Genomic DNA, 57671 nt, shown 5'->3' with positions numbered 1-57671 from the left:
CGACTTCATGTTCATGCTGGCTTCCTACGACGTGGAGCCCGGGGCCATGACGCCCAAGGTGAGCACGATGACGGAATTCAACATGTGGACCTGGAACAACCGGGTGTTCCCGGGCATCGACCCGCTGGTGGCTCGCACCGGCGACCGGGTTCGCATCCGCGTCGGCAACCTGACGATGACGAACCATCCCATTCACATGCACGGTCCTCACTTCGAGGTGACGGGCACGGATGGTGGCTGGGTTCCCAAGGCGGCGCGCTGGCCGGAGGTGACGACGGACATCGGCGTCGGGCAGCTTCGGGCCTTCGAGTTCGACGCGATTGCCGGCGACTGGGCCATCCATTGCCACAAGTCGCACCACACCATGAACGCCATGGGGCATGACGTGCCGACGATGGTGGGCGTCGACCAGAAGGGCCTGGCCGAGCGCATCACGAAACTCGTTCCGGACTACATGGTCATGGGTGACAAGGGCATGCACGACATGGCCGACATGGAGATGCCGCTTCCGGACAACACCTTGCCGATGATGACGGGCTCGGGGCCGTTCGGTCCCGTCGCCATGGGCGGCATGTTCAGCGTCGTCAAGGTCCGGGACAACGTTCGGCCCGGGGACTACAAGGACCCAGGCAAGTACAGGCACCCGCCCGGCACCGTCGCCCACGAGTGGCGGGGCGAAGTCCCCAGCCCGATGCGCTCCAAGGTCGACACCCCGGCCGCAAGCAACCTCCAGGTCCGCCGCCCGAACGGGCATGAGGGCCATTGATTTCCCATTGATCGCGACAAACCATGAAAACCAACATCATCAGATCTGTCTTGTCGGCAACCGCGCTTGGCGTCCTGTCGGCAAGCGCAATGGCTCACGGCGACGAGGAACATGCCAAGGCGCATGTGTTCGACCCATCGAAGGTGGAAGCCACTGCCTTCGGCCAGGAGGGCAATCCGAAAAAGGTCTCCCGCATCATCCATGTCGGCATGAGCGACAACATGCGGTTCAGCCCGGCGTCCATCTCGGTCAAGCGGGGCGAGACCGTGAAGCTCTTGGTCCGCAACGACGGCCGGATCCTGCACGAGATGGTGCTCGGCACGAAGGAGGCACTGAGGGAGCATGCCGAGCTGATGAAGAAGTTCCCCGAGATGGAACACGCGGACCCGAACATGGCGCACGTGAAGCCTGGGAAGTCGGGTGAAATCGTCTGGCAGTTCACGAAGGCCGGCGAGTTCGAGTTCGCGTGCCTGCAGCCTGGGCACTTCGAGGCGGGCATGGTTGGCAAGGTGGAGGTGAAATGAAACGCAGAGGACTGGCCACACGCATGAAGCTGAATCAAACCCTGTTCGCGCTCGCCCTCGCGGGTGCGTCCCTGGCTCACGCGCAGTCGAGCGAGCCCGTCGACCACGCCGCTCACCACACGCAGTCCGCTGCCAGTGAGCAGGCACGGTGGTCCGAAGGCGAAGTGCGCAAAGTCAACCGCGAGGCGGGAAAGCTCACGCTCCGGCATGGACCGCTGGAAAACCTGGACATGCCTGCCATGACGATGGTGTTCACCGTGGCAGACCCGAAGCTTCTGGATGGACTGAACGAAGGTGACAAGGTGCGATTTGCGGCCGACAGGAAGGACGGGAAGTTCGTGGTGACGGCCATCGAACGGGTCAGTTCCGCACCGTGATTCCGACAGTTGCCGATCGAGAAGCTGCCCTCGCGCACCATCGCACCGTCTGGTTCGCCTATGCCCCGTTGATCGCTGCAATGACCTTCTCGTAGAGCGCCAGCATTTCCTCCCGAGGCGCCTGCAGCTGCGTCATTCGACGTGCCACGGTGCCCTCGATGAGCACCGCGATGGCCTCGCACCGAGCGGCGGCCTGCGCTTCCGTGAGGTCGGGAAAGCGCCGCATCATCTTTCGCCGGGCTTCCAGCTGGCTACGCTGGTCCGCCTGTCGCACCATCTGAGCGATCTCGGGGTTGCGCGTGGCCTCGGCGCTGATCTCGAACATCAGGATCGCGTCTTCCCGATGCCTCGCATCCCACTCCACCGCGCGCGAGGACAGGCGCTCGGGTGTCGCGGGGCTGTCGGGATGGCTCGCCATGCGGGCGATGCGCCGCTCCACGATGTCGTTGACGATCGCCAGGACGATGGCGTCCTTGCTGGGAAAGTAGCGATAGATCTGGCCGACGCTCATCCCGGCAACCCGGGCCACTTCGGACATGGGCGTGGCATGAAAGCCCTGGCGCAGGGCGCATTCGCGCGCGGCCTCGACGATCTGGGCGCGACGGATGGCGTCCCGCTCCTCTCGGGATGGGCGACGGCTAGGGGTCGATCGGGCGTTCACGAGAACTTTACCTTTCAGACATGGGGTAAACCCTATACCAATTGAGAATGAACGTTCACTGTCTCATTCTAGTTCGCACGGAGGATTCCATGAACCGCCCCGTTATCGCGCTCCTCGCGTCCGCCATGGTGCTGGCCGCCTGCGGAAAGTCGCCGGCGCCACCCGGTGCTTCCACCACCGAGGTGGGCATCGTCACGCTGCACGCGCAGGCCGTTCCCCTCCAGCAGGAACTCGCGGGCCGCACTACCGCCGCGCTGTCGGCGGATGTCAGGCCCCAGGTGGGCGGCATCATCAAGTCGCGCAAGTTCACCGAAGGCGCGCGGGTCCAGTCCGGCGATGTCCTGTACGAGATCGACCCGGCCAGCTACCAGGCCACGGCCGATCAGGCCCGGGCTGCCTGGACCAGCGCCAAAGCAGCTGTCGAGGCGGCCCGCCTGAAGAGCGAGCGCTACAAGGAACTGCTGACCATCCAGGGCGTCTCGAAACAGGACGCGGAGGATGCGCGTGTCGCCTACGAGCAGGCGCTGGCCAACGTCGAGCAGACCCGCGCCGCCTACGAAAGCGCCCGGATCAACCTGGACTACACGAAGGTCCGGGCGCCCATTTCCGGACGTATTGGCACCTCCAGCGTCACCGCCGGCGCGCTGGTGACGGCCGGCCAGACCACGGCATTGGCCACCATCCGCGCGCTGGATCCGATGTACGTCGACCTAACCCAATCCAGCGCGTCGCTGCTGCGACTGCGCCGCGCGCTGGCAGGCAGCGCCGTGCAGGCCGGCAGCACGACGGCCAAGCTCAAGCTGGAGGACGGCACGGACTACGTCCATGCGGGCACGCTGCAGTTTTCCGAGGTGGCCGTGGATGAGGCGACCGGCTCGGTCACCCTGCGGGCGCAGTTTCCCAACCCCGAGGGCACGCTGCTGCCGGGCATGTACGTCCGCGCCGTGCTCGACCAGGCGGTGGATCCGAAGGCGATCCTCGCGCCGCAGCAGGGCATCACACGCGACCCCAAGGGCAATGCCACCGCCATGGTGGTGGATGCCCAGGGGCAGGTCGAGGTGCGCCAGGTCACGGCCGAGCGCGCCGTTGGCGACAAATGGCTCGTCACCCAGGGCCTGGCAGATGGTGACCGGCTGATCGTCGAAGGCACCAGCAAGGTCAGGAGCGGCGCACGGGTCAAGACGGTCGAGGTGACCGCACCGCCCGCCAACCCATCCGACACGACGGTGGCCAAGGGTGCCGCCACGACGCAGGAGCGCTGACATGGTGGCCCGCTTCTTCGTCAACCGGCCCATCTTCGCGTGGGTCATCGCCATCGTCATCATGCTGGCGGGCGCGCTGTCCATCACGACGCTGCCGATCGCCCAGTATCCCGACGTCGCGCCGCCCACGGTCCGCATCTCGGCCACCTACACCGGCGCCAACGCGCAGACGGTCGAGAACAGCGTGACGCAGGTCATCGAGCAGCAGCTCACCGGCCTCGACGGCATGCTGTACTTTTCATCCACCAGCAGTTCGGCCGGCACGGCGACGATCAACGTCACCTTCAAGCAGGGCACCAACCCCGACACCGCCCAGGTGCAGGTGCAGAACAAGGTGCAGCAGGCCCTCACCCGCATGCCGTCGTCGGTGCAGGCACAGGGTGTCACCGTCACCAAGTCGCAGACCGACTTCCTGATGATCGTGGCGCTCTACGACAAGACCGACAAGGCCAGCGCGAGCGACATCGCGGACTACATGGTCAGCAACATCCAGGAACCGCTGGCGCGCCTGGAGGGCGTGGGCAACGTTCAGGTGTTCGGCTCGCAGTACGCCATGCGGATCTGGCTGGATCCGCAGAAGCTCGCTTCCTACAGCCTGATGCCCTCCGACGTGCAGTCGGCCATCGAGGCGCAGAACACACAGGTGACGGCCGGCAAGATCGGCGCGCTGCCCTCCTCCGCCACCCAGCAGCTCAACGCGACGGTGACCGCGCAATCGATGCTGCAGACGCCCCAGCAGTTCCGCGACGTCATCGTCAAGCACGACAGCGCCGGCGCCGCCGTGCGGCTGTCGGACGTGGCGCGGGTGGAACTGGGCAGCGAATCCTATGACAGCGTCACGCGCCTGAACGGCCATCCTGCATCGGGCATTGCGATCCAACAGGCGCCGGGCGGCAACGCGCTGGCCACCGCCGAGCGCATCTACGCCAAGATCGACGAGTTGCGCCCCACCCTGCCCGATGGCTACGCGGTGGCCTACCCCAAGGACAGCACCAAGTTCATCAAGATCTCCATCGAAGAAGTCGTCAAGACGCTGATAGAGGCGATCGCGCTGGTGGTGGTGGTGATGTTCGTGTTCCTGCAGAACTGGCGCGCGACGCTCATCCCGGCCATTGCCGTGCCCGTGGTGCTGCTGGGCACGTTCGGCGTGCTCTCGGTCTTCGGGTACTCGATCAACACGCTCACCATGCTGGGCATGGTGCTGTCCATCGGCCTGCTGGTGGACGACGCGATCGTGGTAGTGGAAAACGTCGAGCGCGTCATGGCCGAGGAAAAGCTGTCCCCGAGGGAGGCGACCATCAAGTCCATGGGCGAGATCACGGGCGCGCTGGTGGGCATCGCCACGGTGCTGTCGGCCGTGTTCCTCCCGATGGCCTTCTTCAGCGGCTCGACCGGCGTGATCTACCGCCAGTTCTCCATCACCATCGTTTCGTCGATGGCACTGTCGGTGCTGGTCGCGCTCATCCTGACGCCGGCGCTGTGCGCCACGCTGCTCAGGCAGCATGACCACGACGGGCCGCGCGGCGGCCTTGCCGGCCGCTTCAACCGCGCGCTGGACCGGCTGCTCGGCCGCTACGAGGGCCGCGTCGCCCGCATCCTCAAGGCGCCGCTGCGCTGGATGGGGGTCTATGCACTGATCGTGGCAGCGCTGGCCGTGATGTTCATGCGCCTGCCCACCGGCTTCCTGCCCAGCGAGGACCAGGGCCAGGTGATGGTGCAGTACACGCTGCCCGTGGGCGCCACGATGAACCGCACGCTCAAGACCAGCCAGGAGATCGAAAAGCACTTTCTCGACGAGGAAAAGGACAACACGTCGGTGATCTTCACCGTGGGCGGCTTCAACTTCAGCGGCAACGGCCAGAACGCCGGCATGGCTTTCGTGGAGCTCAAGGACTGGGACCAGCGCCCGGGCCGCGCCAACACGGCCGATGCCATCGCCGGACGCGCCACGCGCGCCCTGTCGTCCGACCGCGATGCGCAGATCTTCACGCTCAATCCACCCGCGGTCTCGGGCCTGGGGCAGTCGAACGGATTCGACTTCCAGCTGCTGGCCAATGCGGGCACGTCGCGCGCGCAGCTCAAGGAGATGCGCAACCAACTGCTCGGCAAGGCAGCGCAGAGCACACAGCTCGCGGCAGTGCGCCCCAACGGCCTCGAGGACACGCCGCAGCTGGCCATCGACGTCGACACGGCCAAGGCCTCCGCGCTCGGCCTGGCGACCAGCGACATCAACAACACGCTCAGCGCCGCGTGGGGCGGGATCTACGTGGACGACTTCGTGGACCGCGCCCGCGTCAAGAAGGTCTACATGCAAGGCGATGCGTCCTTCCGCTCGAGCCCCGAAGACCTGGGCGACTGGCGCGTGCGCGGCAGCACGGGCAGCATGACGCCCTTCTCCGCCTTCGCCACTTCGCGATGGACCTACGGCCCCGAGAGCCTGTCGCGCTACAACGGACTGGCCTCCTACGAGATCATGGGTTCGGCGGCCAACGGGGTGAGTTCAGGCACCGCGATGGACAAGGTGGAGCAGCTCGCCGGCGCCTTGCCGCAAGGCAGCAGCCACGCCTGGACCGGCCTGTCGTACCAGGAGCGGCTGTCCAGCGGACAGAACGCCAAGCTCTATGCGATCTCCATCCTGGTCGTGTTCCTGTGCCTGGCAGCCTTGTACGAGAGCTGGTCCGTTCCCATCTCCGTGCTGCTGGTCATTCCGCTGGGCATCATCGGCGCGGTGATGGCTGCCTCGGTGCGCGGCCTGGAGAACGATGTCTACTTCCAGGTGGCCCTGCTCACCACGATCGGCCTGTCGGCCAAGAACGCCATCCTGATCGTGGAGTTCGCGGAAGCCGCGTACCTGCGCGGCCAGGGTCTGGTGGCCGCCGCCCTCGAAGGCGCGCGCCTGCGCCTGCGCCCCATCCTGATGACCTCGCTGGCCTTCGTGGCGGGCGTGATGCCGCTGGCCGTCTCGACGGGCGCCGGCGCCAACAGCCGGGTGTCCATCGGCACCGGCATCGTGGGCGGCACGGTCACGGCGACCCTGCTGGCCATCTTCTTCGTGCCGCTTTTCTTCGTGCTCGTGCGGCGACTGTTCGCCGGGCACGCGGCGCGCAACGATGCCTCGCCCGCGAACGCCAATGCGTCGACCGAAGGAGCCTGAACGATGCGCAAGACTTTGACATCTCTCGCCGCCGCGCTGGCATCCGCACTCGTGCTGAGCGGTTGCGCTTCCCTGGCGCCCGATTACCAGCAGCCGGCCTCCCCGGTGCCCGCACAGTGGCCCTCCGGCGAAGCCTATGCGGGCGACAGCGCCAACCGCGCGACCGATGCAGCGAAGACTGCCGCCGACATTCCCTGGCGCCAGTTCATCCTGGAGCCGCGCCTGCAGAAGGTGATCGAACAGGCCCTGGACGGCAGCCGCGACTTGCGCAAGGCGCTGGCCAGCGTGGAGTCGGCGCGCGCGCAGTATGGCGAGCAGCGTGCCGCCCTGTTCCCGACGGTCTCCGCGGGCGTCAGCGGCAACCGCTCCCGAAGCCTCACCAGTGATTCCACCCGCAACAACAACAGCTCGGCCATCGGCCAGAGCTACACAGCCAGCGCGTCCGTCAGCTCGTACGAGCTGGATCTGTTCGGCAAGGTGCGAAGCCTTTCCGACGCCGCACTCGAAAGCTACCTGTCGAGCGCGGAGGCCGCCCGGGCGACCCGCATCACGCTGATCGGCGACACCACCAATGCCTGGATCCTCCTGGCTGCCGACCGGAGCCGTCTCGCCACGGCCCGCGAGACACTGCGGAGCGCCGAGCAGTCGATGGGCGTCACGCGCAAGCGGCTGGAACTGGGCGTTGCAGCGCGCTCCGACCTGAGCGACGCCGAGACGATCTACCAGCAGGCACGCGCCGACGTGGCCAGCTACACCGCCGCCGTCGCCCAGGACCGCAATGCACTGGAACTGTTGGCCGGCGGGCCGGTGGCGGACGATTTGCTGCCCGACGGGCTGCCCGCAGAAGGCCAGTCTGCGGGTTGGCTGGCCGACGTGCCTGCGGGCCTGTCTTCATCGGTGTTGCTCAGCAGGCCCGACGTGCAGGAGGCCGAGCACCAGCTCAAGGCGGCCAATGCCAACATCGGGGCTGCCCGCGCGGCCTTCTTTCCCTCGGTGTCGCTCACCGGCTCCGGCGGCATCGCCAGCGCCGCGCTGGCGACGCTGTTCAGCGGCGGCACGAGCGTGTGGGCCTTCGCCCCGTCCATCTCGCTGCCGATCTTCGACGGCGGGGCCAACCGTGCCGGACTCGACTACGCCAAGTCCCAGAAGAACGTCTATGTCGCGGCCTACGAGCTGACGATCCAGACCGCCTTCAAGGAGGTGGCCGACGCGCTGGCCACCCGCGGCACGATCGGCGAGCAGCTGTCGGCTCAACAGGACCTGGTGCGCGCCTCGCAGGAAAGCTACACCTTGGCCGAAGCCAGATACACCCGTGGCGTAGACACCTATCTGGCAGCGCTGGTAGCGCAGCGTACGCTCTACAGCGCCCAGCAGACGCTGCTCACCACGCGCCTGAACACGCTTCAAAGCGGTGTGACTCTGTACCGTGTCCTTGGCGGCGGCCGGGTCAGCATGCCCGGCTAAGCGATCGGAGTACCGGCAACCCTGGCTGGAAACCGCTCGACCAGCCAGTCGATGAACACCCGCAAGCGATGCGTCACATGCCGGTTATGGGGATAGACGACATGAAAAGGATAAGGTGACGGCCGCCACTTCTGCAGGATCTCGACGAGCGCCCCATCGCGCAGGGCCGGTCCGGCTGCATAGGAGAAGGTCTGGATGATCCCCAGCCCCGCCATGCCGGCGGCCAGGTGCGCGTTGCTCTCGTTGACGCCGAATCTGTGCTCGACCTTGATCTCCGATTTCTCGCCCCGGTGTTGGAAGCGAAACGGAATGGCCCTGCCGGTCAGGGCCGAGACGTAGCTGATCAGCCGGTGTCCATTCTTCAACTCGTCGGGATAGGCCGGGACACCATACTGCTTCAGGTAGCCGGGTGTGGCACAGGTGACCATCGCGGCCTCGCCAATGGCGCGCGCCACGAGGGATGAACTGTCGAGCGGACCGCCACGGATGACGCAATCCACGTTGCCGCTGATCAGATCCACTGCGCGGTCGGACACCCCGAGGTCGATCCGGATGTCAGGGTAGCGTGCCACGAACTCCGGCAGCAGTGGAATCAGCACGTCGCGGGCGGTCGATCCCCCCACGTCGATGCGCAGGTGTCCTCGTGGCTTGCCGCGGGCTACGTTGAACGAGCTGTCGATGTCGTCCAGGTCCTGAAGGATTCGCGTCGCCTTGGCGTAGTAGTCCTGACCTTCGCGCGTGACGGTGACCTTGCGCGTGGTCCGCTGCAGCAGCCGCGCGCCCAGATGGGCTTCCAGCTCCTGCACGAGCTTGCTCACGGTTGCATTGGGCATGTCCAGCGAATCCGCTGCCCGGGTAAAGCTGCCTGCTTCGACGACGCGGGCGAAGGCGCGTATGGCCTGCAGTTGATCCATCTGTTCCGCTCCTCCCTCGATTGACCCGTCAATTATCCATGGGTATGGATAGTCATTCCATTATTTTCCATTTTTCTCCTGATGGCCGGTGCCTACATTCACCCCATGCGTTCACTGCGCCGCGCAGCAAGCAAGCAAGCAAGCGATGAACTCCGTGGACGCAGGCCATCCACCCCTTCTTCACGAAATGGAATACGTCATGAGCAAGCAACTGAATGGAAAAATCGCACTGGTCACCGGTGGCAGCAGCGGCATCGGCCTGGCAGCCGCCCGGGAACTGGTTGAGCAGGGGGCGCGCGTCTTCATCACGGGGCGCCGGCAGGCCGAACTCGATGCAGCGGTCGCTCGCTGGGCCCTGCCGCGACGGGAATCCGTGCCGATGCCTCGGTACTGTCCGACCTCGATACGGTCTACGCCCGGATCGCCATGAACGCCGGCAAGCTGGACATCCTCTTTGCCAACGCCGGGGGCGGGGACATGATGCCGCTGGGCGCGATCACCGAAGAGCATTTCGACCGCATCTTCGGCACCAACGTACGCGGCGTGCTGTTCACCGTGCAGAAGGCGCTTCCACTACTCAGCAACGGGGGTTCGGTCATCCTGACTTCGTCGACCACCTCGATCCAGGGCACGGCCAACTTCAGTGTCTACAGCGCCAGCAAGGCCGCGGTCCGCAATTTCGCCCGCTCGTGGGCGCTGGACCTCAAGGACCGCGGCATCCGGGTCAACGCGGTCAGCCCCGGCCCGATCCGCACGCCCGGACTCGGCGGCCTGGTCCCTGACGAGGCACGCCAAGGGCTCTTCGACGCGCTGGCCTCCCAAGTGCCTCTTGGTCGCCTGGGCGAACCCGAGGAGATCGGGAAGGCAGTGGCCTTCCTCGCCTCCGACGCAGCCAGCTTCGTCAACGGCATCGAGTTGTTTGTCGACGGAGGGATGGCTCAGGTCTGAGGGCAAGGGCGGCGCGGAGATCGCCCTCGGCAGCCTGAATCAGCGCAAGCCGACGGTCGACGCGCTGCAGGCCTTGCCGGAGATCCCTTTGGCGAGCCATGGTGAAGTGATGGCATTCCTCTTGACGTGCATCAATCCGCCGGAGGGTCTGGTTCCTAACATGGACAGATCAGACGTGAGGAATGGCCATGACCACCGAGCCCGGACTGCCACCCAGTGTGGTGGCGTTGATCCCGATGCGGAACTTCGTGCTGTTTCCGCACGCGCTGACCGCGATCAGCGTCGGGCGTGATCCTTCGATTGCCGCACTCCGATACGCGCTCGAGAACCAGATTCCCGTGGGCATCGTGCTGCAGAAGGACGCGGAGGAGGAAACGCCTGCCTTCGATTCGCTGCACGCCATCGGGACCCTCGCCACGATCGTCCACCACGTCGAACCCGAGCAGGGGCAGCACCATGCCGTATGTCAGGGCATGCATCGATTCCGCCTGGTCGAGGCCTGCGGCGGCTACCCTTTCCTGGCGGCAAAGATCGCCGAGATCGAACAGGACGCGGACACTTCTCCCCAGGCCGAAGCGCTGGAACTTCAATTGCGCGAGCGCGCCATCGAACTGCTTTCGTTGCTCCCCAGCGTGCCTTCGGAACTCGTGCAGGCGCTGCAAACCACGCGCGGCCCTTCGGCACTCTCGGACATCGTGGCCGGCGTGATCGATGTCGAGGTGAACGAGAAGCAGGAACTGCTGGAAATGGTCGCGACGGTGCCGCGGGTCGAGAAGCTGCTCAAGCTGCTCTCGCATCGTCTGGAAGTGGTGCGCCTGTCCCGCGAAATCGGAGAACGCACCAAGGAACAGATCAACGACACGCAGCGCAAATTCCTGCTGCGCCAGCAGATGGAGACCATCCGCCACGAACTCGGCGAGGACGATGCGAACGCGGAAGAACTCCGGCGCATCGACGAAGCCATCGCCAAGGCCGGCATGCCGGCCGATGCCGAGTCACATGCGCGCAAGGAACTCCAGCGACTCCGCTCCATGTCGGACGCGAGCAGCGAGTACGCCATGCTGCGCACCTACCTGGAGTGGATGGTGGAACTGCCATGGAAGAGCCTGGGCATGCCGCCAATCGATCTTGCCGCAGCGCGTGCAACGCTGGAGGCCGATCACTTCGGACTCGAGTTTGTCAAGAAGCGGGTCCTGGAGTTCCTCGCCGTGCGCAAACTCAACCCCGAGGGGCGAGCTCCCATTCTCTGCTTCGTGGGACCGCCCGGGGTCGGCAAGACATCGCTGGGCCAGAGCATCGCGAGGGCCATCCAGCGGCCCTTCGTTCGGGTGTCGCTTGGTGGCGTGCACGACGAGGCGGAGATTCGCGGGCACCGACGCACCTATATCGGCGCCCTGCCGGGCAACATCCTTCAGGGCCTTCGCCGAGCGGGATCGCGCGACGCGGTGATGATGCTCGACGAAGTCGACAAGCTCAGTGCGAGCGCGCATGGCGACCCCTCGGCCGCGCTGCTCGAGGTGCTGGACCCTGAGCAGAACGGCACCTTCCGCGACAACTACCTCGGCATCCCGTTCGACCTGAGCCGGGTGGTCTTCATTGCCACCGCGAACGTGATCGACAACGTTCCCGCGCCGGTGCAAGACCGGATGGAGGTGATCGAACTGCCTGGCTATTCGCAGGAGGAAAAGCTCAACATCGCGCGACGCTACCTTGTGCCCCGGCAACGCGAGGCCAACGGGCTGAAGGAAGATCAGTGCGCCCTGACCGAAGCGGCCATCGCCGACATGATTGCGAACCGCACGCGCGAGGCGGGCGTGCGTCAACTGGAGCGCGAGATCGGCCGCGTGATGCGACACGCGGCGATGCGGGTGGCGGAAGGCACGACGCCGTCGGTCGAAGTCGATGCAGCCGACCTGGACGCCGTGCTCGGCCCTGCACGCTTCGAGCACGAGGCTGCGCTTCGCCGCAGCATCACCGGCGTTGCCACGGGCCTCGCATGGACACCGGTGGGCGGCGACATCCTCTTCATCGAAGCCGCGCGCATGCAGGGCGATGGCAAGCTACACCTGACCGGGCAACTGGGCGATGTCATGAAGGAAAGCGCGCAGGCTGCGTTCACCCTGGTCAAGACCCGCGCGCAATCGTTGGGGATTCGGCCGGAGGTGTTTGACGTGAGCGACGTGCACCTCCACATCCCGGCCGGCGCGGTACCCAAGGATGGCCCCAGCGCGGGCGTGGCCATGTTCATCGCGCTGGCATCGCTGTTCTCGGACAGAACGGTGCGGCACGACGTCGCCATGACCGGCGAGATCAGTCTTCGTGGCCTGGTGCTGCCCGTCGGGGGAATCAAGGAAAAAGTGCTTGCGGCGCAGCGCGCGGGACTTTCGGCCGTGCTGCTGCCCGCCCGCAATCTCAGAGACCTCTCGGACGTGCCCGGGACCGTACGCGCGTCCCTGCGCTTCGTTGCCCTTGAAACGGTCGACGACGCAATCGCGGGTGCGCTCAATCCGGAACCTTCGCCCGGCACCTAGCAGACAGAGGGTGATGCCATGCCTTCAACCAACTTCGAGCACCTTCGCAACGCCATGGTCGATGAACAGATCGCGGGGCGTGGCGTGCGCGCCGCCGCGGTCCTGGACGCGATGCGCACCGTGCCTCGCGAGGACTTCCTGCCGGAGTCCCTGCGCGAATTTGCCTACGAGGACGCGGCGCTGAAAATCGACGCGCATTCGTCCCTTCCCCAGCCGTACCTCCTCTCGATCATGGCCGAGGCGCTCGCGATCGATGGACAGGCCCGGGTGCTCGAGATCGGCTCGGGCACGGGCTACGCAACAGCGGTGTTGGCGCGGCTGGCGTCCAAGGTCTACAGCGTCGAGCCGGATGGTGCCACCGCAGCAAAGGCCGCGGGTCTCTTGCGGCGTCTCCATTGTCCCCACGTCCACGTCGTGCATGGCGATGCCAACCGGGGCCTTCCGGAGCACGGCCCCTACGATGCGATCCTGGTGCATCCTGATGGCGCCGACATCGTCGCTGCACTGAAGCCGCAGCTCGCGGTGGGCGGGCGCATGGTGGTGTCGGTGGGCAAGGACCCGGCTGTGCGGGAGTTGGTCCGCCTGACGCGTATCGGCCCCGAAGAATTCGCAGTCGAGGACATCGCCGACATCCGGGTCTCGCCGCTCGATGTCGACGGTATCCGCGTCCGTTCGCGCCGCGATACGCGCCAGACGCCAGACGCGACGTTGTCGCAGGGCATCGCTCGCGCTTGCGAGCGCCTCGCAAGCATCGACGACGCAGATCTCGAACCACTGCTGGCCCGCATCGGCGATGCACGCGTCGTACTGCTCGGCGAGGCAACGCACGGCACCTCCGAGTTCTACCGGATGCGCGAGCGCATCTCGCGCGCGCTCATCGAACGCAAGAAGTTTCGCTTCGTTGCTATCGAGGGGGACTGGCCGGACACGGCGCGGATCGACCGCTACGTGCGCCATGGCCGCCATCGCCCGTCGAAATGGACCGCCTTCGCACGCTTTCCGACCTGGATGTGGCGCAATCATGAGGTTCGCGCGTTCGTCGAATGGCTGCGCGGACACAACGCCGGCCTTGAAGAGCGCGACAAGGTGGCCTTCCATGGCCTGGATCTCTACAGCCTCTACAACTCCATCCATGCGGTGGTGGGCTACCTGGAGGATGTGGACCCGCCGACTGCCGGCATTGCCCGCCGGCGCTATGGCTGCCTCACGCCGTGGCAGTCCGATCCGGCGAGCTATGGCTACGCGGCCCTCAACGCGAAGTACCACAGCTGTGAACACGAAGTGGTGACCATGCTTGGCGAGCTGCTTCACAAACAGCAGCACTATGCCGAGCGGGACGGCGAGCGCTTTCTCGACGCGGTCCAGAACGCCCGCCTGGTCGCCAACGCCGAGCGCTACTACCGCACCATGTACTACGGATCGCGCGCGTCCTGGAATTTGCGGGACAGCCACATGTTCGACACGCTGAAACTGCTGCTCGCCCATCACGGGCCGGGCAGCAAGGCCATCGTGTGGGCGCACAACTCGCACATTGGCGATGCCCGGGCCACGGAAATGTCGCACCGCGGGGAGCACAACATGGGTCAGCTCTGCCGCGTCGAGTTCGGCCGCGACGCCTGTCTCGTCGGTTTTGGCACGTACGGTGGCACCGTCGCCGCAGCGACCGAATGGGACGGTCCGATGGAGATCAAGACGGTCCAGCCTTCGCTCCCGGGCAGCTACGAAAAGCTGCTTCACGACACCCACGTCCCGAATTTCATACTGCCGCTGCGCAGCCCCACCCCCGTCGAGGTGCTCGAGGGTCTGTCGACGGCGCGGCTCGAACGCGCAATCGGCGTGCTCTACCGTCCCGCGACGGAATTGCAGAGCCACTATTTCCAGGCAGTTCTGTCACGCCAGTTCGACGAATACATCTGGTTTGACCAGACCCGCGCCGTGACGCCGCTGCCGACTGAAGCCATCGAAGGCGTTCCGGAGACCTACCCCTTCGGACTTTGACGTGGGCGCACCATGACAGAACCGATCTCGATGACCATCGGCCCTCACCGTCTCGAAGGTGAGCTCTACTTGCCGAAGCCGCTGCGCGGCGTCGTCGTGTTCGCGCATGGCAGCGGCAGCAGCAGACGGAGCCGCCGCAACCTTCATGTGGCACGCGCGCTTCAAAACGGCGGACTGGGCACGCTACTGTTCGACCTTCTCACACCCGAGGAGGCAGAAATCCGAACCAACGTGTTCGACATTCCGCTCCTGTCGCAGCGAGTGCTGCTGGCGCTGGACGCCCTGGCTGCGATTCCCGCGGCGCGGCAGCCCATTGGGCTGTTCGGCGCGAGCACCGGGGCTGCGGCGGCGTTGGTTGCCGCGGCCCTCCGGCCAGAGGCGGTACAAGCCGTGGTCTCCCGCGGAGGACGTCCGGACCTCGCCATGGATCACCTCGGCATGGTCCGCGCGGCGACGCTCCTGATCGTGGGCAGCGAGGATCGCGAGGTCCTTGCGATGAATCAGACGGCACTGCGCGAGATTCGCTGCGTGAAGCGCCTGGAAGTCGTGCCACGTGCAACCCATCTCTTCGAAGAGGCAGGTGCGCTGGAAACAGTGGCTGGTCTGGCCCGCGCGTGGTTCGTCGAACATCTTCGCGTCGCTCCTGAACGCGACGCGACCGCCTGAACTCGCGCTTGGGCCTGACCCAACGCATTGCCTGTAGCGGCACCTGACGGCTCGCTGCTTTCCGATTGCCAAAGCAATCTGGAGCCCCCGACAATGGGCGCCCACCGGATCCATTCGATTGAAGAACGCCCATGGCGATCCCAATCCCGCTCACAAGCGGCTCGGGATGACGAGGAGGTTTATGTCTACCCTGACCGACTTCACCGCAGTCCTTTCCAGTTGGGACGCACAACGATCCGATGAGGTGGCAATCACCTTCTGCGGGTCGCAGTGGACGTGGGCCGAACTCGCCGCGCGTGTCCGACGCAATGCAGCAGCCCAACGGGCGGCAGGGCTGCGCCCTGGCGATCGGATCGCCGTGCTCGACTTCAACCATCCATCGTGTCTGGAGCTGACGCTGGCCTGCGCCCAAGTCGGCACCGCCAATGCCGTGGTCAACTTCCGGCTTGCACCACCCGAGATGGTCTACGTGATCAACGACGCGCAGGCTCGTCTTCTTTTCGTCGGACCGGAGTTCGCGGGCGCTATCGAACAGATCCGCGATCAGCTGCCGACGGTCGAGCGAGTGATCCGCATCGGCGGGCCGGAAGACGAATACGAAGCATGGCTTGCCGCACAAGAGCCGGATGCCAAGGCCCGGCCTGCCCACCCGGATGACTGCTTCGTGCAGCTGTACACCTCTGGAACGACCGGCTTTCCGAAGGGGGCGATGCTCACCCATCGTGGAATGCTCGCGCATGCGCGCAATGTCGCGGTCGACCAGGACATGGGCCCCGACGCAAGGGTCCAGGTGGCGATGCCGCTGTATCACGTCGGCGGCACCAGCTACGCGCTGGTAGCGATCAGCCAGGGGGCCCGGATCGCGATGCTGCGGCTGCCCGATCCGGCGGCGGTGCTGGAGATGCTCGAAGCAGAGAAGATCACTCACACCTTCCTGGTGCCCGCGCTGATGGCCATGATCAACAAGGTGCCCGGTGCGGCCGACCGGGACTACTCGGCTTTGAAGACGCTGTCCTATGGGGCCTCGCCGATGCCGCTACCGGTGATGCGTGCATCCCTCGCGCTTTTCCCCGGCGTGATGCAGCAGGTCTATGGAATGACCGAGGAATGCGGCGTGGTCAGCGTGCTCGGGGCGGCGGACCACGCCGATCCATCGGTGGCCCACCGGCTGGTATCGGCGGGCAAGCCGATCCACGGCGTCGAAATCAAGATCTGCGAGCCCGGCACCGGCGAGCCCGTTCCGACCGGCGCGCCCGGGGAAATCTGGGTCCGAAGCGAACAACGCATGGGTGGCTATTGGGGAAAGCCGGAAGCCACTGCGGCCGTGTTCACGGCGGACGGCTGGCTGCGCTCCGGGGACGGCGGCCACATGGACGCCGACGGCTACCTCTACGTCACCGATCGCATCAAGGACATGATCATCAGCGGTGGCGAGAACATCTATCCCGCCGAGATCGAACGAGTGCTCGCCGAGCATCCGTCCATCGATGACGTCGCCGTGATTGGCGTGCCGGACGAGAAATGGGGCGAGGTGCCCAAGGCGGTGGTCGTCGCGACACCTGGAACCGCCATCGACGTCGATCAAGTCCTTGCGTACTGCCGCGAGCGGCTGGCGTCATTCAAGTGCCCGAAGTCCATCGATGTCGTTGCCGCGCTGCCCCGGAACCCGACTGGAAAGATTCTGAAGAAGGATTTGCGCAAACCCTATTGGACGGGACGAGAGCGCCAGATTGTTTAAGCCGTCCATGTTGGTCCGGCTATTGGCCGGCGATGCGCAGGCCCAGCATCAGCACTGCGGCGGCCGCGCAAACAACCGTCGTGAACTGCCAGAAGCGCACGGGGTCCCGCTCGATCAGCGGCGGCGCCCTGCGACGCAGGAACTCCTGCCCCGGCGTGCGCAAGTCGCAGACGAACTCGGACACCGCCTGCTGCCGCTTCGCCGGATCAGGGTACAGCGCCTTTTGCAACACCGCATCGAGCCACTCGGGCAAGTCGGGGCGCAGGTGCCGCACTGGCACGTATCGAAGCCGAAGGGCATCGGCGCGGGTTCGGACCCTCGGGACATGCAGGCCATAGGGCAACTGCGCGGTGAGCATCCGGTAGGTGATGACCGCCAGCGAGAACAGGTCCGACCGCGCGCTGCCGCCGTGCCCGGCGAAGTACTCGGGCGCGGTGTACTGCAATGTCCCTTCTATGGCGATCGCGCGATTCCCGCTCGCAGCGTCGGCGAGGCCCGCCACATGGGTCGTCGCGAGGTCGATGATCTTGACAGTGCCGCTGCGGTCGATCATCACGTTCTCGGGCCGAAGGTCCTGGTGCAGCATTTCCCTGCCGTGCAGTGCCTGCAGGCCGCTGGCCAGCTGCTCGACGATGCCGCGCACGCTGTCCAGCGTGGGGCGGGGGTGGTCGATCATCCATTGCGCCAGCGTATGGCCGTCGATGAACTCCATGGCGACGTACAGGTGATTGCGCGGCCGCTCGATCGCGCTGGCCTTGAGCACGTGAATGCTGTCAACGCGACGCGCGACCCACTCTTCGAGAACGAAGCGGTCCAGGTAGTCCGGGTTCTCGCGCAGGTCGACCGACGGGAGCTTCAGCACCACCTGCTGGCCGGTCGCTTCATCGACCGCGAGGTGCACATGGCTCCGGGAGCTCACGTGCAGTTCGCGCACCAGCTTGAAGCCCTCGAAGCTCGCGCGATGCGGCAAGGGCGGCGCGATCGCGAGGCCCTCGCGCTGAAACTGGAGTTGCGCCGCATCCGCCGTCGGGAGCTCGTCGATGCGCAGAAGCTGCACCGTGCTGTCGTCCTCGCCGCCTTTCGTGCGGGCCAGCGCCGCGAGCATGCGCGCAGCTTCGTCCAGGTTGTCGCCGCACTGCGCAAGTGCGTCGTGCACCGCCGGCGCATCGATGTGCGCATACGCACCGTCGGTGGCCAGGAGGTAGACCTCGCCGGCTTCCGCCTGCCAGCAGCGGTAGTCGATCTCGACATTGGGCGCGGCGCCCAGTGCGCGGCCAAGATACGACTCCACCGAGGACACGTGCACGCGATGGTCCTCGGTGAGCTGCTCCAACGCGTGCGGGTGGAGGCGATGGATACGCGTGTCGCCCACATGCAGCATGTGCAGGTCGCGGCCCTTGAGGATCAGCGCGCTGAAGGTGCAGACGTAGCCGCTGTCCTTGTCGAAGCGTGCATGGCTGCGCATGTTCTGTGCGTGCAGCCACGAGTTGGTGGCGTTCAGCACCCGCTGCGCCGACCGGCGCAACGACCATGCCTCGGAGGTCGCGTAGTAATCGTCGAGGAATCCGCGCACCGCCGCTGCGCTGGCGATCTGGCTCACGCGGCTGGAGCCGATGCCGTCCGCCAGCGCAACCGCGATGCCCTTCGAGGCGCGCAGCGATCCCTCCGGCAGCATCGCGCCGTGGAAGTCCTGGTTGACCGGACCGGCTCCGGCCAGCGAGTGCTGGCCGAGCGTGACGCGCAGCGTCTTGCGCAAACCGCGCTCAGCTCACGACGCGCTTGGGCGCCGTCTTGTAGTGCGTCGCGTACAGCGTCGCACCGACGAAGGTCAGGCCGCCGACCAGGTTGCCGAGCACGGTCGGGATCTCGTTCCAGATCAGGTAGTCCATCAGCGTGAACTTGCCGCCCAGCAGCAGGCCGCTGGGGAACAGGAACATGTTGACGATGGAGTGCTCGAAGCCCATGTAGAAGAAGACCATCACCGGCATCCACATGCCGATGGCCTTGCCGGACACCGTGGTGGACATCATCGCGGCGACCACGCCGCTCGACACCATCCAGTTGCACATCACGCCGCGGATGAACAGCGTCAGCATGCCCGCAGCACCGTGCGCGGCATAACCCAGCGTGCGGCCCTCGCCGATGTGGCCGATCTTCACGCCGATCTCGTTGGGGGCCTGGCTGAAGCCGAAGGTGAAGATGATCGCCATGAACACCGCCACCGTCAGCGCGCCGGCGAAGTTGCCGGCAAACACCAGGCCCCAGTTGCGAAAGCAGCCGCGCCATGTCGCGCCGGGGCGCTTGTCGAGCACGGCCAGCGGCACCAGCGTGAAGACGCCGGTCAAGAGGTCGAATCCCATCAGGTAAAGCATGATGAAGCCGACCGGAAACAGCATCGCGCCGACCAGCGCATTGCCCGTGTTCACGGTCACGGTCACCGCGAAAGCCGCAGACAGCGCCAGGATGGCACCGGCCATGTAAGAGCGGATCAGCGTGTCGCGCGTGGACATCAGCAGCTTGGATTCGCCGGCATCGACCATCTTGGTCACGAATTCGGCAGGGGCGAGATAGGCCATGGGATTCCTTGAGGACGTGAAGAGGGAATGAAGGTCCGAGTGGTGGGTGAATCAGGCGAGCGCGACCAGCACGCGGCCTTCCTGCAGGCGCACCTCATGGGCCCGAACCGAGTGCTCGGGCGCCTCGATGCATTCGCCGCTGCGCAGGTCGAAGTGGTTCTTGTAGAGAGGCGACGCGACGACGATGCGCTCGCCGATGCTGCCCACCAGCCCGCGCGAGAGCACGCTGGCGCCCGCCTTGGGGTCGACGTTGTCGATGGCGTAGAAGTCCTGCTGCTGGCCGACGCGGAAGATCGCGACGTGTACGCCGTCAACGAGGGCGCACACGCCGGTGTCGGGGAGGATGTCGCCGGCGGCGCACACGGCGGTCCATTGGGTTTCAGTGGCGGTGGTCATGTGATGTCCTCGGGGTGATTCAGGCGACGGCGCGTTCCTCTGCGCGGGCGGGCCGGATCTGGCCACGCTCCTGCACGAAGACGATGTGCTCGTCCGGCTTCTCGCTGTTGACGAAGGAGCGGAAGCGCTGGCGGGTGACCGGGTCGTTCACTGCGGTCTTCCATTCGCACTGGTAGGTGTCAACCACGTGCTGCATCTGCGCTTCGAGCTCGGCGCCGAGGCCCAGCGTGTCCTGGATCAGCACGCCCTTGAGGTAGTCGAGGCCGCCCTCGAGGTTCTCGCGCCAGGTGCTGGTGCGCTGCAGCCGGTCGGCGGTGCGCACGTAGAACATCAGGAAGCGGTCGATCAGCCGGATGAGGCCCGCCTTGTCGAGATCGGACGCGATCAGTTCCGCGTGGCGCGGCTTCATGCCACCGTTGCCGCAGACGTAGAGGTTCCAGCCCTTGTCGGTGGCGATGATCCCGACGTCCTTGCCCTGCGCCTCGGCGCACTCGCGGGTGCAGCCCGAGACGCCGAACTTGATCTTGTGCGGCGCACGCAGGCCCTTGTAGCGGTTCTCCAGCTCGACCGCGAGGCCGACGCTGTCGTCCACGCCGTAGCGGCACCAGGTCGACCCGACGCAGCTCTTTACCGTGCGCAGCGACTTGCCGTAGGCATGGCCGGATTCGAAGCCGGCGGCGATCAGTTCCTCCCAGATCAGCGGCAGCTGCTCCACGCGCGCGCCGAACAGGTCCACGCGCTGGCCGCCGGTGATCTTGGTGTAGAGGCCGTACTTCCTCGCCACCTGGCCGACCGCGATCAGGCCTTCCGGCGTGACCTCGCCGCCGGGCATGCGCGGCACGACGGAATAGGTGCCGTCCTTCTGGATGTTGCCGAGGAAATAGTCGTTGCTGTCCTGCAGTCCGGCGAGGTCCTTCTTGAGCACGAACTCGTTCCAGCACGACGCAAAGATGCTCGCGGCCGTGGGCTTGCAGATGTCGCAGCCCAATCCCCTGCCGTGCTTCGCCAGGAGGTCGTCGAAGCTGCGGATCTCGCCCACGCGCACCAGGTGGTACAGCTCCTGGCGCGAATAGGGGAAGTGCTCGCACAGATGGTTGTTGACCGCCAGGCCGCGCCTGGCCATCTCCGCCTTCATGACCTGTCCGACCAGCGGCAAACAGCCGCCGCAGGTGGCGCCGGCCTTGGTGCAGGCCTTGAGCTCCGCGGTGGTGCATGCACCTTCGCCGACCGCTGCGCAGATCTGGCCCTTGGTGACGCTGTTGCACGAGCAGATCTGGGCGCTGTCGGGCAGCGAGTCGACGCCGAGTCCGGGCTTGGCCTTGCCGTCGCTCGACGGCAGGATCAGGAATTCCGGATCGGCCGGGAGCTGGATGCCGTTCAGCGCCATCTGCAGCAGCGTGCCGTATTCGGCCGCGTCGCCGACCAGCACCGCGCCGAGCAGCTCCTTGCCGTCTTCGCTGACCACGATCTTCTTGTAGATGTTCCTGTGCTCGTTGACGTACTGGTAGGCGCGGGACTTCGGCGTCCTGCCGTGCGCGTCGCCGATGCTCGCCACATCCACGCCCATCAGCTTGAGCTTGGTGCTCATGTCGGCGCCGGTGAATGCGGCGTCGTCCTGGCCGGCGATGTGCCGGGCGGCCACGCGGGCCATGTCGTAGCCCGGGGCGACGAGGCCGAAGGTCTGATCGTTCCACGACGCGCATTCGCCGATCGCGTACACATCGCGGTCGCTGGTGCGGCAGTGGCTGTCGATCGCGACGCCGCCGCGCGGGCCGACCGCCAGCACGCATTGGCGCGCGAGCTCGTCGCGCGGGCGGATGCCAGCGGAGAAGACGATCATGTCCGTCTCCAGATGCGTGCCGTCGGCAAAGACCATGCGATGCCGCGCGGTCGCGCCGTCGACGATCTCGACCGTGTTGCGGCCGGTGTGCACGTGCACGCCGAGTTCCTCGATGCTGTTGCGCAGCGCGCGGCCACCGCCCTCGTCGACCTGCACCGCCATCAGGCGCGGAGCGAACTCGACGACATGGGTTTCGAGGCCCAGGTCGCGCAAGGCCTTCGCGCATTCGAGACCCAGCAGGCCGCCGCCCACGACCACGCCGCTCTTCGACCGTGCGCCGCAGACCTTCATCGCTTCGAGGTCCTCGATGGTGCGGTAGACGAAGCAGTTCGGCCGGTCACGGCCGGGCACCGGCGGCACGAAGGGGCTGGAGCCGGTCGCCAGCACCAGCTTGTCGTAGGCGATGACCTCGCCGTCGGCGGTGGTGACGGTGTTGTTGCGCCGTTCGACCGCCACTGCGCGTGCAGCAAGGCGCAGCGTGAAGCCGGTGCGCTCGAAGAAGCCGGACTCGACGAGCGTGAGATCTTCGGCCGTCTTGCCAGAGAAGAACTCGGACAGGTGAACCCGGTCGTAGGCCGGGCGAGGCTCCTCGCACAGCACGGTGACTTGCGCCCCGGGGAGGCCAAGCTCTTCAAGCTGCTCCAGAAACTTGTGGCCCACCATGCCGTGGCCAATCACTGCGATTTTCATGTCGGATTCCTGCACGCGGCCGCCCACGCGACGGGATGTGGACCACAGGAATGAGGCCCCCGGCGCGAACGGATGCGAATTGGGTTGGAACAGGCGAACGGGTGGCGTCGTTACCGGTCGTTCGCTCGACTCACGCCGTCATTGGCGGAGGGACTGCAAAAGTCCGCGGCCGCGTGGCGGCGGGACAGTGCAGGCTGTGGAGCAACAACCGTGCCCGGCCCTGATGGGCCGATTTTTCGGGGTTCGGCGGGGGTTCGGCCCCCCTGAAGGGGCCGGCGGCGTCTCGCAGCGCGCTGTTCTGGCGCACGCGTTGCCGGTTTGGTGCGCCGTCGCCTGGGGGAATGCGGGCGGCGCGCACGAGCACCGGGTCCGTATCGCCGGAGAAAATGGGCGCGATCGATACTGACGGCGAAAGGAATGGAATGTCGGCCGACACCTGGTGGAGGAACGGAATCGTCTATCAGATCTACCCGCGTTCGTTCCAGGACAGCAACGGCGATGGCATCGGCGACCTCGATGGAATCCGCGCGCGGCTCGACTATCTCGTCTCGCTCGGCATCGACGCCGTGTGGATCTCGCCGATCTATCCCTCGCCGATGGTGGACTTCGGCTACGACATTGCCGATTTTTGCGACATCGATCCACGCTTCGGCACACTGGACAGCTTCGATGCCTTGGTAGGCGATGCCCATGCACGGGGGCTCAAGGTCATCCTGGACTTCGTACCGAACCACACGTCCGACCAGCATGCGTGGTTCGTGCAGAGCCGTAGCGCACGCACCGACCCGCGGCGCGACTGGTACCTGTGGCGCGACCCGGCGCGGGGCGGAGGTCCGCCCAACAACTGGATCAGCAACTTCGGCGGCCCGGCCTGGACCTTCGATCCGACCACGGGTCAGTATTACGCTCATTCGTTCCTGAAGGAGCAGCCCGACCTCAACTGGCGCAACCCCGAAGTGCGGGCCGCGATGTACGAGGTGCTGCGCTTCTGGCTTCGGCGTGGTGTCGACGGTTTCCGCGTCGACGTGCTCTCTCAAATCATCAAGGACGCCCAGTTCCGCGACAACCCGCCGAACCCGGACTTCATCGACGGCCAGGACCCGTTTCACCGCTGGTTGATGCTCTACAACACGGACCTGCCGGAGGTGCAACAGATCGTGGCCGAGATGCGGCGTGTGGTCGATGCGTTCAGCGATGCGCGCTCGTCACGCGTGCTGATCGGCGAGCTCTACCTGCCGCTCCCGCGCCTCGTCGCCTACTACGGCCTCAATGCCGAAGGCGTGCTCGAAGGGGTGCAGTTGCCCTTCAACTTCCAGCTCATCGAAACCGAGTGGCAGGCCGCGCGCATCGACCGGCTGGTGCGCGACTACGAAGCCGCCTTGCCTCCGGATGCCGCGCCGAACTGGGTGCTGGGAAACCACGACAAGTCCCGCATCGCGAGCCGCGTCGGGCCGCAGATGGCGCGGCTTGCGGCCATGCTGCTGCTGACGCTGCGCGGCACGCCGACGCTCTACTATGGCGACGAGATCGGCATGACGGACGTCCCCGTCCCGGTCGATGAAGTGCAGGACCCGTTCGAGAAGAACAAGCCCGGAATGGGCCTTGGTCGTGACCCGGTGCGGACACCGATGCCGTGGAGCACCGCACCCCACGCCGGCTTCACGACCGGCGCTGCGTGGTTGCGCCTGGCGGACGATTGGCGCACGCGCAACGTGGACGAACAGTCGCACGACGCGGGGTCGATGCTGGCACTCTACCGGCGCCTCATCGCATTGCGCCGCGCACAGCCTGCGCTGAACGGGGGGAACTACGAAGCGCTCGAAGCCGACGGCGAGGTGCTCGCCTATGCGCGCAACGTCGAAGGGCAACGACTGGTCGTGCTCTTGAACTTCGGCGCCACCCCGGCGCCGATATCGCCGGCGCTGATGCCGCGCCAGCCCGTCTTGCTGGCATCGACCGATCCTGCACGCGGCGAATTCATCGAAGGGCCGCTGATGCTGGCATCTTGCGAAGGCGTCGTCGTCGGCACCGTCACCGACAAATCACCCCCTCAAGCCTTGCCGGTCGGAATCTCGACGTAGCTGTGCGAATGCCAGCGCACGCGCAAGGGCCATCTTGCGTCGGCAATGGTTTCCGAGTTCACGTCCTTGCCGCTGCCGTAGTTGATCTGCCGGTCGGGGCGCCTGTTGATGGCGATCAGCAGCACGATGCGGCTGCCCGCCGCAAGCCTGCAGGCGGTCACGCGCTCGGCCGTGAAGGCAAGCGTCTGGCGCTCGCCGGCCCGAAGAAGCCGGCGACGCGCGCGATGGCCGGCGTAGCTGGCGCGGAAGTCGTAGGGCTCGAACAGCAATTGGTACTCGCCGCTCTCCATCTGCTCGTACATCGAGATGTTGAAGTCCACGTCCTGCCGCGAGGGCGTGATGTCGAACACGCCGCGCAGGCTGCCGTCGATCTCGGTGTCCGCAGGCAGCGGATCGCTGACGAAGCGGATGCCGTTGCGCGATGGAAGCTCCGTCACGCGCAGTGCATTCGACCACGGCATGCGCACGTCGCGTCGATCGGCAAGATCGACCGACAGGCGCACGGTGCGATTGCCTTCGGACGGGGTCGACGACAGGCGATGCGGGTCGGCGCCCTCGCCGGTGTCGAGGTACAGGCGCAGCGGGGTGCGCTCCGGTGAGTTCAACGTGGTCACATGGCGCCACTGGTCCGCGCCCATCAGTTGGTAGTTGACGCGATCCGACAGGAGGGAAGGCTTGTTCGCGCTCTTCAGGATGTGGTCGAGCCATTGCAAGCGCAGCTCCGGCAGGTCGACGCGTGCGACAGGGTCCAACTCGTAGCCACGCAGCGTTGCCGCCGTGCCGAGCCGGATCGAGGTCGCGTCGTAGGGGCCGAGCAGCAGCGTCGTGTCGGCCTGCGGCCGGTGGCGGCGATGCTCCTGGTGGAAGTACAGCGCGCCGGCGTCGGCGCCGTAGTAGCCCGCGAAGCTGAGCACCGGGATGTCGATTCGCGCGAACTGCTCGGGCGACGGCAGGAACTTCTGCCAGAAGCGATCGTGGCTCGGGTGCGTCAGCCAGGTCCGGATCAGCCTGCTGCGCTTGCCGAGCAGGACGCGATCGATGTCCCAGTAAGGGCGATCGCCGCGATACCAGCGCGCGTCGAGTGCCTGCCATATCGCGTCCGGCTCGGCGTCGGCATCGAAGTCGGCCCGCAGGGGTTCGAGGGTCGCTTGCTCCTGCGCCCAGCGCACCATGGCGTTGCGGAAGATCTGCCCGGCCATCGGGAAGTCGATGCCCGGCGCCATTGGCGCGATCGTGGCGATGGCCTTGAGTGCCGCCGGCCGCCTGCGGGCGGCCGCCCAGGCGGCGTAGCCGGAGTAGCCGTCGCCAACCATCGCGACGCGGCCGTCGCTCCACGGCTGCTGGACGATCCAGTCGATGACGGCCACGGCGTCTTCGCCGTCGCGAACGAACGGCCACACGGCGCCCTTGCCGTCGGGGGTGCGTCCGCGCACGTACGCCGTGATGCCGACGTAGCCTTTGATCGCGCTGCGGTGCGCGTCGTCCTCGGCGGGATCGAGCGTGAATCGCAGCAGCGTCGGCAGGGCACCTTCCGCGCGGCCGGGACGGACCAGGTTGGCATGGATGACGCCCGCACGCACGGGAATCCGGATGTCGCCCTCCGCCAGGTAGCGGCTGCGGTTTTCCGCCGCGAACAGTTCGGGCAGCAGCGCACTGTAGTTGCGGCGCGAATCGAACGAAAGCCAGGTGCGCACGAGCGCCAGGGCGTCGGCCTGCGGGAGGCTGCCCTTCGCGCGCCAGCGATCGAACGCCTGGCGCAGCGGCTCTCTGTACACGGCCAGCGGGATCTCGAGCCGCGCCATGATGGCCTGGGCCTGCGCATTGTCGAGCGGCAACACCAGCTCCTGAAACGCACGCGCGTAGGCGTCGGCGAAGTCGAGACGCTCGTCCGCTTCGAGCAGGCGCGCACGCGCATAGATGCCATCGAGGATCGCGCGCTGGGTCAGGTCGTCGAACGGCTTGCCCTGGCGCCGGCTGCGAAGGGACTTGCTGCTGTCGAAGGCCGCACGGTACGCGCCGCTGACGATCTGGAGCGCGGTCACGTTGGCCAGGAAGCCGTCGGTGTCTGCCTCCTGGTAGACCGGCAGGATGCGCTCCGCCAGATCCCGCATCAGGTCCGCGGCAGTGGCATCGTCAGGATCGCGCGGTGGCCGGAAGCCGAAATCCTGCGCCCAGGCCCACGTGGGCAGCGCAAGAATCAGCCGGATGAGGGCGCGACGCACGGCGCGACGGGGGGTGGACCCTGGGTCTCTCATGGTCGGTGCTCCTCGGGCACTTCGTGCGGCGCCTTGATCAAATGCACCACCTGCGTGAACAGCCGGTCGTGCGCCTCTCCGGCTGAGCCGATGTGGACGATGCCGGTGTGCGTGAGCTTGCCGAGCACGTCGATGATCAGTTCGAGCGTGTCGTCGTCGAACGCTCCGAACGCGTCGTCCATGACCAGCCAGGGCGGTGCCTGCAGCACCACGCGGGCGAAGCCCAGCCGCAGCTGCTCGTCCATGCTGAGCTCGCGCTCCCAGCGGCCCGTCTTGTCCAGCAATGGCTCCAGCCGCTGGAGGTCCACGCTCGCCAGCGCGGCCACCATCGCTTCTCTCGGATAGCTCGACGGCTCCATCCCATACGACAGCACTTCGGCCAACGTGCCGCGCGGGAGGTAGGGCGTGCCGCGCGGCATGTAGTGGATCGTCTCGCCGCGGGGCCGGCGCACGATGCCGGAGCCCCAGGGCCAGAGGCCCGCGAGCGCCCGGAACAGCAAGGTCTTCTCGGTACCCGGCGTGCCGAGGATCAGCAGGCGCTGGCCGGGGTGAACGACGAGATCGGGGGCATCCAGCCGATCGTGTCCGGTCCAGGCGCGGACCTCGAGCGCTTCGATCGCGAGGGTTCCGGCTTCGCTCTCCTCGTAGGCGATGCGGCTGCCGCCCGCCTGGGCCTCCAGGTCGGACGCCAGCATCTGGCGCAGGTCGGAGACACGAAGCAGCGTGGCGCGCCAGTCGGCAATGATGCTGAAGTTGTCGACGAACCAGCGCAGCGACGACTGCGCCTGCGTGAAGGCGGCGGCGGCCATCATCAAGCCGCCGAACGACACCTTTCCCGAGAAGTAGAGGGGCGCGGCCACCAGCGTCGGCGCGATGATGGTGACCCAGCCGAAGCCGGCGGTGACCCAGGTGAGGTTGGTCAGCCCGAGCACCACGCGCGATTGGGCGCGCAGGACGTCGCCGAAGTGCAGCGCGACGCGACGCTTCTCGTCGGCCTCGCCACCGGCCAGGGAGATGCCGTCGAGATGCTCGTTGATGCGCGTCAGCGAGAAGCGCAATTCGCCTTCGCGCGCATAGCGCTCGGCGTTGCGCAGGATCAGGCCGTTGCCGACCCAGTAGGTCAACAGCGAACCGACGATCGCATAGACGATCGCCGCCCACAGCATGAAGCCAGGCAAGACATGGTCCTGCCCGTCGTAGAAGATGCTGAAGTCCTTGGAGAGCACCCACAGCACGCTCGCGAAGCTGCCGAACAGCATTGCCGCCTGCAGCAGACCCACGCCGAGCGCGACCGACAGATCGCACAGTTTCAGCGTGTCTTCGTGCATGCGCTGATCCGGGTGGGCGCCCATCGGGCCGCCGGCCTGGAGCCAGAACGCCCGGCGCGGGTGAAGCCACAGCCCCACGAGGTCGTTGACGACGGCCTCGCGCAACCTCATCTGCAAGGTTTCGCCCAACCACCGCTGTGCGACGTTCAGGACCAGCAGCACACCCGCAATCATCGCGAAGACGCCGACCTGCACGATGAAGTCGCTCAGGTCGCGACGCGAGATCGCGTCGTAGAACGGCTTGTTCCAGCTGTTGAGCTCGATCTGCGCATACGCCGTCATCGCGACGACCACGACGATCCCACCCACGAGCACAGCCAGCTTGCTGGCGACTGGCGATGCTCCCACGGCGCCAAGCAACTGGCGGACCTGATGGAAGACACCGGTCTTCACGACCGGCTCGTCACGGTTCGGCGACGTAGCGCTCATCCCCGCTGCGGCGCTCGACAGGCGGCGGCCGCGATGCGGCGCGCCGTGACACACGAAATGAACGCGGCGTGGCTCCAGGCCAGTTGCTTCGCCGAAGTCTGCGCGCCATTGCGCTGATCGAACTGCTCCGACAGATCACCGCTGGCGGGCGTGTACGCGTGCACGGTCGCGAGGTAGGCGTCGCCGCGCGCGAGCCAATGAGATGCATCGCCGCCCAGCGCTGCGGCGCGGAAGCAGAATTCAGCGGCGCCGAGCGTGGAGAAGTAGTAGGCGCCGCCCGAGTAGTACACGTCGCCAGCGTACCGGCCCATCGCCGGGCCACGGCCTGCGGCACGGCCGTGGTTGATCGGATAAGCCGCATCGAACAGTGCCTCGAGTCGCGCCAGCGTGGCCTGCATGCGTGGATCGGCCGGGCCGTGCACGGCCTCTGTGCCGAGGCTATGGATCGCCGAGAGGATCACCGCGATGTCCAGCGCCTTCGGGCTGGGCTGGTCGTCCGGCAGCCTGCGTGAACGGTAGTAGCCGTGCGTCGCGTGGGGAGCGTCTATCCGTTCATCCACCCAGTAGTCGTCGAGCAGATTCAGCACGGCCCGCGACGCTTCCTGGCAGCGCTGCGCCTGCGCCGTCTCGCCCAGGCCCTGCAGCCATGCCACGCCCTCGGCCAGCGCAGCCGCCGACACGCGCAGCGTGTAGTAGTGATGGCCGCTTTCCTCCTCCCAGATGTCGAACGAGGGCTCGCGCCAGTGACGCAGCGTGAAGTCGAGATCGAAGCGGATCAGTGCATTGACCTCCGCCGACAGGGCCGCGTCGAGGTGCCCGCCGGCCGCCCAGCGCATGAGCGCCAGCGCGCGCAGTGGCGGCCCATCGTGTTGGGGTCGAGCCCATCGCAAGATGTCAAGCGTGCCGTCGGGGTTCACCCGCGTCTCGGCGACGACGGCATCGCCGTGGACGCTTGCGAGTTCACGGTCCTCGCGCAGGTACTGCAGGAGATCGGGGGCCACGCGTGCTCCGCGGTCAGGTATCGCGGCGATCGCGCGGCCGTCGAGCCGGTTCAGGTCTAGGCTGAAGCGGATGAAGTCGCGCAGATGCTGCAGGGCTTCATCGCCGACGAGCCCGTCGATGTAGAGCAGGCGCAACGCATCGATGACGACGGCAGAGTCGCGAAACCAATGAAAGAAGTAGTCCGGCTCCGGGTCGTAGTTGCCCAGCACGGGTGAGGCGACGACGGCGCCGACTATCGGCCGCACAGTCTGGCCGAACCCCGCGCGATGCTTGACGATCGACACCGGCGAGATGCTGGACAGCATGGCGCTCGCCGAATGGGCGAGCTGTCTTTCGAGCCAGGACTCGAACGCCGGGTCTTGCGGGCTTGTCACGCTGAAGGTCACGGTGCGGGCGACCCGAGATGCGGGCTTTCGAAGTCCAAGGCACGCAGCCCGGCCCGCACTTCAGGCACGCTCATGAACAGCTTCCACAGAAGACCTGTCCGATGGTTCTCCATCATCACGACGATCGGGCCCTGGTCGATGGCGAGGAAGGTCTCCGCGAACCAGCCGCGCTGCTCGCAGAACGCGTCGACGAAACCGTAGTCCCTCCACAGTCGCGTGCCATGCACGGTGAGGAAATGCCGCAGCACCTGCATCACTTCGGCGGGGGCATACGCCAGGCTTGCGAGCGCGCCCGTCGGCGAGATGGTGCCGTTGTCGGTGTTCGGATCGTGGGCCAGGTAGCCGTCCGGGTCGTCGCTGGCGGTCAGGCCCCAGCACGATTCGCCGTAGCCCTTGAAGCCCTTCGGATTGGCGATGCAGTGTGCGCGGTTGACCCGCACGTGTTGGCAATTGAGATCCCAGTAGTCTGCGTAGCGGTCCTTCAGGCCGTGCGGGTCGAGGCCGCAGAACGAGTAGTGCGAAAAGAAGAGCGGGCCGCCGTACGGCGCACCCAACGGCAGTTCGACCCCGTAGTACGAGCGGCCGTTGATGAAGTCCGGCCCCGACGCGTAGCCGCGGTGGTAGACCCGCGCATCGATCGCATGGCGCGGCGAGGCCGCGGCCATCAGGTAGGTGATGAGGCACTCGTTCCAACCGTGCACTTCATGGTTCATCGCAAAGCCGTGGTTGGGGCTCCAGTGCCAATACAGCACGTCCCGCCCGCCCTGGGTGAACCAGTTCCATTCGACTTCGTGCCACAGCGTGTCGATATCGCTCCGCAGTCGGCGCTCCGCAGCCGTGTCCTCGCTGAAGTACTGGCGCAGGCACAGCAGGCCCATCATGAGGAACGAAGTCTCGACCAGATCGCCCGCATCGTCCTTGGGGCTCATCGGGATCGTCTCGCCGCTGGCGCCGTCCATGAAGTGCGGGAATGCGCCGTGGTAGCGTTTGGCACGGAACAGCGCATCGAGCATGCGCCTCAGGCGCTCCAGGGCTGCGTCTCGCGTGACCCAGCCGCGCTCGACCGCGACGATCAAGGCCATGACGCCGAAGCCCGTGCCACCGATCGCGACCCTTTCGTCGGCCCTGTCTTCGCCTGTGAGGCCGACGAGCGTGCGGCGGTCGAGCGCCAGGCCGCTCGCTGCATCCGCACCGTCCCAGAAATAGCGAAAGGTCTGGCGCTGCACGGCCTCGATGAGGGCCTCATCGGGCAGGGCCGCCAAGGTCTTCGGGTTTCGGTCATCCTTTAGCACGAACGCCTCCTGTCCTCGTTGACGGGTGTGTCACGTTTGGTTTCATCGAGTCATCGGCGCCACGCGGCCGATGGCCCCCCGCAGCATGCCATCATCAGGCCCCCCTGGGTTCTGCTTCGAAATCTCCAATGAGTCGCATCGACAACCTCATGGCCCGGATGACGCTTGCCGAGAAACTGGGCCAGCTGACGATGACTGCCTCCAGCTACACGGTCACCGGGCCGGTGATCGCCGGGGACAGCACGCAATCGATCATCGACGGCACGATCGGCAATCTGCTCAACATGGTGGGCGCCGGACCTGTGCACGAGATGCAGCGTCTGGCTGTCGAGAAGTCACGGCTTCGCATTCCGCTGCTGATCGGCCTGGACATCATCCATGGTCATCGCACGCTCTTCCCGATCCCGCTCGCGGAGGCAGGCGTATTCGACGAGAACCTCTGGGAGCGCACGGCGCGCGAGGCCGCGCGCGAGGGCACGGCCGATGGGCTGGCGATGACTTTCGCGCCGATGCTCGACGTATCGCGTGATCCCCGCTGGGGCCGCACCGCGGAAGGTCCGGGCGAAGACTCCTGGCTCAACGCACGCATCGCGCAGGCCAAGGTGCGTGGTTTCCAGGGCAACGATCTGTCGTCGCCCGAAGCGATGGCCGCCTGTGCGAAGCATTTCGTCGCGTATGGCGGGGTCACGGCGGGGCGGGAATATGCCGCGGTGGACATCTCCGAGCGCAACTTGCGCGAGGTGTACCTGCCGGGCTTTGCGGCGGCCGTCCACGCCGGCGTCGCGACCTTGATGCCCGCCTTCACCGATCTCAACGGCGTGCCGATGACAGCGCACATCCCCTTGCTGCGGGACTGGCTGCGCGGCGAGATGGGTTTCGACGGCGTCATCGTCAGCGACTACAACGCGATCGCGGAATTGATCAAGCACGGGGTCGCCGCCGATCTCGTCGATGCCGCGGTGCTGGCGCTGAAGGCCGGCGTCGACATCGACATGATGGCCGACGCATATCGCAAGGGTCTGCCGATCGCGCTCGAGCAGGGCCGGGTGACGATCGAGGAAATTGACGCATCCGTGCGGCGCGTGTTGCGGCTCAAAGAGCAACTAGGCCTTTTCGACGACCCCTACCGCCGTGGCGCCACACCGGAGCCCGCGGCAGTCGTCGCCCGGCGGCACGCGCTGGCACGCGACGTCGCGCGCAGGGCCGTCGTCATGCTGAAGAACGAGCGGGACACGCTGCCCTTGTCCGCCGCGGCGAAGGCGCTGTGTGTGATCGGCCCGCTGGCCGACGCAAGCACGGAGATGAAAGGTCCGTGGTGGGGTGCCGGCGAACACGAGCCGGCCATCAGCGTGCTGGCCGGCCTGCGCGCCGCGCTACCGCAGACCGACATACGCCACGCACCTGGCGTAGCCATCGAGAGCGACGACGAAAGCGGCATCGAGGCTGCTGCCCGGCTGTGCGACGGCGCGGATGCGGTCCTGCTGTGCCTGGGCGAGCGTGCCACGATGAGCGGCGAGGCGGCGAGCCGCGCCACGCCCGCGCTTCCCGGCAGGCAGCAGGCGCTGGCCGAAGCGGTGATGGCGCGTGCACACGCGCTCGGCATTCCTGTCGTCGCGATATTGTTTTCAGGCCGCCCGCTCGTCGTTCCCTGGCTGTCCGAACACGCCGATGCGCTGCTGGCTGCGTGGTTCCTCGGTGTCGAAGCCGGCCACGCGATCGCAGACGTGGTCACTGGCCAGGTATCGCCTGTCGGTCGCACGCCGATGAGCTGGCCGCGCGCTGTCGGGCAAGTGCCGATCTTCTATGGCCAGCGCCCCAGCGGCCGACCGATGAATCCCGCCGACTACTTCACGAGCAAGTACCAGGACGTCGACAACACGCCGCTGTATGCCTTCGGTCACGGCTTGACCTACGGGCGGTTCAGCTACGACGACCTGCAGGTCGCGCCGCCGCGCGTGCGCGAACAAGACACGCTGAAGATCAGTGTCAGCCTGCGCAATGTCGGAGCGCGCGAGGCCGAGGAGACTGTCTTCCTGTTCGTTCGCGCCAAGGTGAGTCGTGTCACCCGGCCGCTGCTGGAACTCAAGGGCTACGCGAAGCTGCGATTGAAGCCCGGCGAAGCCGGCTCGGTGGATCTGGAGCTGCGGGCGGCCGAGCTGCGCTTGCTCGGGCCGGACCTGCAGCCCCTGTTCGAGACGGGCGAGGTCGAGATCCTCGTCGGGCCGAGTGCCGAGCAAACAGGGTTGCTGCGCCAGACCATCGAGTTGTGTTGAACCGGCACGCCGCGTTCAGCTACTGTTCCGGCTCAAAATATGCGCAAACGCTCACCAAGGCAGCGCCCGGCTTCCCGCGGGCCCTTTCAGCCCGCTGCGAACCTAGAAATCCCAAACGCAGCCGCCCAGAGCCCAGACGGAGGTTTCGCCCGAGGAAATAATTGCCTGAACAGGGCGTTGCGCGTCTGCTGGGGAATGTTTGAAATCCGCAAGCGACATGGCTGCTCCAAGGTCCCAAAGTTGGGTGACCGCTGATAGGCATCCCTTCGCTCTGGTCGGTGCCCTTCGCGATCCTGCCGCGGTGCCGAGAGAACGGCAGCTCACCGCAATCAAGCGGTCCCATCACGTCGCAAGCCTTTCCGTCCGCTATCGCGGCGGAGCCGAAAGTTTTCTTGGCATAGGACCTCGCCCCATGTAGGAGACAGCAGCGCGCTGCTTGTTTCGGGCAGTCTTTTGCGCAGGCACTGCGCGAAGCTTCTGAATCCGACGTCGCCGCCTTGCCTAGAGGCAGTGGGTCTGGGGCGGCCGGCGCCGATCCTCGAGTTTCCGATGGACACGGCCCGCACCATCACGGATTTGATCTTTGCTGGAACGCTGGTGCGCTATCCGGACATCCGGGTGATCGTTCCGCACGCCGGCGGGGCATTGACCGCGGTGGCAGAACGAATCGCTGGATTTTCCACGCTGCCATTTCTTCAGAAGCGCCCGCAGGGTGGGCAGGAAGAGGTCAACAAGGTGCTGGCGTCGCTCTACTACGACCTGGCGGGCTCGGCGAGCGATGGCGCCATCGAGCGCCTGCGGCGCCTCACCTCGCTCACTCATGTCCTGTTCGGCTGCGACTTCCCATTCACGCCTGCTTCCGGAATCGATGCCAACGTCGATGGCTTTGAGAAGCTTCGCGGGCTGACTGCGGCCGAGCACGAGGGTATTGCAAGCGGGAACGCGCGCCAGTTGTTTCCGCGGTTGGCGTCGAAGTAGCGCAGATGGCGCCTCGAGCGCGTAGAGGGCGCCCGCAACGGCGCGTACTAGCCTTGACCGCGGAGCACTTCGCCAATGCGCCGAGTTGCGTGCTGGAGGACGGCTCTGGCGGCGGGCGACCAGCGGCCCATGTCGAAGAAGCCACGAACCATGCCCGGACCGCGGATGTGCTCTGACCAACTTCCAGCCGCGTGCAGTGCATCGGCGTAGGCTGCGCCGGCGTCGCGCAACGGATCGAACTCGGCCGTCACCACCACGGCAGGCGGGAGGTTCGCCAAGCTCCTGGTCTGCAGCGGCGCCAGCCGGGGGTCCATGGTGCCCCGCTGTGCCCGGCTTACTGTGAGGTTGGGCGCAAGCACTAACGGAGGCATCAACGCGCCGCCGCCAGTTTGCGGATGCCTGCGTGCAGCCGCCGAAGCGCCATTTGGTGTGCGACGCGTTGCGGGCGTTTTCCCTGCAGCGAAGAACCGATGCGGTCAGCCTGATGCCGTAGCGCTCAACGCCTTGGGACACGGAAGGGTGACTCACGCATCACAGTTTCCACGGACCGCGCGTGTGTCAGCGTGGTACGTGTGCATCCAGGAAGCGCTGCACCACCTGGTTGAACTCCTCGGCGTGCTCGAAGTACGCCGAATGGCCCGAATCCTTGAATGTGTAGATCTCGCTTCCCGGGATCAGACTGCCGACATGGAAGTGGCTCTCCGGATTCAGGAAATCATCGTGCGCACCGCCAGCCACCAGCGTGGGCACGGCGTAGCCCTTGAAGTCAGCCGGGTGCAGCTTGATGCAGTCGTCCATCATGGTGGTGGAGTTGAAGGGGGGGTTTAGCGATTTGATCTGCGAGTACAGGAAGATCAGATCCGGCCGCGCCTTGAGCGTGGCGCGGTTCCAGCCCACGCCGGCTCCGCGCGAGAAGTCCGGCCCCAGGAAGATGCCGTTGGCACGCTGGATCACTTTCCAGTTATCAGGTGAATACGCGGGCGTGGGCGAGCCGTTGATGAACATGCACGACACGCGCTCAGGTGTGCGCACTGCGATGGGCAGGCCCGCCCAGGCGCCCAGCGACTGGCAGACGAAGGCGGCGCGGTCGATGCGCTCGGCATCGAGAATCGCGCGGATGTCGTCCGGAAAATGACTGGGATGCGCCTTGTCCGGCGGGCAGGGCGAGTTCTTGAAGCCGCGCAGGTCGACGGTGATGCACTTGTACCGGTCGCGGAAGTAGGGCACTTGCTGGTAGAAGGCCATGGAGTTGCCGCCACCGCCGTGGATGAAGACGATCGGATGGCCTTCGCCATGGACTTCGTAGTAGAGCTGTGCGCCGTCGCGCTGGATGGTGGGCATGGTTGTTCCAGTGAAGTGATGGAGAGCGGTGGGAAGAAAAAGCGATCGATGGCTATTGCGGCTGCAGCCCAAGTTCGCGCAAAAGAGCCGGGATGACCTGCGCCTCCTTGTCGATGTCTTGCCGGAATTCGGCAGCCGAGTTGCCGACCGGATCGAAGCTGATGCTGGTTAGGTACTTGCCGAATTCATCGCCGTGCACTGCCTTGCGCACCGAGTCGCCGACGCGGCGCTGGATGGCTTCGTCCGTGCCGGCAGGGGCCAGCAGGCCCACCCACAGGCAGTTGGTGAACACGAAGGAAGAGAAGCCGGCCTCCGGGAAGGTCTGCACGCCGGGCAGCGACGCCGGGCGCTTCGTGCCCACGGTGGCTAGCGCCTTGATGCGGCCTTCGGCTATGAGCGGCGCCGCCACGAAGGGCGCGAGGAAGGTGGTGTCGATCGAATCGCCCAGCAGGTCCTGCAGCGCGGGTGGCGAGCCGCGATAGGGCACCTCGCGGAACTGCACGCCGGCCTGGCGAGCAGCCGACTCCATGATCTGCACCGGCGTCGTGCCGGGACCCCAGGATCCATAGCTCAGCGGGGTGCCGGTCTTGGCCAGCGCGACAAGCTCCGAAAAGTTGTTGGCCTTCAACCCCGGGCGGGCCACAAGCATCGGGCCGATGCCCACCGCCACTTTGGTGATGGGGCTGAATGCGGTTGCCGGCTTGTAGGGCAGCGACTTGATCATGACGGTGGCGGACACCAGCGGGTCGGCGAGCGTGAACAGGAAGGTGTAGCCGTCGGCGGGGGATCGCGCTGCTTCGGCGGCGCCGATGCTGCCCATGGCGCCCGGGCGGTTGTCGATGACCACGGTGGCGCCCAGGTCGCGTGCCACGGCGTCACCCAACTTGCGGGCGATGGTGTCCACCGGGGAGCCCGCTGGCGCCGGCACCACGAAGCGCACAGGCTTGGACGGGTAGGGGGCGGCGGCTCGTACCGGGGCTGTCAAGCCCAGCGGCACGAGCGATGCGGAGGCGGCAATCAGTTGGCGGCGGGTCAGCATGGTGTTCCTTGCGGGGCTGCGGATTTGCATGAATGCTAGGCACGGGGACCGTTCTCCGGAAGAATCAAAAATTGCTTCGTGAACACCGCAAGAGATCACTCAACCCCATGAACATGCATCAATTCCGGGCCTTCGTCGCCGTCGTCGACCAAGGCAGCATCCGGGCCGCGGCCAGGTATCTGCACTTGTCGCAGTCGGCCATCACCAAAGCGGTGCAAGGGCTGGAAGAAGAGACCGGGGCCGCACTGCTGATCCGGCGTTCGCGCGGCGTCGAGCTGACCGAGGCTGGACAGCTTCTGGTGACACGTGCCCGGTTGATCACGCGCCAAGCCGAACTCGCACGCGAAGAGCTTCGACAGGCCGGCGGCGACGACAGCGGTACGCTGCGCGTGGGCATCAATCCCTTCATCTCGCTGACCTCGCTGGGAGGCGCCTTCCACTGGTTCCGCCAGCGCTTTCAGCGAGTGCATGTGGAGTTCAGCGACGGACTCATCGTGCGCGTGCTGCCACGCCTGCGCGATGGCACGCTCGATCTGGCGGTCGTGGCGGCCGACGCGGGCGAGCTGCAGAGCGAGGAATTCCACGTGCAGCGGCTGCGCCGTATTCCTCAAATGGTGGTGGTGCGCAGCGGCCACCCCTTGCTGGCATCCCCCAACGCCCAGGGGCTGGTCGAGCACGAATGGATCTTCACCCGCCCGCTGGACGAGGAGCGCAGCAAGAGGTTGGCCGCGATGTTTGCGCGCGCCGGGGTGCAAGCGCCGAAGCGCCACCTGGTGTGCGATGCACTCCAGGCGTTTTCGCTTCAGCGCAGGACCGACGCGGTGAGCTTGATGCCGCAGCCCCTACTAGGCAATCCCGAGACGCGCGACATCGTTCCCATCAAGGGCACTGGACTGGAGCCATTCGACTTGGAACTGGCCATCCTCAGCCGAGGCGACGTGCCGTTGACACCTGCAGCCGAGTACTTCGCGCATTGCGTGGTGGAGACTATCGCAAGCGGCTTGGCCGCGGCCTCAGCATGAGCAGGTGGACGCCGCGTCTCGGACGAGGACGCTCAATCCACCGAGACTTGGACGCGCTTGTGCACTGAGTCAACAGCGCCCCCGTCCGCCTGACGAGTCCTGGAGATTGCGCTCCCGGCGCGGCGAGGCATTGACGGCAATCGCCATTCATGTCCGCCTTGGGCACGAAGCCGCAGTCCGCCCCGCCCTCTTGAAAGACTGCACTCACTGCGAGGCCGCCATCGGCTCGAAGCGGATGGCGCCGCAACCGATGACGCCGACACGGATCGACGTGTGGTTCGCGCTCAGAGGTCCAGCACCAACTCGGGCGTCAGCGACCCACCGCAGCACGCCATGAGGAGTTCGTTGCGCGCTCGTCGAGCAGCACCATGTCGTGGTGCACGCTGCCCTTGCTGGCTTGTTCCATGCAGGCATTCGGCCGCCTTGGCCGCAGCGCGGCTACGATTCACCTAAAAGTCGTGCAGCCATCGTTGAAACTTCGCTCAACCATCGGTACAGCAGCGCAGGAGATGCGTGCGGTGCACCGAAAAGAGAACAGAATGCTCCCGCGGCGCCAATGGCCGAGGGTTCATGCCGACGAGGTGGAGGGGTGAGTAATCCAGCAGCGAATCCGGCTCCGGCCGAACACGAGTCGTCCGGGAATCCGTCCGATGGCGAACGCGTGGTGTCGTTCGCGGGATTCGTGTTCGAGCCCGCAAGGCAGGAACTCCGCAAGGCCGATGTCGTCGTTCCGCTGTCGCCCAAGTCCCTTGCGCTTCTCCGCTATTTCCTCTCGCATGAAGGTCGCGTCCTTGGCAAGGATGAGTTGATCCGGGCGCTCTGGGGCGCAGTGGTCGTCACCGACGACTCCCTCGTCCAATGCGTCAAGGATCTACGGACCGCATTGGGTGACAGGGACCAGCAGATCATCAAGACCCTGCCGCGGCGCGGGTACATGTTCGACACGCGAGTCACGGTCCTGCCACCGCCATCCGCCGACGAAGACGCACGCACTCCACCCCGCGCTGTCCGACGGCGATGGTGGGGGTGGCCGGCCGCCGGCGTCCTGACGCTTGCCACTCTCGCCGCGACCGGTGCCTGGTATCGACGCGAGGAACCCTCTGTGAACATTGACCAGGAGATCATCAACAGGCGGGCGATTGCCGTGCTCGCCTTCAACGACAAGCGTGGCAGGGCTGCGGGGTCGACACTGGGCGACGACTTGGCGGATACGATCGGCACCCATCTGGTGCGGACGGGCACGCGGGTGATCGGACGCGCGGCCACCGTCCACCAGGACTCGGCAACTCCCGAGTTTGAGCATATCGGCCGCGATCAGGGTGTCCGGTTCGTCATAGGCGGGCGGGTGACGCGCGACGGCGATTCGATCCGGGTGGATACCTATCTGACGGAGATCGCCTCGGGAGCCGTCTACCTTTTGCAGGACGCCACATTCAAAAGCGACGACGAGGCCGAGCGCTCATCGTATGGCCTGGATGTGGCAAATGCCCTCCGAGCGCGGTACTACGAGATCGAAACTGAACGGGCAAGGCTCCCTGGGCACGAAAGGGACCCGGTGGACGCCATTGCGCTCGGCCTGCGCGACCTGGATCAAGGGAGCACCAAGGGAGATTTCGAGCGGGCTCGCCAACGGTTCGAGTTCGCGGCAAGCATCGATCCGAACTCGGTCGAAGCATCCATTTGGGTGGGGGCGGCGCACCTCCTGGAGTTCTATTCCCTCCAGAGCGAATCGCCCCGCGAAGAACTGGACATCACCGAGAAGGTGGTCCGGCGGGCGCTGGACCTCGCGCCGGACAATCCGCAGAACCTCACGTCGTGGGCTGAAATGCTGATGCTGCGAGGCCGGCCGGACGAAGCCCTGTGGGTGTGGAAAAAGTCTCTCGACATCAGCCCCGACTACCAGAATGGGCACCTTCGCCTGGCGAACGCGCTGATCAGGCAGGGTCGCTTCGCCGAGGCACAGCAGCACATCGACAAAGTCACCGACCTGCGCCCCTACCAGACACGGCGCCAACAACTACTCAACCAGAGCCTGGCCGATGCGGCGTTTGCGCAAGGGCGCGACGACGAAGCCTATGAAATCCTGATGAAGTGGTCGGCGGAGTTTCCGAACAACGGAAAGCCCTACCTCATGCTCGCCGCCATCGATGCGCTGCACGGCAGGGATGCCGCCGCCACCGCCAACATGGCCAAACACCGTCAGATGCTGCCCTTGAGCAACATCGCCTACGTCGTTCTCACTTACCCGTCCAGCGACCCTTCCTTTCTCGCTCAGCGTGCGAGGCTGGTTGAGGGCCTTCGAAAGGCGGGACTTCCGGAGAGCGGCAAATGAAGAGCTTGCACGCAATCGCATCCACCATCGCAACGGTTGGCGCGGCGCTTGTCGCGGTCCTTGCACATGCACAACCACAACTGCCGGGGGCGCCCCCCCAAGTACTCTTTCGCGACAGATTTGAAACACCGAAAGGCGGCGAGGCGGTGACCTTCCGATCTCTGAAAGCGGGCGCGATGGATCTCAAGATACCGGCGATGCTCTTCAAGCCCGCCGGCGCGCCTTTGGGCGCCGTGGTTATCGTCAATTCGCCGAGCGGATGGAGTGACGCGCGGGAGGGGCACTATGGCCGATCGCTGAGTTCGGCCGGATATGCAGCCTTGGCCATAGACACCTATGGACCGCGCGGCATTCAGAGCACCCAGGCCGACAACACCCAACTCAGCACCTCCGCGCAAATGAGAGACGCCTTCGCTGCGCGGAGATACCTGATCTCGATCGGCTACCCGGCCGACAAGTTGGCCATCATGGGGACGGGTCGTGGAGGAACGATCGCGCTCCTTGCTGCAGACCGAACGTTTCTTCAAGATGAAGAGGAGCGCTTCGCCCTGGCGATGGCCATCAGCGCAGGATGCCTCTTTCACCCGCGCGAACCTCGGGCGGGCACAAAGATATTCATGGCCCTTGCCGAAAATGACGACATCACAGGCGTCAAGCCATGTGAAAGGTTGGCGAACGAGTACGCTGCCGCAGGCGGCCAGGTTGTCGTCAAGATTTATAGGGGTGCATCGAACGGCTTCGATGGACACCCGTTGTTGAATCGTGTGATTCGCGACCCGGTCATGGAAACCTTCGTGAACTGCTACGTGCCCGTCGAGCCTGACGGGCGATCGACCTACAACGGCAAGACCTTCGCGGAAAACGACTCGGGCGCGCTGATCATGGAGATGCGCAAGTCCTGCATCCAGCATGGTGGATCGGGGTGGACCAATCCCACCCGCAAGGCCAACGTCACGCTCGACCTGATCGAGTTCCTGGACGCCAACTTTCGCAAGTAGCAGCCGCGACGGCTCGATTCGTCGAATCATCGTCATCGATCGGCCAAAACTCGTCGCCTGATCGGCGCACGAACGTGGCGCATCGCGCCAGCACACATACCTTGTGCGGGTCGGCAACCAGGCGCTCCTGCATGGTCCGATGTCTTGACCCAGCAAAGGCCATCGCCATGAAAACACTGCCCTACCTTGTCGGATCTGCCATCCTCGCGCTCGCCAGCAGCGGCCTGCATGCGCAGAACGCGCCCACCGGAAGAAGCGCCGCAGACGTGCAAGCCGAGGCCATCGCGGCGGCCCATGCCCCGGACCAGAACGGCGCGGCCGGAACACGTGGATTCGGTCCGTTCACCTCGACCGCCGATCCTGAAAAGGTGCGCCGGGAAGCCGTCGAGACGGCCAATGCGCCCGACCAGAACGGCGCCACTGGCACGCGCGGCTTCGGCGACTTCAAGGGGACCGCAGACCCGGCAGCCGTGGCTGCAGGGGCGAGGGAAACCGCATCGGCGCCCGACCAGAACGTGGCGAGCGGATCCAAGTTCAACAGCAAGGTGCCGCCTTCGACCCTTCCCAACCCCGCCTCGGCAAGCCTTGGCAAATAACGGCGAACGCACATCAACCCGTTTACGTGGAGATGTACATGAGAAAAACATGGACTGGTGCCGCATTGGCAATCAGCGCAATAGCCTGGTCCGCGCCGGGCCTGGCAGACGATGGACGCGATGGTCCGCAGCAATGCAGCCTGCGAACCTTGGATGGTTCGTACGTGCTGGCGGCCAGCGGTTTCGCGATCCCGGTGGGTGGCGGGGCTGTGCCTAGGGCCATCATCGAGCAGATCGACTTCAATGGCGAGGGCTCAGCGAGCTCGCCGAATTCAATCATCAGCGCGAACGGCGCCATCGTGAGGAGCGTCGGCACGACCGCCGCGAGCTACACGCTCGACCGAGACTGCACGGGTTTGATCACGTTTGCGAACGGACCGACTCACGGCATCTACATGGCGCCGAACGGCGACAAGGGATGGACCATCATGACGGCTCCCTTGCCCAATACGCCCCCCAACGTACTTCAGGGCACGTTGACGCGGGTCTGGCCGCAGAAGGGCCACGACGAGCGGCACTGAAATTGCCGCCACGCATGCAGAGGACGCATCATGAACACGTTTTCCTGGCGGATGGCCGTGGTCATGATCCGTCTGACTGCGCTGGCCTTGATGCCTTTCGTCCAGAACTGCAGTGCAGTGGATGGCGACCCGCAGGCATTGTTGCTTCACGGACCCTCAACTTTCCTCAAGGCGCACAGCAACGCGCGGTAAATCTAAGTTGACCGAAGTCGCCAACCGCGGTGGCCCGAAGAAGCGAACGTTGGTGGCAAGTCGCTGGAAGATCTCCTGGCGTCCTGAGCGATGCGAGCCCGCGGGTGCGTGCCGCCCTGGCCTGGGCCGAGGCGGTGGTCCGTGTTGCGCAAACTGGCCCGCGCGGCAAACACGGGAGCAATAAGATGGTGAAGAATCAGAGATCTCCGGAGATCCGGAAGGTCCGCAACGGGCACGATCCCGACGGATGAGATGCTTTCGTCCAGTGACTGCTCTGAGGCACAGAGCGGGTATAGGGCTCGCTCCATAACGCCTGTTCGTTCCCGCTTGTGAGGGAGGCGAGTACGCCACCCGACTCATGAGCGCGAGCTCTACGAACCCTCTTATCGTCATTAGACCAACCTGCAACCTGCTGAGGCAAGTGCTCTCTTCTTGCCCCGTGTTTGCGCATTTATTTACCTAGAACAGCTACTAGTGTGCTCGCGCTGCGCGGCACCGCAACTTGACAAGAAATTCCAATATCATGGAAGATGTCTCCATGATGATGGAATCAGATCCGATCACACCTGACGCCGACGCAGGCGTCAACGAGCGCATCGCGCGCCGCGTGCGCGAGCTCCGCACCGCGCGCGGCTACTCGCTGGACGTGCTGGCCACGCGCAGCGGCGTCAGCCGGTCGATGATCTCGCTGATCGAGCGATCCGCCGCCAGCCCCACGGCGGTCGTGCTCGACAAGCTGGCGACCGGCCTCGGCGTTCCGCTCGCGGGCCTCTTCGGCGGCGGGCGCGAGGACGCGCCTGTGGAGCGGCTGGTGCGCCGTGCGCAGCAGCCGATCTGGCGCGATCCGGAATCCGGCTACATGCGGCGCAATATCTCGCCGCCGGGATGGCCCTCGCCGCTGCATCTGGTCGAGGTGGACTTCCCTCCGGGCGCGCGCGTCGCCTACGAGATCGGGTCGAGGGAGAACGTCGTCCACCAGCAGATCTGGATCCTCAAGGGCCGCATCGACCTGACACTCGGCGAGCAGCTCCACGAACTGCGCGAAGGCGACTGCCTCGCGATGCGGCTGGACCAGCCGCTGATCTACAGCAACCCCACGCGGCAATCGGCGCGCTACATCGTGGCCCTCTGCACCGAAGCTGCGCACCCACCAGGAGCCTGAATGAACACCGCCGAATCAAAGGACGAAGTCCGCCTGATCGAATGCACCGAGGCCGAGCATGCACAGGTCATTCTCGAGATCCTCAATGACGCCATCGTCAACTCGACCGCCCTCTACGACTACGTGCCCCGGCCGCGCGAAGCCATGGCGACCTGGTTCGCCGCCAAGCGCGCGGGCGGCTTTCCGGTCGTGGGCGCGGTCGACGCGTCGGGCAGCCTGCTGGGCTTCGCGAGCTGGGGGACGTTTCGTTCCTTTCCGGCCTACAAGTACACGGTCGAGCACAGTGTCTACGTGCATCGCGACCATCGCGGCCGCGGCCTTGGCGAACGGTTGCTGCGCGAGCTGATCCGGCGTGCGCGCGAGGCGCAGCTTCACGTTCTCGTGGGCTGCATCGACGCGGCCAATGCGGGCAGCATCGGCCTGCACACGCGCCTGGGCTTCGTCCATTCGGGCACGATGCCGCAGGTGGGCTTCAAGTTCGGCCGCTGGCTGGATGCGGCGTTCTATCAGCTCAACCTGGAAACCCCGCTGGAACCACGGGACGGTTGAGGCGGCCGCTGCCGCGGTTGCTTTCAGTGACGAGCGATACCGCGGTGCCCGACGATGGGTCGCGGTCCGGCGGTATGGTGGTCGGGATGTTCATCCAGCCCGAGGTCATCGCCACGCTCAGGCGCCGCATCGCCCAGGACGGCTGGGCCATGGCGGGCGTCGGCACGGGCCGCGCGGCCGTGACCTTCGTCTACACGGTCGGCCTGCAAAAGAGCTTCGCGCATCCGGACCTGATCATGTTCGGCGTCGCACCGGCGCAGGCCGAGGTCGTGATGGATGTGATCGCGCAGCGCGTGAAAGCGGGCGAGCCGGCGCACGAAGGCGTGATGATCGTCGGCGCTGCGGCGGTGCCTCTGATGCCCCGCCGGGCGGATGCGGATCGGGTCAGGCTGCTCGTCCCGGCCCAGCTCGCGCGCGGCCGGTACAGCTACCTGCAGGTCGTCTGGCCTGATGGAAAGGGGCGGTTTCCATGGGAAGCCCGGTTCGACAAGAGGAGGCTTCGCTCGCAGTCGTTCCTTTTCGACGTCGTCGATGACGACGACCCGCCGACGTCCAATGCTCCAAAACCCTGATTGATTTAATTATTGATGTGAATACGATGCAATGAATCAAATCCACATCAGACATGTCCGCAGCGCCCACCATTGCCGACATCGCTCGCACCGCCGGGGTGGGCACGGCCACGGTGGACCGGGTGCTCAATCGCCGCCCGGGGGTGAACGCCGAGACGGTCCAGCGGGTGTTGCAAGCGGTCGAGGAACTGGGCGCACCCCAGCAGCAGCCCGGCCGCCCGCGCAAGAGCGCCAACGCACGCTTTGCCTTCGTGCTGCCGGCCGAGGAAACGCCCTTCTTCGAACTGGTCGAGCGGCAGATCGCCCAATCTGCAAGCGACTTCCGCCACGCGCACATCACCGAGATCACCCACCGCATCGACACATCGGACCCGGCGCGCTTTGCCGAGCAATTGGCTGAAGCGGGTGATTGCGAAGGCATCGCGCTGCTTGCACCCGACCTGCCCCCCATCAAGCGCGCGGTGAACGAACTGGTGCGCGCCGGCGTGCATGTGGTCACCCTCTTCTCGGACGTGGCCGGCTCCATGCGCGAGACCTACATCGGTGCTGACAATCGCGCCGCCGGCCGCACCGCAGGTCTGCTGCTCGGACGCATGGCCGGCCAGGAAAAGGGTCGTGACGTGCTCCTGCTTTCCTCACAGGCGACGCGACTGTCTTCCGAGATCGAGCGGCGCATCGGATTCGCCCAGGTGCTGGAGGAACGCTTTCCCGAACTGACGATGCTGCGCACCAGCGACCTGCCGCCCGACGAGGACGGCGCCTGCGAGGCACTGCTGCAGGTGCTGCGCGACGAAGTCGAGCCGGCACGCGTGGCGGGGATCTACAACGTGGGCGCCGGCAGCGCGGGCGTTGCACGCGCGCTCGCGCAGGCAGGCCTCACGGCCTGCACAGGCGTGGTGGCGCACGACTTCACCGATGCCCATGCCTCGCTGCTGGGGACCAACAGCCTCTCCTACGTCCTGCACCAGGACATTCATTACTGCGTATCGACAGCGGCGCGCGTGCTGCGCGCCCTTTGCGAGAACGTGCGCGGCGCACTCAACGTGGTGCAGCCGCGCATCGAGATCCTGACGGCCGAGAACCTTCACTGAGGAACGAAGTCGCGGCTGCCCGGTAAGTGCCCCGAACCCGAACCTTTTGGAGACCTCCATGAATCTGCTCTCGAAAAAGATGTTGCCGGGGATGGTTGCCCTGGCCGCCGTTGCCGCCCTGGGCCTCGCAAGCACTTCGGTGCGCGCGCAGGACAAGACCATCACGTTGTGCTGGGCCGCCTGGGATCCCGCCAACGCGCTGGTGGAGCTGTCGAAGGACTTCACCGCAAAGACCGGCGTGAAGATGAAGTTCGAATTCGTGCCGTGGACCAACTTCGCGGACCGCATGCTCAACGAGCTCAACTCCAAGGGCAAGCTGTGCGACCTGATCATCGGCGACAGCCAGTGGATCGGCGGCGCGGCCGAGCAGGGCCACTACGTCAAGCTCAACGACTTCTTCGCGAAGGAGGGCATCAAGATGACCGACTTCGCGCCCGCCACCGTGGTGGGCTATGCGGAGTGGCCGAAGAACACCCCGAACTACTGGGCGCTGCCCGCGATGGCCGATGCCGTGGGCTGGACCTACCGCAAGGACTGGTTCGCCAGGCCTGAGCTGCAGGCGGAATTCAAGAAGCTGCACAACCGCGACCTGGCGCCGCCCAAGACCTGGGCCGAGTTCAAGCAGGTCTCGGAGTTCTTCCAGGGCAAGACGATCGACGGCAAGAAGGTCTACGGCGCCTACATCTTCACCGAGCGCGGATCCGAAGGCATCACCATGGGCGTGACCAACGTGCTCTATCCCATGGGCTTCAAGTACGAAGATCCGAAGAAGCCGTATGCGATGGACGGCTTCGTCAACTCGCCCGATGCGGTGCGCGGGCTGGAGTTCTACAAGGCGCTCTACAAGGGCAGCACGCCACCGGGGCTGACCAACGCCTACATGAGCGAGGGGCTGGACGCCTTCAAGTCCGGCCAGGTGGCCATGATGATGAACTGGTTCGCCTTCTTCCCCGGCCTGTACAAGGACCCGAACGTGGGCGGCGACAAGATCGGCTTCTTCACCAACCCGTCGGACAAGACCCGTGGCGTGCAGCTCGGCGGACAAGGGATCTCGGTGGTGTCGTACTCGGCCAACCGCAACGAGTCCCTGCAGTACATCAAGTGGTTCGCGAGCCCCGAGGTGCAGAAGAAGTGGCAGGCCATCGGCGGATCGTCGGCGGCCAAGGCGGTGCTGGACGACCCGGCCTATCCCCAAAGCTCGCCCTTCGCCCAGGCCTTCCTCGACTCCATGGGCATGGTGGTGGACTTCTGGGCCGAGCCCTCGTATGCGCAGCTGCTGCTCGCCATGCAGAAGCGCGTGCATGACTACGTCGTGGCCGACAAGGGCACCGCCAAGGAAGCGCTGGATGCCCTGGTGGTCGACTGGCGCAAGGTCTTCAAGGACGACGGCAAGGCCGCCAAGTAAGCGAGCAGGCCGTGAGCGCCCTCCGCCCACCGATGATGAAAGGCCCGCCCGCGCTCGCCACCCGCGCGGCGCAAGCCACGCCGCCAGGCGTGGCGCGGCGACTGCGCGGGCTGTCGGACAAGGCGCTCGCCTGGCTCTTCGTGGGCCCCACGATCGTGCTGCTGCTGGCCATCAACATCTTTCCGTTGATCTGGACGATCAAGCTGTCGTTCACCAACTACCGGGCCAACCGGCCCAACGCCAGCGTGGTCGACGTGGGGCTGGACAACTACGTCTCCGTGCTCACCGACCCGGACATCTGGGTCGCCATGCAGGCCACTGCGCACTTCCTGTTCTGGACGATTGCCCTGCAGACGCTGATCGGCTTCACGATGGCCTACCTGATCGACCGCAAGTTCCGCGGCCACGGCTTCTGGACCACGGTGATCCTCATCCCGATGATGCTGTCGCCGGCAGTGGTCGGCAACTTCTGGGCCTTTCTCTATCAGCCGCAGACGGGGCTGTTCAACTACGCGGTGGCCTTCCTCACTGGCGTGCCGCCCTCCTCCTTCGAGATGATCGGCTCGGTGAAGCTCGCACCGTGGGCAATCATCATCGTCGACACCTGGATGTGGACGCCCTACGTGATGCTGATCTGCCTCGCGGGCCTCAGATCCATTCCAGACTACATCTACGAGGCCGCCGAGGTCGATCGCGCCTCGCCCTGGCGGCAGTTCTGGTCGATCACGCTGCCGATGGTGCTGCCCTTCATCATGCTGGCGGTGCTGTTTCGCGGCATCGAGAACTTCAAGATGTTCGACATGGTCAACCTGCTCACCTCGGGCGGGCCGGGCTCGGCCACCGAGCTGGCATCGATCACGCTCAAGCGCGAAGCCTTCGAGAAATGGCGCACCGGCTATTCGTCGGCCTTCGCCATCATCCTCTTCGTGGCGGTGTTCGGCCTGGCCAACATCTACGTGAAGGCGCTCAACCACGTGAAGAACCGTTGAGACGAGGAGCCCGACATGACAAGCCAAGGCATCAGCACGGCGCATTCGGTGGTCGAGCCCGGCAGCGGCACCCGCCTGTTCGCAGGCACCGTGGTCGTGCTTTACGCGCTGCTGACGATGATCCCGCTGGTATGGATCATCCTCACCGGGTTCAAGACGCCACCGGACTCGATCAGCTATCCGCCCAAGATCCTGTTCACGCCCTCGCCGCAGGGCTACTGCAACCTCTTCACCACCCGCTCGCGCCAGACGCCCGAGTACATCGCAGCCCTGCCGCCCGCCACCGAGACCTGCGACAAGGTCGCGCGCGCGGACAACATGGTGATCGCCGGCCCGTCGAACTACGTGCCGCGCTTCATCAACTCGTTGATCATCGCGTTCGGCTCGACCGTTCTCTCGGTGGGCTTCGGCGTGATGGCGGCCTATGCCTTCTCCCGCTTCAAGGTGCCGCTGAAGGACGACCTGCTGTTCTTCATCCTGTCCACGCGGATGATGCCGCCCATCGCGGTGGCCATTCCCATCTACCTCATGTACCGCGAGCTGGGACTGTCGGACACGCGCCTTGGCATGATCCTGCTGTACAGCGCGGTGAACGTGTCGCTGGCGGTGTGGCTGCTCAAGGGCTTCATCGACGAGATCCCGCGCGAATACGAAGAGGCCGCCATGGTCGACGGCTACACGCGCCTGCAGGCCTTTCGCAAGGTGGTGCTGCCGCAGGCCACCACCGGCATCGTGGCCACGTCCATCTTCTGCCTGATCTTCGCGTGGAACGAGTACGCCTTCGCCGTGCTGCTCACCTCCGGCGCGGCCCAGACGGCGCCGCCTTTCATCCCGATCATCATCGGCGAGGGCGGACAGGACTGGCCGGCCGTGGCTGCCGGCACCACGCTGTTCCTCATTCCCATCCTGGTCTTCACCGTGCTGCTGCGCAAGCACCTGCTACGGGGCATCACCTTCGGAGCGGTACGCAAATGAACACGTCCCCATCCCCCACGGGCACGGCCCCCGCGCCCCGCCGCTGGCCTCGCTGGCTCAGGCGCGGGCCCATGGAGATGGTGGCCTGCGTGGTGATCGCCGCGGGCCTGTTCATGATGCTGCAGCCGCTGGCCATGGTGCTGTTCACCTGGTCGTTCCTCACGACGCTAGCGGGCACGGCGCTATTCATGATCGTGTCGAAGTTTCCGGAGTAGCTCATGACCCCCAACTTCGCTTCGCTCCTGCCCCCCGAGGGGGCGCAGCCCGCCCTTGGGGCGGCCCGGCGGGAGGACTGACATGTCCGAGATCCGTGTCCATCACTTGCACAAGGCCTTCGCGGACTTCACCGCCGTCAAGGACTCCAGCTTCGCAGTGCGCGACGGGGAGTTCTTCTGCCTGCTGGGCCCGTCGGGCTGCGGCAAGACCACCACGCTGCGCATGATCGCCGGACTGGAGCTCCCGACCTCGGGCCAGATCTTCCTGGCCGACGAAGACGTGAGCTTCAAGCGGGCCTCGGAACGCGACATTGCCTTCGTCTTCCAGATGTTCGCGCTCTACCCGCACATGAACGTGCGCCGCAACATCGCGTTCCCGCTGGTATCGCAAGGCATGGGCAGGGCCGAGATCGCCCGCCAGGTCGAATCGGCGGCGCAGACGCTGCGCATCAGCCACCTGCTGGACAAGCCGGTGTCGCAACTCTCCAGCGGCGACCGCCAGCGCGTGGCGCTGGGGCGCGCCATCGTGCGCCAGCCCAAGGCCTTCCTGATGGACGAGCCGCTGGGCGCTCTGGACGCGGAGTTTCGCGAACTGATGTGCCGCGAGCTGCGCGCCCTGCACGACCGCCTGGGCGCCACCACCGTGTATGTGACGCACGACCAGATGGAGGCCATGGCCATGGCCGACGTGATCGCCGTCATGAACGAAGGCACGGTCGAGCAATTGGGTCCGCCGCGCGAGGTGTACGAATGTCCCGCGAGCGTCTTCGTCGCTGATTTCATCGGTGCGCCAGCCATGAACTTCCTGCCTTTCGAGGCCGCCCTGGCGCGTGGCGAGGAGGCGATCCGGATCGGACCCGCGCGCCTGGGCGTGCCGCAGATTCGCGAAGACGTCTCGACGCGCCTGCTGCTGGCGGGCGTGCGACCCGAGAACGTGCGCCTTGCCGATGATTCGGCCCTGAGGGCCGAAGTGCTGGGCACCGAGTACCAGGGCTCGTGCACCGTGGTGACGCTGGCCACCGCCCAGGGCGCGTCCCTGCGTGCCGAGGTCGATGCAGCGACCCCTCCGCGGCGCGGAGACCACGTGGGCCTCGCATTCGATGCGCGGGCGGTCTCGCTCTTCGACGCGGCCAGCGGCCGAGCGCTTCGCACCGCGCGAGACGATGCGCTGCACGCCGTGCGGCGCCCGGGAGGCCGGCATGGCTGAACTTCGACTCACCGGCGTCAGCAAGCGCTTCGGCGCCGTCCAGGCAGTGGCCGACCTGCAGCTTCATGTGTCCAGCGGCGAGTTCTTCGTCTTGCTGGGACCGAGCGGCGCGGGCAAGACCACGACCCTGCGTCTGGTCGCGGGTCTGGAACGGCCCGATGCCGGCCACGTGCATATCGCCGGTCAGGACGTCAGCACGACGGCACCGGCCCTGCGGGATGTGGCCTTCGTGTTCCAGCAGTACTCGCTCTATCCGCATCTGAGCGTCTACGACAACCTGGCATTTCCCTTGCGCTCGCCGCTGCGCCCCACGCCGGAGGCACAGATCCGCGCGAAGGTGACGGAGGTCGCGCGGCTGCTGCGCATCGAAGACAAGCTCGGGAACCCGGCCACGCGCCTGTCGGGCGGGCAGATGCAGCGCGTGGCCATCGGCCGGGCGCTGGTGCGCGACCCGCAGCTGTACTTGATGGACGAGCCCCTGTCCTCGCTCGACGCCAGGCTGCGCAACGACCTGCGGCTGGAGCTCAAGCGCATCCAGCAGGATCTGGGCGCCACCATGCTGTACGTGACACACGACCAGGTCGAGGCGATGACCATGGCCTCCCGCATCGGCGTGCTCGAAGGCGGGCAGCTGGTGCAGGTGGGCACGCCGCGCCAGATCTACGAGAACCCCAGCACCAGCCAGGTCGCGGCGCGACTGGGCTCGCCGCGGATCAATCTGTTCGCCCGTGCGCTGGTACCCGCCGTGGCTGCGCCGAGCGAAGCGGTGACGGTGGGCGTTCGGGCGGAGCACATGCGCATCCACCAGCACTCGGACAACGATGCGCACCGCGCCGCCCGTGTGCGCCGCATCGAACGCCTGAGCGACCGCCATCTCGTGCACGTGGCGCCGGTGGGCAGCGACCAGGAGTGGATCGTCTCCGCCCGCGCCGGCGACAGCTTCGAGCCCGATGACGCGGTGCGCGTCGAGCTGCTGCAACCGCTCTGGTTCGACGCCGGCGGCCGGCGCGTCGGCGCCAGCGCCTGACCCCAACACCCGGGAGATTCACTTGAAGCCCAACACCAACGACCTGATCCACCGCGCCACCCAGACGCTGATCGACCATGTGGACGAGCTCACTGCGCTCGACCAGGCCATCGGCGACGGCGACCATGGGCTGAACATGCGACGCGGCGCGCTCGCCATCCAGGGCAAGCAGGGCGAACTGGCCGGCCAGTCGCTGAACGAGGCGCTGCGCACGATGGGCATGACCTGCATGTCGACCATCGGCGGCTCCTCGGGGCCGGTGTTCGGCACCTTGCTGGTCACCCTCGGCAAGCAACTGCCCGATCCGCCGAACGCAGCGGGCCTGGCCCAGGCGCTCGATGCGGCGATCCAGGCGCTCACCCGCCTTGGCAAGGCACAGGTCGGCCAGAAGACATTGCTGGATGTGCTCGACCCGGTGCAAAGGCTTCTGGCCAAAGGCGGCGAGGGACTCGTCAAGCGCGTGCGCACCTGTGCTTTTGACGCTGCCGACGCCACCGCGGCGCTGGATGCCACCAGGGGCCGCGCGTCCTTCCTCGGCGACCGGGCGCTGGGCCACGTGGACCCGGGTTCGCGTTCCACTGCATTGATCATCGGCGCGATCTGTGAAAGCCTCGATGCTCCCGCGAGCGCGCAACCCTCTTCGCTTCCCGCCTGAATGAAGGCCACTCTTGCCGAAGGCCCAGCACCATGAAGAAGCTCATCAATGACGTCGAGAACATGCTGTCCGAATCGCTGGACGGCTTTGCGGCAGCGCACGCCGACATCGTGACATTGGGTGAGGCCGCCCAGTTCGTGCGCCGCCGCACGCCCAAGCCCGGCAAGGTGGCGTTGATCTCCGGCGGAGGCTCGGGACACGAACCGCTGCACACCGGCTTCGTGGGCCATGGAATGCTCGATGCGGCCTGCCCCGGCCAGATCTTCACCTCGCCGACGCCGGACCAGATGCTGGCAGCGGCGCAATCGGTGGAGACCGGCGCGGGCGTGCTGTTCATCGTCAAGAACTACTCCGGCGACATGATGAACTTCCAGATGGCCGCGGAGATGGTCGATTGCGACAACGAGACCGTGGTGGTCAATGACGACGTGGCGGTGGAAAACTCCACCTACACCACCGGCCGTCGGGGCGTGGCTGGCACCCTGGTGGTGGAAAAGATCGTCGGTGCCGCCGCCGAACGCGGCGATCCGCTACGCAAGCTCAAGCAACTGGGCGACGCGGTGAACAAGGCGACCGCCTCGATGGGCGTCGCGCTCACCTCGTGCACCGTGCCGGCCGCGGGCAAGCCTACCTTCCAGATTGGCGCGGACGAGATGGAGATGGGCGTGGGCATCCACGGCGAGCCGGGCCGGCGCCGCATCAAGCTGGCCAGCGCCGACGACATCGCGCAGGAACTGACCGGCTCCATCCTCAAGGATCTGTCCCTCAAGGCCGGGCAGCAGGTGCTGCTGCTGGTCAACGGCTTCGGCGGCACGCCCCTGCTGGAGCTCTACCTCATGGTCAACGCGGTGCACAAGGTGCTGGCCGGCCATCAGGTGAAGGTGGCCCGGCACCTCACCGGCTCCTACGTCACATCGCTGGAAATGGCGGGCTGCTCGGTGACGGTGAGTGCGCTCGACGACGCGCAGTTCGCGCTGTGGGATGCGCCCGTCCATACCGCGGCGTTGCGGTGGGGCATGTAAGGGCCGCGGGAGCGCGAAATCTTCGCTCTGCAAGAAAAAAGCCGCGGGCATTGCTGCACGCGGCTGAAACCTATCCAACGGGACAGGAGGAGACAAGGGGTGAACAGGCGGCGGCGTCAGCGGCCGAAGAGCCCCGAGGCAGTGTGACCGGCCATTTCTTCCATCGCGCCAGCGTACATCGCGCCATTGGCGATGACCAGGACGAGAAGTGCGAGTGAGGTCAGTGCGGTCATGGGGAGCTCCTGTTCGATGGATTGAATCATAGGGTAAACCCTAATCCCCCGAAATGGAGTCGGGTTCCTATCCCGAACCCACACGTTCCCCCGGGCGAAGCCCGCAAGTCCCGGCCCCGAACCGCCCCCCCGGACCGAGGCTCATGCGATCGCGCTGACTGGCAGCGCCCCCGCACCGTTGCCGAGCCGCGACTCAGCAGCCCTCGTCCGTGAAAGGTTTGAAACCACCGGTACCCGGGCCCCCTGGAGGCGCGAACATTCGGTTGCGTAAGCGCCAACTACCAGTCACGGGGGCCACTAATTTGGCTTCCCCGGGGGCATGGGCTCTGGCTCTCGTCAACTCTGACAGGTGAGGCTTCCATGATCGATCGACGCGTCTTCGCGGCTTGCTGCCTGCTCGCCGTTCCCACCGCGGCCTGCCTTGCGCAGTCCTATACCTCGGACCAGTACTTCGACAACCGCTGGTACATCACGCCCTTCGGCACGTACATCAATGCGGACAGCAACCGCCATGCCGACAACGGATGGGGCGGAGGGCTCGCCATCGGCAAGCCCATCAGCCCCAGTTGGAACATCGAACTGCGCACCCAGTACGAGGAGCTGGATGGCAAGTCCAATGGCCCGTTCAGCGGGGACAAGTTCAAGATCTGGAGCGGCTCGCTCGACGCGCAGTGGTTCTTCATGGGCCGCCAGGGATTCCGCCTCTGGCAGTCGAACAGCATTCAGCCCTATCTCGTAGGCGGCATCGGCGCCATCGATGACAAAGTCGACGGGTTGTTCATCAACCAAAGCAAGACGGGTTTCATGGCGAATGCCGGCGCCGGCATCGTCTGGCCGTTTTCCACCTGGGGCCGCCTGGTGGGCGACATACGCTACCGCTATGACGACAACACCAGCTCCAGGGCTCTGGTCAACCAGGGCCACGCGCACGACTGGCTGTTCACGGTGGGTCTGCAGATCCCCTTCGGGCCTCCTCCGGTGGTCGCGCAGGCGGCCGCACCGTCGCCGCCTCCGTCGATGCAACCGCCACCACCACCGCCGCCCCCGCCGGTGCGCAAGTTCGAACTCGCATCCACCGGCACGTTCTTCTTCGACAAGGCGCAGCTGACACCCAGCGGCCGCGATCGGGTCGACGCACTGGTCGAGGAACTCAAGACCACGAACGTCAAGCCAAGCTCGATCGTCGTGGTCGGCTACACCGACCCGCTCGGCCCCGCCGATCACAACCAGCGCCTGTCCGTGGCGCGGGCGAATGCGGTGCGTGACGAGATGGTGAGAGTGGGCGTGCCGCCCAACGTGATCCAGACCGAAGGGCGCGGCGCGACGAACTTCAAGGTCACCGAAGCCGACTGCAAGGCGCAGGGAAAGGCCAAGAATCGCACTGCCCTCATCGCCTGCCTGGAGCCGAACCGGCGCGTCGAGATCAACGTGACGGGTCAGCAGGTGCAGTGACGGGCACTAGCGCGGGTCGGGACGGGCCTCGGCCGCGTAGGCCTTGCGCTGGCGCTCGCGGCTGTTGACGAGATGGATGCGCATCGCGGCGCGCGCGGCCTCCGGGTCGCGCCGCTCGATCGCGGCATAGATGTCCTGGTGCTCCTGGTTCACCTTCTGGAGATGCTCGGTACGTCGCTCGATGTCGAGCCACGATGAAGCGACCCGGGTCCGCGGAATGACGGCCAGCCCGAGCTGGCCCATCAGCTCGCCGTAGTAGCGGTTGCCGGCCGCCTGCGAAATGGCCATGTGGAAGCGGAAGTCCGGCGCGACGGTGTCGCCGACGGTCGTCAGGTGGCGCCCGAAATCCTCGAGCGCATTGCGCATCTCGTGTAACTGCTCGTCGGTGCGCCGCATGGCAGCAAGGCCTGCGGCATCGGACTCGAGGCTTGCGCGCAATTCGAGCACGTCAAGCATGTCGGCGAACCCGTCCAGCGAAGGCGACTCGACCTGGAACCGGCTCTGCGGGGCGGATTCCAGCGCGAAGGTCCCGATGCCGTGCAGGGTCTGGACCAGCCCGGCCGCGCCCAGCCGGGACAGCGCCTCCCGGACCACGCCGCGGCTGACGCCGAAGGCCTGCATGATTTCCGATTCGGTGGGGAGCCGCTCGCCGGGCTTGATGGCCCCGCTGCGCAGCTTGCCGGTGAACGTGGCAACCAGCTCGTGGGCCAGGCCCCTGCCGTTTCGGCCGACGCGGGGCATCGGGGCGGATGCCGCGGGCCGCGCCTCTGCGCGCTGTTCGGGCGGGGAGTGTGGGATGTCCGACATCTTCACATGATAGATCGCCGGAATCGGTCCGAGTGAGCGGGGCAGCAGCCCCGGCAGACACATTCCTCAACACTTGTCATCGGACATCCAATGATGAAATGTCGCATTCAGGGCCAAGCTGCACGCTATTCATCCGGGTAATCCCTATTTTTGGCACGCATTCGATCGTAGATAGTTCACCCTGTTGTCGGACAACCTACAACTGACACGCAAAAGGGATCGACCAGCGCCTGCCAACTTGATCGGACACGGGGACAGCACAGGTCAGACATCTCGACCCACGTACTTGGAGATAACGCGACATGAAGATCAAAGGCATCCGCTGGTGGATGGTCGGCCTGGTCACCGCCGGCCTGATCGTGAACTACCTCGCCCGCAACACGCTGTCGGTGGCCGCGCCGACCCTGATGAAGGAACTCGACATCACGACCGAGCAGTACGCCTGGATCGTGGTGTCCTGGCAGCTCTGCTATGCGTTCATGCAGCCGGTCGCCGGTTATCTGCTCGACACGATCGGCACCAAGATCGGCTTCTTCGCCTTCGCGCTGGCCTGGTCGGTGGCCTGCGCCGCCGCGGCGTGGTCGACGGGCTGGCAAAGCCTCGCGTTCTTCCGCGGCCTGCTCGGCCTGACCGAAGCCGCCGGGATTCCGGCCGGCGTCAAGGCCACGTCCGAATGGTTCCCGGCCAAGGAACGCTCGGTCGCCATCGGATGGTTCAACATCGGCTCGTCCATCGGCGCGCTGCTCGCGCCGCCGCTGGTGGTGTGGGCGCTGCTGCACGGGCAGTGGCAATGGGCTTTCGTGATCGTCGGTGTGCTGGGGATCGTCTGGAGCGTGATCTGGATGGCGCTGTACCGCCATCCGCGGGACCAGAAGCTGCTGTCCGATGCCGAGCGCGACCACATCGTCTCGGGCCAGGAAGCCAGGCACAGCGACGCGGGCGCAACCAAGCGCCGCTGGACCGAGATCATCCGGAGCCGCAACTTCTGGGCGATCGGCCTGCCCCGCATCCTCTCGGAGCCGGCCTGGCAGACCTTCAATGCGTGGATCCCTCTCTACATGATGACCGAGCGGCACATGAACCTGAAGGAGATCGCGATGTTCGCCTGGATGCCCTTCCTGGCCGCGGACATCGGCTGCGTCCTCGGCGGCTACCTGAGCCCGTTCTTCCACAAGTACTGCAAGGTGTCGCTGTTCACCTCGCGCAAGATGGTCTTCGTCTTCGGTGCGCTTTGCATGATCGGCCCGGCCAGCGTCGGTTTCGTGGCGAGCCCCTACATGGCGATCGCGCTCCTGTGCGTCGGCGGCTTCGCGCACCAGACGCTGTCGGGCGCGCTGTACTCGCTCACCTCCGACATGTTCGGCAAGAACGAAGTGGCGACTGCGACGGGCATGGGCGGCATGGCCGGCTACCTGGGCGCGGCCGCCTTCACCGCGCTGTTCGGCGTGCTGGTCACGCAGGTCGGCTACAGCCCCTTGTTCGTCGTCCTGGCCGTGCTGGACCTCGTGGCCGCCGGTGTCGTGTGGGTGCTGGCCACCAGCGGGGACAGGGCGCCTGCGCGCAAGCTGCAGCCGCCGATGGTGCCCGCCACCGCGAAGTGACGCGATGGACATCCGCCTCGAAGCGGTGGCAAGGCCACCCCTGCACATCACCATGCACGAGCGCGACAACGTCGCGATCGTGGCCAACGACGGCGGCCTGCCCGCGGGCACCGTCTTTCCCTCGGGCCTGACCCTGCGC

47 protein-coding genes and 1 pseudogene (1 of these 48 running past the window's edge) are annotated in these 57671 nt (G+C 66.0%); 34 read left to right on the top strand and 14 right to left on the bottom strand.

Annotation, left to right across the window (positions count from 1 at the left end; translation table 11 throughout):
* The 3 genes in view from BLW05_RS33040 to BLW05_RS33030 are tightly spaced (at most 23 nt apart) and all read left to right on the top strand, a layout consistent with a single transcriptional unit that may run on beyond the window.
* Positions 1 to 766, top strand: partial view of a multicopper oxidase family protein gene (locus tag BLW05_RS33040; protein ID WP_093168769.1) — the 3' portion only. 602 nt of this gene lie to the left of the window's left edge; only the last 766 of its 1368 coding nucleotides appear in the window; its start codon lies off the left edge, out of view; the stop codon is at positions 764 to 766.
* A gap of 23 nt (positions 767 to 789) precedes the next feature.
* Positions 790 to 1290 (top strand): cupredoxin domain-containing protein, encoded by a 501-nt coding sequence (locus BLW05_RS33035; RefSeq protein WP_093168767.1) that lies wholly within the window; start codon positions 790 to 792, stop codon positions 1288 to 1290.
* A gap of 23 nt (positions 1291 to 1313) precedes the next feature.
* Positions 1314 to 1667: a copper-binding protein gene (locus BLW05_RS33030; RefSeq protein WP_093168765.1), complete on the top strand. Its 354-nt coding sequence runs from the start codon at positions 1314 to 1316 to the stop codon at positions 1665 to 1667.
* Positions 1668 to 1725: 58 nt separating this feature from the next.
* On the opposite strand, the gene BLW05_RS33025 is transcribed toward BLW05_RS33030, so the two are convergent.
* The gene (locus tag BLW05_RS33025; RefSeq protein ID WP_177142915.1) at positions 1726 to 2328 is read right to left on the bottom strand and encodes a TetR/AcrR family transcriptional regulator; all 603 of its coding nucleotides are present in this window, start codon (positions 2326 to 2328) and stop codon (positions 1726 to 1728) included.
* Positions 2329 to 2417: 89 nt separating this feature from the next.
* Between BLW05_RS33025 and BLW05_RS33020 the strand changes: the two genes are divergently transcribed.
* The 3 genes from BLW05_RS33020 to BLW05_RS33010 are packed head-to-tail and all read left to right on the top strand — an operon-like array spanning position 2418 to position 8208.
* A complete protein-coding gene (locus BLW05_RS33020; protein WP_093168761.1) occupies positions 2418 to 3590 on the top strand; it encodes an efflux RND transporter periplasmic adaptor subunit in 1173 nt (390 codons plus the stop codon).
* A 4-nt stretch (positions 3591 to 3594) separates the two neighbouring features.
* Positions 3595 to 6744: an efflux RND transporter permease subunit gene (locus tag BLW05_RS33015; RefSeq protein WP_218135269.1), complete on the top strand. Its 3150-nt coding sequence runs from the start codon at positions 3595 to 3597 to the stop codon at positions 6742 to 6744.
* Positions 6745 to 6747: 3 nt separating this feature from the next.
* Positions 6748 to 8208: an efflux transporter outer membrane subunit gene (locus BLW05_RS33010; protein WP_093168757.1), complete on the top strand. Its 1461-nt coding sequence runs from the start codon at positions 6748 to 6750 to the stop codon at positions 8206 to 8208.
* On the opposite strand, the gene BLW05_RS33005 is transcribed toward BLW05_RS33010, so the two are convergent.
* Complete coding sequence (locus BLW05_RS33005; protein WP_093168755.1) at positions 8205 to 9122, bottom strand: LysR family transcriptional regulator; 918 nt, start codon at positions 9120 to 9122, stop codon at positions 8205 to 8207. The genes BLW05_RS33010 and BLW05_RS33005 overlap by 4 nt on opposite strands.
* A gap of 199 nt (positions 9123 to 9321) precedes the next feature.
* Here BLW05_RS33005 and BLW05_RS33000 point away from each other — a divergent pair.
* The 5 genes and pseudogenes from BLW05_RS33000 (at position 9322) to BLW05_RS32980 (ending at position 17003) form a co-directional block, all read left to right on the top strand.
* Positions 9322 to 10070 (top strand): annotated as a pseudogene (locus tag BLW05_RS33000) (SDR family NAD(P)-dependent oxidoreductase).
* 188 nt (positions 10071 to 10258) lie between these two features.
* Positions 10259 to 12601: an endopeptidase La gene (lon, locus tag BLW05_RS32995; RefSeq protein WP_218135268.1), complete on the top strand. Its 2343-nt coding sequence runs from the start codon at positions 10259 to 10261 to the stop codon at positions 12599 to 12601.
* 18 nt (positions 12602 to 12619) lie between these two features.
* The gene (locus BLW05_RS32990; RefSeq protein WP_093168752.1) at positions 12620 to 14599 is read left to right on the top strand and encodes an erythromycin esterase family protein; all 1980 of its coding nucleotides are present in this window, start codon (positions 12620 to 12622) and stop codon (positions 14597 to 14599) included.
* Between the two features lie 12 nt (positions 14600 to 14611).
* Entirely contained in the window at positions 14612 to 15265 is a 654-nt protein-coding gene (locus BLW05_RS32985) for a dienelactone hydrolase family protein (RefSeq protein ID WP_218135267.1), read from the top strand.
* Positions 15266 to 15383: 118 nt separating this feature from the next.
* The gene (locus BLW05_RS32980; RefSeq protein WP_218135266.1) at positions 15384 to 17003 is read left to right on the top strand and encodes a long-chain-fatty-acid--CoA ligase; all 1620 of its coding nucleotides are present in this window, start codon (positions 15384 to 15386) and stop codon (positions 17001 to 17003) included.
* Positions 17004 to 17022: 19 nt separating this feature from the next.
* Here BLW05_RS32980 and BLW05_RS32975 read toward each other — a convergent pair whose 3' ends face one another.
* Genes BLW05_RS32975 through nirB form a run of 4 tightly spaced genes read right to left on the bottom strand, consistent with a single transcriptional unit; the run spans position 17023 to position 22505 of the window.
* A complete protein-coding gene (locus BLW05_RS32975; protein WP_177142914.1) occupies positions 17023 to 18759 on the bottom strand; it encodes a bifunctional protein-serine/threonine kinase/phosphatase in 1737 nt (578 codons plus the stop codon).
* Between the two features lie 7 nt (positions 18760 to 18766).
* The gene (locus BLW05_RS32970; protein ID WP_093168748.1) at positions 18767 to 19579 is read right to left on the bottom strand and encodes a formate/nitrite transporter family protein; all 813 of its coding nucleotides are present in this window, start codon (positions 19577 to 19579) and stop codon (positions 18767 to 18769) included.
* A gap of 51 nt (positions 19580 to 19630) precedes the next feature.
* Complete coding sequence (gene nirD / locus BLW05_RS32965; RefSeq protein ID WP_093168746.1) at positions 19631 to 19975, bottom strand: nitrite reductase small subunit NirD; 345 nt, start codon at positions 19973 to 19975, stop codon at positions 19631 to 19633.
* 19 nt (positions 19976 to 19994) lie between these two features.
* The gene (gene nirB / locus BLW05_RS32960; protein ID WP_093168744.1) at positions 19995 to 22505 is read right to left on the bottom strand and encodes a nitrite reductase large subunit NirB; all 2511 of its coding nucleotides are present in this window, start codon (positions 22503 to 22505) and stop codon (positions 19995 to 19997) included.
* A gap of 422 nt (positions 22506 to 22927) precedes the next feature.
* Between nirB and BLW05_RS32955 the strand changes: the two genes are divergently transcribed.
* Positions 22928 to 24586, top strand: a complete 1659-nt coding sequence (locus BLW05_RS32955; RefSeq protein WP_093168742.1) for an alpha-amylase family glycosyl hydrolase — start codon at positions 22928 to 22930, stop codon at positions 24584 to 24586.
* On the opposite strand, the gene BLW05_RS32950 is transcribed toward BLW05_RS32955, so the two are convergent.
* The 4 genes from BLW05_RS32950 to BLW05_RS32935 all read right to left on the bottom strand — a co-directional run bounded on the left by BLW05_RS32950 (position 24556) and on the right by BLW05_RS32935 (position 31278).
* The gene (locus tag BLW05_RS32950; RefSeq protein ID WP_093168740.1) at positions 24556 to 26841 is read right to left on the bottom strand and encodes a CocE/NonD family hydrolase; all 2286 of its coding nucleotides are present in this window, start codon (positions 26839 to 26841) and stop codon (positions 24556 to 24558) included. The genes BLW05_RS32955 and BLW05_RS32950 overlap by 31 nt on opposite strands.
* Positions 26838 to 28598, bottom strand: a complete 1761-nt coding sequence (locus BLW05_RS32945; protein WP_093168795.1) for an ABC transporter ATP-binding protein/permease — start codon at positions 28596 to 28598, stop codon at positions 26838 to 26840. Before BLW05_RS32945 ends, BLW05_RS32950 begins: the two co-directional genes overlap by 4 nt.
* Positions 28595 to 29905, bottom strand: a complete 1311-nt coding sequence (locus tag BLW05_RS32940; RefSeq protein ID WP_256330618.1) for a glycoside hydrolase family 15 protein — start codon at positions 29903 to 29905, stop codon at positions 28595 to 28597. Before BLW05_RS32940 ends, BLW05_RS32945 begins: the two co-directional genes overlap by 4 nt.
* Positions 29906 to 29982: 77 nt before the next feature.
* Positions 29983 to 31278, bottom strand: coding sequence for a glucoamylase family protein (locus tag BLW05_RS32935; RefSeq protein WP_093168736.1), 1296 nt, complete (start codon positions 31276 to 31278; stop codon positions 29983 to 29985).
* Between the two features lie 128 nt (positions 31279 to 31406).
* Between BLW05_RS32935 and BLW05_RS32930 the strand changes: the two genes are divergently transcribed.
* The gene (locus tag BLW05_RS32930) at positions 31407 to 33551 is read left to right on the top strand and encodes a glycoside hydrolase family 3 N-terminal domain-containing protein (RefSeq protein ID WP_093168734.1); all 2145 of its coding nucleotides are present in this window, start codon (positions 31407 to 31409) and stop codon (positions 33549 to 33551) included.
* Between the two features lie 453 nt (positions 33552 to 34004).
* On the top strand, positions 34005 to 34529 hold the full coding sequence (locus BLW05_RS32925; protein ID WP_371127009.1) for an amidohydrolase family protein: 525 nt from the start codon (positions 34005 to 34007) through the stop codon (positions 34527 to 34529).
* Positions 34530 to 34576: 47 nt separating this feature from the next.
* On the opposite strand, the gene BLW05_RS32920 is transcribed toward BLW05_RS32925, so the two are convergent.
* From BLW05_RS32920 to BLW05_RS32910, 3 genes are all read right to left on the bottom strand, one after another.
* Positions 34577 to 34843, bottom strand: a complete 267-nt coding sequence (locus BLW05_RS32920; protein WP_305517689.1) for an alpha/beta hydrolase fold domain-containing protein — start codon at positions 34841 to 34843, stop codon at positions 34577 to 34579.
* A gap of 244 nt (positions 34844 to 35087) precedes the next feature.
* On the bottom strand, positions 35088 to 35870 hold the full coding sequence (locus BLW05_RS32915; protein WP_093168730.1) for an alpha/beta fold hydrolase: 783 nt from the start codon (positions 35868 to 35870) through the stop codon (positions 35088 to 35090).
* Positions 35871 to 35922: 52 nt separating this feature from the next.
* Positions 35923 to 36909 carry a Bug family tripartite tricarboxylate transporter substrate binding protein gene (locus BLW05_RS32910; protein WP_177142913.1) on the bottom strand — a complete coding sequence of 329 codons (987 nt, stop codon included), beginning with the start codon at positions 36907 to 36909 and terminating at the stop codon, positions 35923 to 35925.
* A gap of 107 nt (positions 36910 to 37016) precedes the next feature.
* Between BLW05_RS32910 and BLW05_RS32905 the strand changes: the two genes are divergently transcribed.
* The 19 genes from BLW05_RS32905 to BLW05_RS32820 all read left to right on the top strand — a co-directional run bounded on the left by BLW05_RS32905 (position 37017) and on the right by BLW05_RS32820 (position 55124).
* A complete protein-coding gene (locus BLW05_RS32905) occupies positions 37017 to 37931 on the top strand; it encodes a LysR substrate-binding domain-containing protein (RefSeq protein ID WP_177142912.1) in 915 nt (304 codons plus the stop codon).
* A 589-nt stretch (positions 37932 to 38520) separates the two neighbouring features.
* Positions 38521 to 40263 carry a tetratricopeptide repeat protein gene (locus BLW05_RS32900; RefSeq protein ID WP_177142911.1) on the top strand — a complete coding sequence of 581 codons (1743 nt, stop codon included), beginning with the start codon at positions 38521 to 38523 and terminating at the stop codon, positions 40261 to 40263.
* Complete coding sequence (locus BLW05_RS32895; protein WP_093168722.1) at positions 40260 to 41261, top strand: dienelactone hydrolase family protein; 1002 nt, start codon at positions 40260 to 40262, stop codon at positions 41259 to 41261. Before BLW05_RS32900 ends, BLW05_RS32895 begins: the two co-directional genes overlap by 4 nt.
* Before the next feature lie 167 nt (positions 41262 to 41428).
* Positions 41429 to 41857 carry a hypothetical protein gene (locus BLW05_RS32890; RefSeq protein ID WP_093168720.1) on the top strand — a complete coding sequence of 143 codons (429 nt, stop codon included), beginning with the start codon at positions 41429 to 41431 and terminating at the stop codon, positions 41855 to 41857.
* A gap of 38 nt (positions 41858 to 41895) precedes the next feature.
* Positions 41896 to 42378, top strand: coding sequence for a hypothetical protein (locus BLW05_RS32885; protein WP_143045005.1), 483 nt, complete (start codon positions 41896 to 41898; stop codon positions 42376 to 42378).
* Between the two features lie 30 nt (positions 42379 to 42408).
* Positions 42409 to 42570: a hypothetical protein gene (locus BLW05_RS36215; RefSeq protein WP_177142910.1), complete on the top strand. Its 162-nt coding sequence runs from the start codon at positions 42409 to 42411 to the stop codon at positions 42568 to 42570.
* Positions 42571 to 43114: 544 nt separating this feature from the next.
* The gene (locus BLW05_RS32880; protein WP_371127010.1) at positions 43115 to 43732 is read left to right on the top strand and encodes a helix-turn-helix domain-containing protein; all 618 of its coding nucleotides are present in this window, start codon (positions 43115 to 43117) and stop codon (positions 43730 to 43732) included.
* Entirely contained in the window at positions 43733 to 44281 is a 549-nt protein-coding gene (locus BLW05_RS32875) for a GNAT family N-acetyltransferase (protein WP_093168714.1), read from the top strand.
* A gap of 26 nt (positions 44282 to 44307) precedes the next feature.
* Positions 44308 to 44853, top strand: a complete 546-nt coding sequence (locus BLW05_RS32870; RefSeq protein ID WP_143045004.1) for a DUF4262 domain-containing protein — start codon at positions 44308 to 44310, stop codon at positions 44851 to 44853.
* A 53-nt stretch (positions 44854 to 44906) separates the two neighbouring features.
* The gene (locus BLW05_RS32865) at positions 44907 to 45944 is read left to right on the top strand and encodes a LacI family DNA-binding transcriptional regulator (protein ID WP_093168710.1); all 1038 of its coding nucleotides are present in this window, start codon (positions 44907 to 44909) and stop codon (positions 45942 to 45944) included.
* Between the two features lie 58 nt (positions 45945 to 46002).
* Positions 46003 to 47349, top strand: coding sequence for an ABC transporter substrate-binding protein (locus tag BLW05_RS32860; RefSeq protein ID WP_256330616.1), 1347 nt, complete (start codon positions 46003 to 46005; stop codon positions 47347 to 47349).
* Between the two features lie 32 nt (positions 47350 to 47381).
* A complete protein-coding gene (locus tag BLW05_RS32855; RefSeq protein WP_177142917.1) occupies positions 47382 to 48338 on the top strand; it encodes a carbohydrate ABC transporter permease in 957 nt (318 codons plus the stop codon).
* Positions 48339 to 48353: 15 nt separating this feature from the next.
* The gene (locus tag BLW05_RS32850) at positions 48354 to 49313 is read left to right on the top strand and encodes a carbohydrate ABC transporter permease (protein WP_093168708.1); all 960 of its coding nucleotides are present in this window, start codon (positions 48354 to 48356) and stop codon (positions 49311 to 49313) included.
* Positions 49310 to 49528 carry a hypothetical protein gene (locus BLW05_RS32845; RefSeq protein ID WP_093168706.1) on the top strand — a complete coding sequence of 73 codons (219 nt, stop codon included), beginning with the start codon at positions 49310 to 49312 and terminating at the stop codon, positions 49526 to 49528. Before BLW05_RS32850 ends, BLW05_RS32845 begins: the two co-directional genes overlap by 4 nt.
* 82 nt (positions 49529 to 49610) lie before the next feature.
* A complete protein-coding gene (locus tag BLW05_RS32840) occupies positions 49611 to 50735 on the top strand; it encodes an ABC transporter ATP-binding protein (protein ID WP_093168705.1) in 1125 nt (374 codons plus the stop codon).
* Positions 50728 to 51762, top strand: coding sequence for an ABC transporter ATP-binding protein (locus BLW05_RS32835; RefSeq protein WP_093168789.1), 1035 nt, complete (start codon positions 50728 to 50730; stop codon positions 51760 to 51762). The genes BLW05_RS32840 and BLW05_RS32835 overlap by 8 nt, the downstream gene beginning before the upstream one ends.
* A gap of 22 nt (positions 51763 to 51784) precedes the next feature.
* A complete protein-coding gene (gene dhaL, locus BLW05_RS32830; RefSeq protein ID WP_218135265.1) occupies positions 51785 to 52417 on the top strand; it encodes a dihydroxyacetone kinase subunit DhaL in 633 nt (210 codons plus the stop codon).
* A gap of 32 nt (positions 52418 to 52449) precedes the next feature.
* Positions 52450 to 53439 (top strand): dihydroxyacetone kinase subunit DhaK, encoded by a 990-nt coding sequence (gene dhaK / locus BLW05_RS32825; RefSeq protein WP_093168702.1) that lies wholly within the window; start codon positions 52450 to 52452, stop codon positions 53437 to 53439.
* A gap of 593 nt (positions 53440 to 54032) precedes the next feature.
* Positions 54033 to 55124 (top strand): OmpA family protein, encoded by a 1092-nt coding sequence (locus tag BLW05_RS32820; protein WP_093168700.1) that lies wholly within the window; start codon positions 54033 to 54035, stop codon positions 55122 to 55124.
* A gap of 6 nt (positions 55125 to 55130) precedes the next feature.
* On the opposite strand, the gene BLW05_RS32815 is transcribed toward BLW05_RS32820, so the two are convergent.
* Complete coding sequence (locus BLW05_RS32815) at positions 55131 to 55865, bottom strand: FadR/GntR family transcriptional regulator (protein WP_093168787.1); 735 nt, start codon at positions 55863 to 55865, stop codon at positions 55131 to 55133.
* Between the two features lie 368 nt (positions 55866 to 56233).
* On the opposite strand from BLW05_RS32815, the gene BLW05_RS32810 reads away from it, so the two are divergent.
* Positions 56234 to 57532, top strand: coding sequence for an MFS transporter (locus tag BLW05_RS32810; RefSeq protein ID WP_093168698.1), 1299 nt, complete (start codon positions 56234 to 56236; stop codon positions 57530 to 57532).
* The last annotated feature ends 139 nt before the right edge of the window (positions 57533 to 57671 follow it).

This window comes from Variovorax sp. YR216, from assembly GCF_900107745.1.
Taxonomy (GTDB): domain Bacteria; phylum Pseudomonadota; class Gammaproteobacteria; order Burkholderiales; family Burkholderiaceae_C; genus Variovorax.
This window is presented reverse-complemented; position numbering and strand designations above follow the sequence as displayed.

Excerpts from the sequence above, each read along its gene's own strand:
- BLW05_RS33035 (WP_093168767.1), top strand. The coding sequence starts at position 790 with ATGAAAACCAACATCATCAGATCTGTCTTGTCGGCAACCGCGCTTGGC.
- BLW05_RS33030 (WP_093168765.1), top strand. The coding sequence starts at position 1,314 with ATGAAGCTGAATCAAACCCTGTTCGCGCTCGCCCTCGCGGGTGCGTCC.
- BLW05_RS33020 (WP_093168761.1), top strand. The coding sequence starts at position 2,418 with ATGAACCGCCCCGTTATCGCGCTCCTCGCGTCCGCCATGGTGCTGGCC.
- BLW05_RS33010 (WP_093168757.1), top strand. The coding sequence starts at position 6,748 with ATGCGCAAGACTTTGACATCTCTCGCCGCCGCGCTGGCATCCGCACTC.
- BLW05_RS33005 (WP_093168755.1), bottom strand. The coding sequence starts at position 9,122 with ATGGATCAACTGCAGGCCATACGCGCCTTCGCCCGCGTCGTCGAAGCA.
- lon (WP_218135268.1), top strand. The coding sequence starts at position 10,259 with ATGACCACCGAGCCCGGACTGCCACCCAGTGTGGTGGCGTTGATCCCG.
- BLW05_RS32990 (WP_093168752.1), top strand. The coding sequence starts at position 12,620 with ATGCCTTCAACCAACTTCGAGCACCTTCGCAACGCCATGGTCGATGAA.
- BLW05_RS32985 (WP_218135267.1), top strand. The coding sequence starts at position 14,612 with ATGACAGAACCGATCTCGATGACCATCGGCCCTCACCGTCTCGAAGGT.
- BLW05_RS32970 (WP_093168748.1), bottom strand. The coding sequence starts at position 19,579 with ATGGCCTATCTCGCCCCTGCCGAATTCGTGACCAAGATGGTCGATGCC.
- nirD (WP_093168746.1), bottom strand. The coding sequence starts at position 19,975 with ATGACCACCGCCACTGAAACCCAATGGACCGCCGTGTGCGCCGCCGGC.
- nirB (WP_093168744.1), bottom strand. The coding sequence starts at position 22,505 with ATGAAAATCGCAGTGATTGGCCACGGCATGGTGGGCCACAAGTTTCTG.
- BLW05_RS32955 (WP_093168742.1), top strand. The coding sequence starts at position 22,928 with ATGTCGGCCGACACCTGGTGGAGGAACGGAATCGTCTATCAGATCTAC.
- BLW05_RS32950 (WP_093168740.1), bottom strand. The coding sequence starts at position 26,841 with ATGAGAGACCCAGGGTCCACCCCCCGTCGCGCCGTGCGTCGCGCCCTC.
- BLW05_RS32945 (WP_093168795.1), bottom strand. The coding sequence starts at position 28,598 with ATGAGCGCTACGTCGCCGAACCGTGACGAGCCGGTCGTGAAGACCGGT.
- BLW05_RS32940 (WP_256330618.1), bottom strand. The coding sequence starts at position 29,905 with ATGCTGTCCAGCATCTCGCCGGTGTCGATCGTCAAGCATCGCGCGGGG.
- BLW05_RS32930 (WP_093168734.1), top strand. The coding sequence starts at position 31,407 with ATGAGTCGCATCGACAACCTCATGGCCCGGATGACGCTTGCCGAGAAA.
- BLW05_RS32920 (WP_305517689.1), bottom strand. The coding sequence starts at position 34,843 with ATGGACCCCCGGCTGGCGCCGCTGCAGACCAGGAGCTTGGCGAACCTC.
- BLW05_RS32915 (WP_093168730.1), bottom strand. The coding sequence starts at position 35,870 with ATGCCCACCATCCAGCGCGACGGCGCACAGCTCTACTACGAAGTCCAT.
- BLW05_RS32910 (WP_177142913.1), bottom strand. The coding sequence starts at position 36,909 with ATGCTGACCCGCCGCCAACTGATTGCCGCCTCCGCATCGCTCGTGCCG.
- BLW05_RS32905 (WP_177142912.1), top strand. The coding sequence starts at position 37,017 with ATGAACATGCATCAATTCCGGGCCTTCGTCGCCGTCGTCGACCAAGGC.
- BLW05_RS32895 (WP_093168722.1), top strand. The coding sequence starts at position 40,260 with ATGAAGAGCTTGCACGCAATCGCATCCACCATCGCAACGGTTGGCGCG.
- BLW05_RS32890 (WP_093168720.1), top strand. The coding sequence starts at position 41,429 with ATGAAAACACTGCCCTACCTTGTCGGATCTGCCATCCTCGCGCTCGCC.
- BLW05_RS32885 (WP_143045005.1), top strand. The coding sequence starts at position 41,896 with ATGAGAAAAACATGGACTGGTGCCGCATTGGCAATCAGCGCAATAGCC.
- BLW05_RS36215 (WP_177142910.1), top strand. The coding sequence starts at position 42,409 with ATGAACACGTTTTCCTGGCGGATGGCCGTGGTCATGATCCGTCTGACT.
- BLW05_RS32880 (WP_371127010.1), top strand. The coding sequence starts at position 43,115 with ATGGAATCAGATCCGATCACACCTGACGCCGACGCAGGCGTCAACGAG.
- BLW05_RS32875 (WP_093168714.1), top strand. The coding sequence starts at position 43,733 with ATGAACACCGCCGAATCAAAGGACGAAGTCCGCCTGATCGAATGCACC.
- BLW05_RS32865 (WP_093168710.1), top strand. The coding sequence starts at position 44,907 with ATGTCCGCAGCGCCCACCATTGCCGACATCGCTCGCACCGCCGGGGTG.
- BLW05_RS32860 (WP_256330616.1), top strand. The coding sequence starts at position 46,003 with ATGAATCTGCTCTCGAAAAAGATGTTGCCGGGGATGGTTGCCCTGGCC.
- BLW05_RS32855 (WP_177142917.1), top strand. The coding sequence starts at position 47,382 with ATGATGAAAGGCCCGCCCGCGCTCGCCACCCGCGCGGCGCAAGCCACG.
- BLW05_RS32850 (WP_093168708.1), top strand. The coding sequence starts at position 48,354 with ATGACAAGCCAAGGCATCAGCACGGCGCATTCGGTGGTCGAGCCCGGC.
- BLW05_RS32845 (WP_093168706.1), top strand. The coding sequence starts at position 49,310 with ATGAACACGTCCCCATCCCCCACGGGCACGGCCCCCGCGCCCCGCCGC.
- BLW05_RS32840 (WP_093168705.1), top strand. The coding sequence starts at position 49,611 with ATGTCCGAGATCCGTGTCCATCACTTGCACAAGGCCTTCGCGGACTTC.
- BLW05_RS32835 (WP_093168789.1), top strand. The coding sequence starts at position 50,728 with ATGGCTGAACTTCGACTCACCGGCGTCAGCAAGCGCTTCGGCGCCGTC.
- dhaK (WP_093168702.1), top strand. The coding sequence starts at position 52,450 with ATGAAGAAGCTCATCAATGACGTCGAGAACATGCTGTCCGAATCGCTG.
- BLW05_RS32820 (WP_093168700.1), top strand. The coding sequence starts at position 54,033 with ATGATCGATCGACGCGTCTTCGCGGCTTGCTGCCTGCTCGCCGTTCCC.
- BLW05_RS32815 (WP_093168787.1), bottom strand. The coding sequence starts at position 55,865 with ATGCCCCGCGTCGGCCGAAACGGCAGGGGCCTGGCCCACGAGCTGGTT.
- BLW05_RS32810 (WP_093168698.1), top strand. The coding sequence starts at position 56,234 with ATGAAGATCAAAGGCATCCGCTGGTGGATGGTCGGCCTGGTCACCGCC.